This window comes from Pseudonocardia sp. DxW, from assembly GCF_058448985.1.
On record NZ_JBZFLK010000019.1, the window covers coordinates 1 to 56,849 of the forward strand.

A 56,849-nucleotide genomic window follows, 5' to 3' on the forward strand; every position below is an offset into this window, starting at 1 on the left:
GCCGGGCCGGGGGGGGACGACCGGGCCTGACCGGTGTGAACAGGGACGTTGCCGCGCGGTGCGGCGGGATGCGGGGACGCACCCGCCGCACCGCGGGCGTGAACGGGAAGGAGGCGGGGTGACCCAGCGCGACTGGATCGAGAAGGATTACTACCGCGAGCTGGGCGTCTCCTCGACGGCGTCCCAGGACGAGATCAAGAAGGCGTACCGCAAGCTCGCCCGCGAGCTGCACCCGGACGCGAACCCGGGCGACGAGAAGGCCGAGGCCCGCTTCAAGGCGGTGTCCGAGGCCTACGGCGTGCTCGGTGACGAGGCCAAGCGCAAGGAGTACGACGAGACCCGCGCCATGTTCGCCGGTGGCGGCGGCTTCGGCGGCTTCGGCACCGGCGGCGGTTTCCCCGGCGGCGCCGGCGGCCGTCCCGGCGCGGGCGGCGGCCCGGGCGGCTTCGACATCAACGACCTGTTCGGTCAGGGCGCGGGTGGCGGCGCTGGCGGATCCGGCGACTTCAGCGACATCCTCGGCGACATCTTCGGCCGCGCGGCCCGCAACAACAGCGGTGGCGGCGGTGGCGGTTTCGGCCCGACCGGCGCCCGCCGCGGGCAGGACGTCGAGAGCAGCCTGACGATCTCGTTCGACGACGCGGTGCGCGGCGCCACCGTCCCGATCACGCTGTCCTCGCCCGGGCGCTGTGAGCGGTGCGGCGGCACCGGGTCCCGGCCCGGGAGCGCCCCGCGGACCTGCCCCACCTGTGCCGGTGCCGGGCTGGTCAGCCGCAGCCAGGGCGCGTTCTCGTTCTCCGAGCCGTGCCGCGACTGCCGCGGGACCGGCCGGATCATCGACGACCCCTGCCCCGAGTGCCACGGCGACGGCGTCTCGACCCGCACCCGGTCGCTGAGCGTCCGGGTGCCGGCCGGTGTGGACAACGGGCAGAAGGTCCGGCTCGCCGGTCAGGGCGAGCCCGGCCGCGGCGGGGCACCCGCCGGGGACCTGTACGTCACCATCTCCGTCACGCCGCACCGGCTGTTCGGCCGCTCGAAGAAGAACCCGGACGACCTCACCCTCACCGTCCCGGTGACCTTCCCCGAGCTCGCGCTGGGTGCCACGCTGACGGTGCCCACCCTCGACGGCACCGTCTCGCTGAAGATCCCGGCCGGGACCGCCAGCGGGCGCACGTTCCGGGTCGCCGGTCGCGGGGTGGAGCGCAAGAACGGCAAGAAGGGCAACCTGCTGGTCACCGTCGAGGTCGCGGTGCCGCAGAAGCTGGACGAGTCGGCGACCGCGGCGCTGCAGGCCTACGCCGAGGCGACGAAGTCGTACGACCCACGGGCCGATCTGCTCGGTAACGCCAGGAGGTGAGTGCGGTGGCCGGATCCGGACGACCCCCGGGTGGCTCCCGGCGGCCGGACGACCCGGACGAGGAGGCGGTGGGCGTCGCCCACGACAGCCCGGTCTTCGTCATCTCGGTGGCGGCCCAGCTGTCCGGGCTGCACGCCCAGACGCTGCGCAGCTACGACCGGCTCGGGCTGGTCAGCCCGGGCCGGGCGGCCGGCGGCGGGCGCCGGTACTCCCAGCGCGACATCGCCCTGCTCCGCGAGGTGCAGCGGCTCTCCCAGGACGAGGGCGTCAACCTCGCCGGGGTGAAGCGGATCATCGAGCTGGAGCAGCTGGTCGACGAGCTGCGGGCCCGGCTGGAGGAGACGACCGCCGAGCTGGACGCCGTCCGGGCCGCGGCCGCGCACGCCACCGCCGCGGTGCACCGCTCCTACCGTCGCGACCTGGTCCCGGTGGACCGGCGGCAGGCCGTCGTCCGCTGGCGGCCGGCCCCACCGGACTGAGCGCGCCGGGCCGGGCACGCCGGGTCAGGCGGCGGCCAGCGCGCCCCGGCGCGCCAGCAGGCCGAGCACCAGCGCCCCCGCCAGCGGGACCGCCGCCAGCACCAGGAACGGCAGCGCGGGCGGGAACGCCGGATCGAGCAGCGCCCCGACGGTGGTCGACCCGATGAGCACCATCAGCCCGCCGAACGAGGCGAGCACCCCGAAGTGCGCCCCCAGCCGCCGCTCCCCGGCGAGCCGGGGCACCAGGTCCTGCGCGACCGGCACCGCGAACATCTCGCCGAAAGTCAGCAGCAGCACCATCGTGACGGCCGGTGCGAGCACCCACCATCCCGGCAGGTCGGGCAGCAGCCGGGCGACCGCGACCACCAGGAACGACGCGGTCATCAGGCAGAAGCCGAGGACCACCGCCCGGCCGGCGCCGAGCCGGCGCGACCAGCCCGTCACCCGCAGCTGCAGCGTGATGACCAGCACCGACATCATCACGAACAGGAAGCCGAGCGCCGCGGTCCGGTCGACCCGCTCCAGCTCGGCGGGCAGCGCCAGGTAGAGCTGGTTGTAGGTGAGCAGCCAGCCCGAGTAGCCGGCGGCGAAGACCATGAACCGGCGGTTGCCGAGCACCTCGCCCCAGCCCGCGAGGATCGGGGAACCGGCCCGCTCCGCGGTCCGCCACGGCAGCCAGCGCCAGTGCGCGAGCCCGACCAGGACGAACCCGAACGCCGCGACCAGGCAGGCGGTGCGGAAGTCGACCAGCAGCAGTGCGGTACCGACCAGCGGCCCGGTGACCGTCCCGACCTGGCCCGCGACGGCGAACATCCCGAACACCTCGGTCCGTGGCGGCCCCTCCCCGGCCCGCTCGCGCTCGCCCGCCTCGCGCGCCAGCGACGACTCCACCGCGGGGGAGAACAGCGCCGCGGCGAATCCGGTCAGCAGCGCCCCGCCGATCACCGCGGGCAGCGTTCCGGCGGCGCCGAGGAGGATGAAACCGATCACACGCAGCACGCAGCCGACGAGCACGACGGGCTTCGCGCCGAACCGGTCGGTGAGCGCGCCGCCGACGACGAACAGCCCCTGCTGGCTGAACGTGCGCAGGCCCAGCACCAGCCCGACCGCCGCCGCGGCCAGCCCGAGATCCTCCGCCAGGTGCGTCGCCAGGTACGGCAGGACCATGTAGAAGCCGACGTTGAAAGCCAACTGAGTGGAGATCAGCAGCTTCATGACGGGCGGGAGCGCGCCGAACCGGGCCCAGCGGCCGGCGCGCGGCGGCGCCGGCGGGCGCGGGTCCGACTCGGGATCCGCCGGACGGCGGAGCAGGCTGCGGAGCACGGACAAGTGGTATCAGGTCGGCTCTTGCAGCAGCGACTCGATGGCAGTAGGTAGATATGCGCATGCCAGCACTTGCTTGACCATCTGCTCACCCTTTCCGAGGATCTTCCGGGCGCCGGGTGACACCTGATCCGTGGCGCCGGAGAGGACCCATCGCATGCCCGCCGTTCCGGTCGCCGTCGCACGACGCCGTCGTTCCCCACTCCGTGTCGCCGCGGCACTCGCCGCGAGTGCCGCGATACTCACCGCCTGTGGTGGCCCGGGCGGCGGAACGGGTGAGATCGTCCCGGACGGCGAGCTGACGCTCGCGATGGCGTTCGGCCCGGGGGCCGGTTACGCGGTGGACACCGACGACGCGTTCGTCCTGTCCCAGCTGGGTGTGACGGAGTCGCTGGTCGCCTCCGGCGCGGACGGCGAGGCGCGCCCCGCGCTGGCGACCGGCTGGGAGCAGCAGGCCGACGATCCCCGGACCTGGCGCTTCGAGCTGCGTCCGGACGTCACCTTCCAGAACGGCGAGCCGCTCACCGGCGAGGCCGTCGCCACCGCGCTCAACTGGACCGCGGGCGTCGAGGCGCCGCCGCGCGCGCTGCGCGGCATCGGCCTGGCGGCGGCCGCGGACGGGGCCGACGCCGTCCGGATCACCACCACCGCGCCGGACCCCATCCTGCCGTTGCGCCTGAGCAGCGCGAACGCCGCGATCCTCGCGCCGTCGGCGTTCGGTGCGACACCGCCGGCGGTGCAGGGCACCGGCACCGGCCCGATGACGATCACCCAGCTGAACGGCACCCAGTCGGTCACCCTGGAGCGCAACGACACCTACTGGGGCGAGCGGCCGCAGCTCGCCGCGATCACCGCGAACTTCGTGCCCGACCCGTCGGCCCGCGCGCTCGCGCTGCGCGCCGGGGACGCCGACATCGCCCAGGAGCTGCCAGAGGCGGCGGCCCTGGAGTTCACCGGCGACGAGTACACCAACGAGACCGTCGCCGCCCCGCGGACGGCGTCGCTGCTGCTCAACCAGTCGCGGGCGCCGTTCGACGACATCCGGGTCCGGCAGGCCGTCACCGCCGCCGTCGACCGGACGGCGCTCGGCGAGCAGGCGCTCGCCGGGTCCGCGGTGCCCGCCTCGGAGCTGTTCGGCCCGGCCGTCAGCTGGGGATCGCAGGACCCGCCGCCGCCCGCCGACCCGGCCCGCGCCCGGCAGCTGCTCGCCGAGGCCGGATTCGGCCCGGACAACCCGCTGCGGGTGGAGCTGGGCACCTACAGCACCCGCGCCGAGCTGCCGACCCTGGCGACCGCGGTGCAGGAGATGCTGCGGGCGGCCGGGATCGAGGCGAACATCCAGGTCGGCGACTACGACGCCCGGGAGTCGGCGCTGCTCGGCGGCGACTACGACATGTACCTGCTCTCGCGCAGCTACCTGATCGACGTCCCGGACGCCGGCGCCACCCTGACCTCGGACTACAGCTGCGACGGCTCGTACAACATCAACCGGTACTGCTCGCCGGAGTTCGACGCGCTCATCGCGCCGCTCGCGACCGAGACCGACCCGCAGGCCCGGCAGGAGATCTTCGCCCGGGCCGCGGAGCAGCTGAACACCGACGCGGTCGGCGTGCCGCTGGTGCACACCCGCGCCAACGGCGTCGGGAACCGGGTCGCCGGCTACACCGTCGACCCGCTGGCGAAGACCCTGGTCGTGCCGGGGCTGGCCAGGACCGGATGACCCGGGCGTGACCGCCCTGCTGGTCCGGCGGCTGCTGGCGCTGCCGCTCGTGTTCGTCGCGGCGGCGGTGCTGGTGTTCCTGCTGCCCCGGTTCTCCGGCCAGGACACCGCGCTGGCCGTGCTGCGCAGCCGCACCGGGGAGGCCGAGCCGGATCCGGTCGTGCTGGCGGCGCTGCGCGAGCAGTACGGCCTCGACGGGAGCTGGCTCGACCAGCTCCTCGCCTGGTCCGGTGCACTGCTCACCGGCGACCTCGGCATCTCCTACGTGACCCGGACCCCGGTGTCCGGCCTGCTGTGGCCCGCGCTGGGGGTCTCGCTCGTGCTGACCGTCGCGGCGATCGTCGTCGCCGGCCTGGTCGGGATCCCGGCCGGGGTGCGCGCCGCCCGGCGCCCCGGCGGCCGGCTCGACCGCGCGCTCACCACCGGATCGGTGCTGGGCGTCGCGGTGCCCGAGTTCGTGCTGGGGACGGTGCTGGTGCTGACGTTCGCGGTGACCCTCCCGCTGCTCCCGGCGACCGGCTGGGGCACGCCCGCGCAGGCCGTGCTGCCGGTGCTCACCCTCGCCGCGTTCCCGGCCGCGCTGGCCGCCCAGCTGGTGCGCGCCGAGACGGTCGACGCGCTCGCCCGGCCGCACGTGACCGTCGCCCGCTCGAAGGGACTGTCCGACCGGATCGTGCTCTGGCGGCACGGCGGCCGGCTCGCGCTGACCTCGGTCGCCTCGATGTCCGGGCTGTTCCTGGGCGGGCTGCTCGGCGGCTCGGTCGTCGTGGAGGTGCTGTTCGCCGTCCCCGGGCTCGGGAGGCTGCTCTACGACGCGGTCCTGGGTCAGGACCTCCCGGTCGTCCAGGCCGGGCTGCTCGCGGTCGTCATGGTCGCGGCGCTCGCCGGGATCCTCGCCGAGCTGCTCGCCCTGTCGCTCGATCCGGTGGCCCGGAGCGCGGTCCGATGAGCCCGGTCCGATGAGCGCGGTCCGATGAGCGCGGAGGCGATGGCCGGACGCGGGTACGTGACGGAGGGATGGGGCGATCGGGTGCGGCGGCCACTGCAGATCGGCGCGGTCGTGCTGCTCGGCGCGCTGGTGCTGCTCGCCCTGCTGCCGCTCGACCCGACCGCCAACGACCTGGGCGCCCGGTTCGCGGGCCCCTCGCCGGAGCATCCACTCGGCACCGACCAGCTCGGCCGGGACATGCTCGCCCGGCTGGCGGTCGGCGCCCGGATCTCGGTCGGCTTCACGCTCGTCGCGCTCGCGCTGTGCGCGCTGATCGGCACCCTGCTCGGCGTGCTCGCCGGGTGGGCGGGCCGGGCCGCCGGGCAGCTGTTCCAGCGCACGATCGACGTCCTGGTGGCCGTCCCCGCGGTGCTCATCGGGTTGGTGGTGGTGGCCGCGTCGGGCGGGGCGCCGGGCCTGTGGACGCTGCTGATCGCGATCGTCGTCGCCGGATGGACGCCGTTCGCCCGGCTCACCTACCAGCTCGTCGTGCGCGAACGGAACCGCGAGTACGTCGAGGGTGCGGTGGCGATCGGGGCCGGCCCGGCCCGGATCGCGTTCCGGCACGTGCTGCCCAACCTGACCCGGCCGCTGCTGTCGCACCTGTGCCTGCGGTTCGCGAACATCCTGCTGACGGTCGCCGGGCTGTCGTTCCTCGGCCTCGGCCCGCAGCCGCCGACCCCGGAGTGGGGCGCGATGCTCGCCGAGGGCAGGCAGTTCCTGTTCAACGCGCCGCAGCTGGTGCTGCTGCCCGCGGCCGCCGTGGTGGGCACGGCGTTGCTGGTGACGGCGCTGGGCCGGGCCCTGGAGCGCCGCTGGACCGGTCCGTCCGGCCAGTACTGAGAACGGATCGTTCCTGCCAGACTGGTGCGACAGCACCTGAACGGCACGAACGGAGGCCCACCGTGGCGCAGACCGGTACCGACGGGAGGCGTCGGGGCGAGTCCCGGCCCGAGCTGAAGGACCTGGTGGACGGCACCGGCGTCGTGCCCCGTGCGGCCGCCCTCGCCGGTGCCCGCGCGGTGCTCGAGGCGGACGGCGTGGTGCGGGTACCGGGCGCCGGGCAGGACCCGGAGGCCCTGGTCGTCGCGGCGGCCACGGTGCTCGGCGGTCGGCTGCGGGAGTTGTTCGGGATCCGGCCGCAGGGCGGCACCGACTCGCCCGTGCTCGGCCTGCACAACGACGGTGCGTACCTCGAGGGCGACGTGCACGGCCGCACCGTGCGGCTGCGCGACCCGGACGAGGACGTCCTGCTGATGCACTGCTCGTCCCCGGCGCCGGCCGGTGGCGACTCGGTGCTGGTCGACGGGTACGCCCTGGTCGACCGGCTGGCCACCGACCATCCCGGCCTGCACCGCTTCCTGACCGGTCACGACGTCGACTTCTTCGGCAGCCGGGTGAACCCGCCGCGGGGTGTCCCGGCCGTCCCGCTGCTGCGCCGGATGGTCGAGCACACCCGCGGCGGCCGGCGTGCCGTGCGGGCCAGCGACTACGCGCTCCCGGTTCCGCGGGAGCCGGAGTGGGACGCGCACCTGGCGCGGATCGAGGAGTACGCCGATCTGCTGGCGACCGCGTTCGAGGCCGCCCCGCGGTTCCGGCTGGAGGCCGGTGACCTGCTGATCCTGGACAACTACCGGTTCCTGCACGGCCGGGACGCCTTCACCGGCTCGCGCTCCCTGCACGTGCTGTCGGTCCGGACGACCGAGGCGTTCTAGCGCTCCGGGCCGGCGGCCCCGGCTCAGTCCATCGTGAACGGGTCGTAGGTGATCCGGTCCAGCGGCGTCCCGGCGACCAGCATCCGGGAGACGGTGGACCGGATCATCGCCGGCGAGCCGCAGACCAGCACGTCGTGGTCGCTCCACGCGCCGAACCGGGTCACGACGTCGGCCAGGGTGCCGGTCTCGGCCCCCGACGGCTCGTCCTCGTGCTCGACGACCGGGATGACGTCCAGCCACGGGAAGTTGTAGGACAGCTTGCGCAGCGCGGTGAAGTCGTAGAGGTCCTCCCAGGTGCGCCCGCCGACGAAGACCTGGGTGCGCGGCGGTCGCGGCCGCTGCCGCACCTCGTCGAGCAGCGCCTTCATCGGGGCGATCCCGGTGCCCCCGGCGACCATCAGCAGCTCGCGCTCGCTGTTGTACGGGACGGCCATCCGGCCCATCGGCGGGCCGATCCGCCAGGTCTCGCCGACCCGGCTGTGCGCGACGATGGCCCGGCTGACCCAGCCGTTCTCCACCGCGCGCACGTGGAACTCGATCGTCCCGTCCTGGCGCGGCGAGTTCGCGGGCGAGAGGTAGCGCCACAGCCGCGGCCGGTGCGGCGTCTCGACCGACAGGTACTGCCCGGCCTGGTAGGGCACCGGCTGGTCGGTGGCGACGGTGACGACGGCCAGGTCCCAGCCGATCCGGCGGTGGTCGACGACCCGGCCCAGCCAGGACGCCGGCCCGCGCTCGGCCGCGGCGGCCTGCTGCATGGCGTCGGCGACGATCCCGTAGGCGCCGGTCCAGGCCTTCTCGATCTCCGGCGTCCAGTTCTCGCCGGCGAAGGTGGCGATCGCGGACAGCAGCGCCTCACCGACCGCGTCGTAGTGCTGGGAGAGCACGCCGAACTTGCGGTGGTCGCGGCCGAGCTGCTGCAGGAACGGCACCAGGTCGTCCGGCTGGTCCACCATCTGGACGACGTGCACGAGGGCGCGCAGCAGCCGGCTGCGCTGCACCTCCATGTTCACCGGGAACAGGTCGCGGGTCTCCGGCGCTCGGCCGAACAGGGTCGCGTAGAAATGCTTGCCGAGCTCCTCGGCCTGCGGCTCGACGAGGGCGAAGCTGGTCCGGATGAGCTCGACTGTCCGGTCCGCCTCCGAGGCGGGGCGTCGCTGCGGGGCGACGTCGCCGGCGATCAGCTGGTCAGCAGTCATGCCTGGCGGACACTCTCCTCGGTCGTGCTCCGTGCCGCGGTGACACCGGACATCGATGTCCGCGTACCGCCGGTTAGGGTACGCGAGCGCCTCCGTCCGGCGGAACGTCGCGCCGCATTTAGCTCACTGTGAGGCAGTGGGCAAGTACACACGGTCACGAATCATCCGTTCGGGGACGGTGGTCACTCGTCATGGCGTGGGTGGCGCCGTGGTCAGGATAGCGCCCGTGTGCCGGAATGCCGACGTGGCGTGGCGCCCGGATGCCCCGGCGACCGTTTGGTCCTGGGCCTGCCGGATGGCACGGTGGTAACCGTGCCGCTGCGAACGCCCGCCCCGGTGCTCCCCGGTCGTGATCGTCCCGTGACGGTCCCGGAGCACCCCACGAACGACGTGGAGACCGCCGAACACGCTGTTCACCGGCCGGGCTCCAGCGGTGAGCACGCCCTCCAGGGCGAGCTCGGCAGCGTCGCGCGGGCCGACCGGTTCTACGACGACCAGCTCCGCGACCGGCTGCTCCCCCGGATGATCGAGTTCGTCGGGCGGATGGAGATGGCCTTCGTCGCGACCGCCGACGCGCACGGCGAGTGCGACAGCTCGCTGCGCGCCGGACCGCCCGGATTCGTCCGGGTGCTCGACGACCACACCCTCGCCTATCCCGAGTACCGCGGTAACGGTGTGTATGCGAGCCTCGGCAACCTCGTCGAGAACCCGCACATCGGCCTGCTCATGGTCGACTTCACCGACTCGCTGATCGGCCTGCACGTGAACGGCCGGGCCCGGGTGATGGACGACGACGCCTTCCGCGCGACCTTCCCGGGGCAGGCCCGCGACCGGGCCGCCGGCCGCCGCGCCGAACGCTGGGTGGTGGTCGAGGTCGAGGAGGCCTACATCCACTGCCGCAAGCACATCCCGCGGATGGAGCGGGTCACCCGGCGGCGGGAGTGGGGCACCGACGACCCGGGCCGCAAGGGTGGCGACTTCTTCGGCGCCAAGGGGACCCCGCAGCGGGCGCCGCGCCCGCCCCGGCGCCGGTTCCCCAGCACCACGCACCTCGGTGCGGGATCGGCCCGCGCACTGCGTGGGCGGCCGCACTCCCGCTGACCCGGTGCGGTGCGGTGCCGTCCGGGGTGGTGCGGTGCCGTCCGGGGTGGTGCGGTGCCGTCCGGAGCGGTGCGGCGTCGCACCCCGGCTCGGCTCCCGCACCCCTTCCCTCCCGCGTCGCACCCCTTCTCCGTTCCCGCGCCTGGTGGAGAGGGTGCCGGATCGTGGTGGAGGTGCAAGGGCTGGTGGGACGCCCGGCGCCGTCCCCGCCGCCGGGCCGAACCTCCGCCGTCGCCCGGGTCCGGTGCCCACGCCCCGGGTCCCTCGCGCAGCGCCCGGCCGCGCTCATCCCGCACTGCTGGCCCGAGCCCTGCGTGGGTGCCGCCGACCTGGGTCGCGCCCGGCCCGGGGCGAACGCCGTCCGCGTCGCGCCCGGTCGGCGTCGCACCCCGCGTGCTTCGTCACCCCGCGTGCTTCGTCATCCCGCGTGCTTCGTCGCACCCCGCGTGCAGCGTCGCACCGCCGGCTCGGCCTGGCACCGGCTCCGACCGGTGCGGCGAGGCGCCCGCGGTGCGACACCGCGTTGGTCCGCCGGGGCTCGGTGTGGTCGGTCCGTGTCGCACCCGCTGTCGGTCCCCGCACCGCGTGGAGCCGGTGCGACGCCGCGGGAGAGGTGCGAGGCGGAATCCGGAGGGTGCGGCCCGTGCCAGGGGTGCCACGGGTGCGACGGGAGAACGTCGGGTGGACGCCGGGCCGGGAGTGCGACGCCGCGCGGGGGTGCGATCCCGAATGGGTGCGAAGCCGTGCGCGGGGTGCGACGCCCACCGTGGGTACGCGAACGTGATCGCCGCATCACCCGGCCCCGAAAAACCTTGCCCTGAGTGGAACAGACTCAACTTTCCTGCCGTTGAAGGTGTCGAGAGGCGCATCCCCCGGCAGACTGTGACGCAGGCGGGCCGGGTGCCGCTCCCCACGACCACGAACCCCACGCGAAGGACCGGGAGGACCGCGGAGCATGGACTCTTTCAACCCCACCACCCGTACCCAGCAGGCCATCTCCGCAGCCGTCCAGGCCGCGACGCTGGCCGGCAACCCCGATGTCGGGCCGACCCATCTGCTCGGTGCGCTGCTGGCCCAGGGCGACGGCATCGCCGCCCCGCTGCTGGCCGCCGTCGGGGCCGACGCGGACGCCGTCCGCGCCGAGCTGACCGCGCTCGGGAACCGGCTGCCGTCGGCGTCCGGCTCCTCGGTGAGCGCGCCGCAGCTGTCCCGCGACGCGCTGGCCGCGATCACCGCCGCCCAGCAGCTCGCGACCGAGATGGGCGACGAGTACGTCTCCACCGAGCACCTGCTCGTCGGGCTCGCCCGGTCCGGCGGCCCGGTGGCCCAGCTGCTGCAGCGGCACGGCGCCACGCCGGACGCCCTGCGCGACGCGTTCGCCCAGGTCCGCGGCTCGGCCCGGGTGAGCAGCCCGGACCCGGAGAGCAGCTACCAGGCGCTGGAGAAGTACGGCCAGGACCTGACCGCCCGGGCCCGCGAGGGCGAGCTCGACCCGGTCATCGGCCGGGACACCGAGATCCGCCGGGTCGTGCAGGTGCTCTCCCGGCGCACCAAGAACAACCCGGTGCTGATCGGTGAGCCGGGCGTCGGCAAGACCGCGATCGTCGAGGGACTGGCCCAGCGGATCGTCGCCGGGGACGTGCCCGAGTCGCTGCGCAACAAGCGGGTCATCACGCTCGACCTCGGGTCGATGGTGGCCGGCGCGAAGTACCGCGGCGAGTTCGAGGAGCGGCTCAAGGCCGTCCTCAAGGAGATCACCGACTCGGCCGGCGAGATCATCACCTTCATCGACGAGCTGCACACCATCGTCGGCGCCGGCGCGTCCGGTGAGGGCGCGATGGACGCCGGGAACATGATCAAGCCGATGCTCGCCCGCGGCGAGCTGCGGATGGTCGGCGCCACCACGCTCGACGAGTACCGCCAGCACATCGAGAAGGACCCGGCCCTGGAGCGCCGCTTCCAGCAGGTGCTGATCGGCGAGCCGAGCGTCGAGGACACGGTCGGCATCCTGCGCGGCCTGAAGGAGCGCTACGAGGTGCACCACGGCGTCCGGATCACCGACGCCGCGCTGGTCGCCGCCGCCACCCTCTCCGACCGCTACATCACCGCCCGGTTCCTCCCGGACAAGGCGATCGACCTGGTCGACGAGGCCGCCTCCCGGCTCCGGATGGAGATCGACTCGCGCCCGGTGGAGATCGACACCGTGGAACGCGCGGTGCGCAGGCTGGAGATCGAGGAGATGGCGCTGACCCAGGAGTCCGACGCCGCCTCCAAGGACCGGCTCGTCGCACTCCGCGCCGAGCTCGCAGAGAAGCGCGAGGAGCTCTCCGCGCTCACCGCGCGCTGGCAGAACGAGAAGGGCGCCATCGAGTCGACCCGCGAGCTCAAGGAGCAGCTCGAGCAGCTGCGTGGCGAGTCCGAGCGGGCCGAGCGCGACGGCGACCTGGGCCGGGCCGCCGAGCTGCGCTACGGGCGGATCCCGGCGCTGGAGAAGGAGCTGGCCGAGAAGACCGCGGTCATCGACACCCACGAGGACGTGATGCTCAAGGAGGAGGTCGGCCCGGACGACGTCGCCGACGTCGTCAGCTCCTGGACCGGCGTCCCGGCCGGCCGGATGCTGGAGGGCGAGACCGCCAAGCTGCTCCGGATGGAGGACGAGCTGGGCCGCCGGGTGATCGGGCAGGCCGAGGCCGTCCGGGTCGTCTCCGACGCCGTCCGCCGGGCCCGCGCCGGCATCTCCGACGAGAACCGGCCGACCGGGTCGTTCCTGTTCCTCGGACCGACCGGCGTCGGCAAGACCGAGCTGGCCAAGGCGCTCGCCGAGTTCCTGTTCGACGACGAGCGGGCGATGGTCCGGATCGACATGAGCGAGTACTCCGAGAAGCACAGCGTCGCCCGGCTGGTGGGCGCCCCGCCCGGCTACGTCGGCTACGACCAGGGCGGCCAGCTCACCGAGGCGGTCCGGCGGCGGCCGTACACCGTGGTGCTGCTGGACGAGGTGGAGAAGGCCCACCCGGACGTCTTCGACACGCTCCTGCAGGTGCTCGACGACGGCCGGCTCACCGACGGCCAGGGCCGCACCGTGGACTTCCGCAACACCATCCTGGTGCTGACCTCCAACCTCGGCAGCCAGGCGATCGCCGACCAGGCGCTCGACGAGGAGGCCAGGGAGGACGCCGTCATGGCCGTCGTCCGGACGCACTTCAAGCCCGAGTTCCTGAACCGGCTCGACGACGTCGTGGTCTTCCACGCGCTGTCCACCGACGAGCTCACCCACATCGTCGACATCCAGGTCGGCGTGCTCGGGCGCAGGCTCGCCAAGCGCAGGCTGATCCTCGACGTCACCGACGCCGCACGCGAGTGGCTGGCGCTCAACGGGTTCGACCCGGTCTACGGGGCGCGCCCGCTGCGCAGGCTGGTGCAGTCCTCGATCGGGGACCAGCTGGCCCGCGAGCTGCTCGCCGGGACGATCCGGGAGGGCGACACGGTCCGGGTCGATCTCGATCCGGCGGCGTCCGGCGGGACCGGCGGCCTGGTCGTCGGGCGGGCGCTCGCCGGCTCGGATCCGGTCGCGATCGCGAACTGATCCGCGGACTCGGCCGTGCGCCGGGACGATGACCGGCATCGTCCCGGCGCATGGAGCGTCCACATCCCTCCGCCGTCCCACCGGCGGGAACCTGGCTCGACGAGTACCGCGAGCGCGTCGAGGAGATCCGGGCCCGGGCCGAGAGCGCCCGGGCCCGGATCGCGACGGTCACGGCGACCGCACGGACCCGTGACGGTGCGGTCGTCCTCACCGTGGACCAGTCCGGTCACCTGACCGGACTGGTCCTCGGCGTCCGGGCCGAGGAGATGCCCCGGGCCCGGCTCGCCGAGACGGTGCTGCGACTCGCCGCCGAGGCCGCCGCCGACGTGGCCGGGCAGGTCGAGAAGATCATGGAACCGCTGATCTCCGGGCCCGGGCGGTGACCGCCCCGGGGGCCGGGTTCCGGGTCGATCCGGAGTCCCTCGGCGCGCAGGCCGCGCGGCTCCGCGATCTCGCGGCCGGGGTGACGGCGCTGCGGCCCTCGCTCACCGAGCTGGACACCGACGCCTACGGCGCGATCGGCAGCTTCTTCGCCGCCGACGCGACCGCGGCGATGCGCGCCGGGGCCCAGGCACTGGACGACCTGGGCAGCGCGCTGCGCGAGCTGTCCGCGGCCGCCCGGGAGGCCGCGGCCGGCTACCGCGAGACCGACCTGTGGGCCGCCCTGGAGCTTGCCGGGATCGACGTGGCGGAACCGCGATGAGCGAGCTCTCGCTGGACGGGGCCGGGTTGCTCTCGTCGCTGCACGACGTCGGCACCGCCATCCGGGAGCAGGACGCCGGCGGTGTCGCGGTCACCGGGGTGGTGGCCGGTCTCGACACGCTGGCCTACGTCGCGGACCCGATCGGCGAGCTGGGCAGGGCCGGGGTCGGGTGGGCGATGGAGCACCTCGAGATCCTGCGGGTCCCGCTCGACCAGCTGTGCGGCGACCCGGTGCAGATCACCGCCCGGGCCGAGGACTGGCAGCGGATCTCCGCCGATCTCGGAACCGCGGCCGCGTCGCTGGACGGGGTGCGCGGCACCGCGGCCGGCTGGGAGGGCGCGGCCGGGGCCGGGTTCGGCCGGACGCTGACCGAGCACCAGGAGGCGCTGCGGACGATGTCCACGGCCGCCCGGGACGTGGCGGAGCTGGTGCTCGGCTCCGCGTCGATGGTCGGCACCGAGCGGGCGATCGTCCGCGACCTGATCGCCGACCTCGTGGTCCGGCTGATCACCTGGTTGGTCATGGCGGGGCCGGCGGCGCTCGCCACCGCGGGGACGGCGCTGCCGCTCGCGATCGGCGCGGTCGTCGGGCAGGTCGCCGATACCGGCCTGACGATCAGCCGCAGGCTCGGGCAGCTCGACGGGATGCTCAAGCAGTCCGGTGCGGCGATGGAACGCCTGGAGGACACCATGCGCACCGGCCTGCTCCCCGAGGCGCTGCGCGGGCCGCGGGCGGCCGAGGCCGTCGGGCTCGTCCAGGACGCCGGACTGGAGTACGGCAAGCAGGAGGCCGCGGCCCGGGCGACCGGCTCCGGATGGGACGACGGGGGGAACGGCCCGGCGTCCGGATGAGCCATCGGCACCCGGAAGGTGCACGTCCGGGCCGTGGCGCTACCACCTCGGCACCCGGATCGGGACTACGCTCCGCGGCATGTCGGTCTGGTTCGTCATCGCAGTCGTCGCGGTCGTCGTCGGCGTCGGGCTGCTGCTCTTCGACCGGTTCCGTGGCGGCGCCACGCGCGACCGGAAGCGGTGGGCGTCGATGCGCGAGTGGGAGTACCTGGACTCCGATCCGGTGCTGCCCAGCCGTTGGCGCTACGGGACCATCCACCAGGGCGGGCCGGGTGTCGCCCGCAACCTGGTGTCCGGCGACGTCCCCACCCCGGACGGTCCGCGCCGGGCCCACGCGTTCGACCACGAGCAGGCCGGGCGGATCAGCTCGGTGCTGTGCGCGGTCCAGGTCCAGGACTCGCTGCCCGCCGCGGTCGAGCTGCGGCTGCCGTCCGCACCGCTCCCCGACGACGCCGGCCTGGACCTGCTCGAGCCGGTCGGCGAGCGGTACGCCTTCGTGAGCGACGCCGAGGCGGTCCGCCCGCTGCTCACCCCGCGACTGGCCGACGCCAGCGACGCGGTCGGCGAGGACGTCGAGCTGCTCTGGGCGGAGGACGCCTGGGTGCTCGCCGCGGCGCCGGTCGGCATCTCCGCGGACCGCATGCAGGACCTGCTCGCCGATCTCGCCGAGGTGGCGACGGCGCTCGAGGAGGGCATGCACGCCAAGCGTCCCGCGATCGAGTCCTGATCAGGGCGTATATACGTAGCGTAGATCAACGCATACGCGAAGTGACCACCCGAATGCGCTAGCCCGATCGGGTCTCGATACCCTTTTCGGGTGGCTCTGGCACTCATCACCGGCGGTGGCTCCGGGATCGGCGCGGTACTGGCCGACCGGCTGGCCTCCCGCGCACACGATCTGATCCTCGTCGGCCGGGATCCGGACCGGCTGCACGTCACCGCGCGGGCGCTCGCCGCCCGCTACGGCGTCCGGGCCGACGTCCTGGTCGCGGATCTCGCGACCCGGCACGGGCTGTTCCGGCTGGAGGCGCTGCTCGGCGGCCCCGGCGCGCCCGCGCTCGACGTCCTGGTGCACGACCTGCTGCACGGTGCGGTCCCGGCGGACACCGGCAGCGCCGACCCCGGGACGCCCGAGGCCCGGCAGGCCCGGATCGACCTGGGCATCACGGCGACGATGCGGCTGACCCACGCCGCGCTGCCCGGCATGCTGCGCCGCGGCGCCGGCACGGTGATCGCGGTCGGCGCCTCGCCCGCGCCGGACGAGGACCCGGCCACCGCCTGGGCGCTGGCCTTCACCGGCGGCCTGGCCGCGACGCTGGAGGGCACCGGGGTGCGGGCGGTGACCGTGCGCACCGAGCGGGCCGCCGAGTCCGCCCTGGACGTCGACCGCCCGATCGGGCTCCCGGAGTCGTCGCGTCCGGCGGCGGCGCTGCTGGAGCTCCCCCGCCGTGTGATGGACGCCGGGCTGCGGGCGGCGCGCCGGGGTGCCCAGATCGTCTCCGACGCCACCCGGGAGCCGCTGATGCCGGTCGCCGGTGGGCCGGCCGCTCCGGCGGGCCGGGATGCCCGGGCGGGCGCGCCGGCCGGGGAGGGCCCGGCGGTTCCGGAGCTGCCCGCGGCGCCGCCCGCCGGTCCGCGTCGCCCCGTCGTCGCACCCGGTTGCGACCGGGCGCCCGCCGGGCAGCAGCCGCTGCGCACCCCGTCCCGGCTGCCGGACCTGCCGGCCCGGCCCGGCGCGGGCCGGGTCGTCGGAGCGGTCGTCGGAGCGGCCGCCGGGTGCGGGCGGTCCGAGCACTTCGTCGGCGGCGCCCTGCGCACCCCCGAGCAGCGTGCCCGGGCGGCCGCGGCGGCCCGGGACCGGGCGCGGCGGCGGACCGCGTCGGCGCACACCACGGCCACCGTCACCGGCGGCTGAACCGGTTCCGGATCGGGGGTGGCAGGGTTCCCCGGCGGGCCGGGATGATCGCCGGATGACGACGACGGGGACCCCGCCGCTGCCGAAGGCGGAGCTGCACCTGCACATCGAGGGGACGCTCGAGCCGGAGACGGTGTTCGAGCTCGCCGACCGCAACGACGTCGCACTGCCCTACCGCGACGTCGAGGACCTCCGGGCCCGCTACGAATTCACCGACCTGCAGTCGTTCCTCGACGTGTACTACGCCAACATGGCGGTGCTGCGCACCCGCGCGGACTTCGCCGAGCTGGCGTCGGCGTACCTGCGGCGCTGCCCCGGCGAGGGGATCCGGCACGTCGAGATGTTCTTCGACCCGCAGGCGCACACCGCCAGGGGGATCCCGATCGGGGACGTCATCGGCGGGCTGACCGACGCCGTCGACGAGCACGCCGGCAGCGTGTCGGCCGGGCTGATCCTGTGCTTCCTGCGGGACCGGCCGGCGTCCGAGGCGGCGGACACGCTGCGCGCCGCCGAGCCGCACCTGGACCGGATCGTCGGCGTCGGCCTGGACTCGGCCGAGGTCGGGCACCCGCCGTCGAAGTTCACCGAGGTGTTCGCCCGGGCCCGCGACCTCGGTCTCAAGCCGGTGGCGCACGCCGGCGAGGAGGGCCCGGCCGGCTACGTCCGGGAGGCGCTCGACGAGCTCGGCGTGCTGCGGGTGGACCACGGCATCCGGGCCATCGAGGACGACGAGCTGGTCGCGCGGCTGCGCCGGGACGGCACCCCGCTGACCGTCTGCCCGCTGTCGAACGTGCGCCTCGGCTGCGTCCCCGGGATCGGGCTGCACCCGCTGCCGGAGATGCTCGACGCCGGGCTGAAGGTGTCGGTGCACTCCGACGACCCGGCGTACTTCGGCGGGTACGCCGACCGGAACTACGCCGCCGCCCGGGACGGCCTGGGCCTGTCCGACGACCAGCTGCGGACCCTGGCCGCGAACTCGATGGAGGCGTCGTTCGTGAACGCCGCGACCCGGGGCGCGCTGCTCGCGGAGGTCGCCGCCTGGCGGCCCTGACCGGCGCCGGTCAGGCGGTGGCGGCCAGCCGCACCGGGCGCAGCGGCTCCAGCGGCCGCCCGGCACCGGTCCGGCCGCGCTGCGCGCGGAACGGCGAGAGCCGGAACCGCCGCGTCCGCAGCTGGTACTCGGCGGTGTTGGCCGGCCACATGACGACGTTGACGCCGTCGTCGTTCTGGTAGTAGCTGGAGCAGCCGCCGGTCTCGTAGACGGTGCGGGCGGAGCGCCTGCGGATGCGCTCGGTCCAGCGCCGCTCGATCTCCGGCCGGACGTCGATCGACCGGATTCCCTCGTCGGCCATCCGGCAGACCGCGTCGGCGACGTAGCGGGCCTGCGCCTCGGAGAACAGCAGCGTCGAGCTGGCCCCGCTGGTCGCGTTCGGACCCTGCATGAGGAACAGGTTCGGAAAGTCCGGGCAGGTCATCCCCAGGTACGCCCGGGGGTTGCCGTCCCAGTGGTCGTGCAGCGAGCGGCCCTGCGCGTCGTGCAGCCGGTGCGCGATCGGCGCGGTGGCGCCGACCTGGAAGCCGGTGGTCAGGACGATCGCGTCCACTTCGGCGGAACTGCCGTCACCGGAGACGACGGTGCGGCCGTCGACCCGGACCAGCCCGCCGGTGTGCAGGCTGGAGTTCGGCGCGCTCATCGCCGGCAGGTAGGTGTTCGAGACGAGCGGGCGCTTGCAGGCGTAGTCGAAGTCCGGGGTGAGCCGGGCGCGCAGCTCCGGATCCGGGACCTGTGCGGCCAGGTGCCGCCTGCCGACCCGGGTCAGCGCGTCGCGCAGGGTCCGGGACCGCCGGGTCGCCGCGAGCAGCTCCGCGCCCGCGTAGATCAGGTCGAACTGCATCTTGGTCAGGGTGGGGCTGGCGGCCAGCGCGCGACGGGTCCACCGGCCGACCGGGTTCTCCGGCTTCGGCATGATCCACGCCGGGGAGCGCTGGAACACGTGCAGCTCGGCGACCTGCGGCTGCAGCTCGGGGACCAGCTGGATGGCGGTGGCGCCGGTACCCACCACGGCGACCCGCCGGCCGGTGAGATCGGCCGAGTGGTCCCAGCGGGCGGAGTGGAACACCGGGCCGTCGAAATCGGGGAGGCCGGGCACGTCGGGCAGCTTCGGGTCGGCGACCAGGCCGGCCGCGCTGACCAGGACGTCGGCGGTGTACCGGCCGAGCGGGGTGTCGATCAGCCAGTGGCCCTCGGCGTCGTCCCACTGTGCGGAGTGCACGTCGGCGCCGAACCGGACGTGCTGGGACAGCCCGGTGGAGCGGGCCAGCCGGCGCGCGTAGTCCTGCACCTCGTGACCGGGCGCGTACAGGTCCGACCAGTCCGGGTTGGTCATCGCGCGGAGCTGGTAGAGCGGCGAGGGGGTGTCGACGCCGACGCCCGGGTAGGTGTTGTCCCGCCACACCCCGCCGACGTCGTCGGCCCGCTCCAGCAGCACGAAGTCGTGCACGCCCCGGCGGAGCAGCGCCAGCCCGACCGCCAGCCCGGTGAAACCGGCGCCGACGACGGCGACCCGCGAGTGCCGCGGCGAGGGCCCGGTCGGGAGTGCGCCGGCGTCCGGGGAGGACGGATCGGCCGGTCGCTGGAGCGGCGGCGCCTCGGACGTCATGCCCCCGACGGTAAAGGCTGCATAACGGTCGGGCACGCGAGAGCGGTCCGTCTCACGGCGTTACGCCGCGTCATTGTCGCCGGGGTCACACCAACCGGTCGGTAACCAGGTCGCACCGCGTGCGTGCCGGGACGACGGACTAGGGTTGCCCGGTGCCCTCCGTCATGATCACGGGTGCGTCGTCGGGTATCGGGGCCGCCTTCGCCGACCGCCTCGCCGCGGACGGCCGGGACCTCGTCCTCGTGGCCCGCGACGCCGACCGGCTCCAGGCCGCCGCGAACCGGTACCGCGACCTCGGCGTCGCGGTCGAGGTGCTGGCCGCCGACCTGGCCGACGCCGAACAGCGGCTGCGGGTGGTCCGCAGGCTCGCCGACCCGGACGTCGCCCCCGTCGACCTGCTCGTCAACAACGCCGGTCTCGCGCTCGGTGCGCCGTTCCTGGAGAACGAGCCCGCCGAGCTGACCCGCCAGCTCCAGGTCAACGTGGCGAGCGTGCTGGAGCTGACCCGCGCGGTGCTGCCCGGCATGGTCGACCGCGGCGCGGGCGCCGTGGTCAACGTCGCGAGCGTCGCCGGGTTCCTCGCCGGTCGCGGATCGACCTACCCGGCGGACAAGGCGTGGGTCATCTCCTTCACCGAGGGGGTCGCGGCCTCGCTGCAGGGCACCGGGGTGCGCGCGATGGCGCTGTGCCCCGGCTACGTTCGCACGGAGTTCCACGAGCGGGCCGGGATCGACGTCGGCGCCCGGCGCGGACCGCTCTGGCTGGAGGCCTCGCAGGTCGTGGACGAGGCCCTCGCGGACCTGGACAGGGGACGGGTGGTGTCGGTGCCCTCGAGGCAGTACAAGGCGATCGTCGGGCTGGTCGGGGTGCTCCCCCGCGGCGTGCTGCGGCGGATCACGGCGACCTTCGACCGGGACCGCACATGAGCGCGCACGGCGACCGGGCCCGGCTGGCGGCGCTGGTCCGGGAGATCGCCGTCGTGCACGAGAAGGTGACGCTGTCGTCCGGGGCGGAGGCCGACTACTACGTCGACCTGCGCCGGGTCACGCTGCACCACGAGGCGTCCCCGCTGATCGGCAGGCTGTTGCGGGAACTGACCGCGGACTGGGCGTACCGGTCGGTCGGCGGGCTGACCCTCGGCGCCGACCCGGTGGCGACGGCGGTGCTGCACGCCGCCGCGCAGGAGCCCGGCGCCGAGCCGGTGGACGCGTTCGTCGTGCGCAAGGAGACCAAGCGGCACGGCATGCAGCGGCTCATCGAGGGCCCGGACATCGTCGGGCGCCCGGTGCTGGTCGTCGAGGACACCTCCACCACCGGCGGGTCCGTGCTGACCGCGGTCCGGTCGGTGCGCGAGGCCGGCGCGGACATCGTCGGGGTGTGCACCGTGGTCGACCGGGACACCGGGGCGCGGCAGGCCGTCGAGGCCGAGGGAGTGCCGTACCGGGCGCTGCTGGGGCTGGCGGACCTGCAGCTGGGGTGAGCCCGACCGAGCCCGGGCCGAGCGAGTGGTCGGTGCCGGGGCAGGTCGGCGTCGGCCCCTGGGAGGGGCCCCGGCCGGACGGCGACCGGTGGGACCCGGAGCTGCTGGAGCAGGGCGACCGGCGCAACGTCGTCGACGCGTACCGGTACTGGCGGCGCGAGGCCGTCGCCGAGGACCTGGCCGCCCGGGCCCATCCGTTCCACGTCGCGATCGAGAACCTCGGCCACGACCACAACATCGGCACCGTCGTGCGCACGGCCAACGCGTTCGGCGCCGGCGGGGTGCACATCGTCGGACGACGGCGCTGGAACCGGCGCGGCGCGATGGTCACCGACCGCTACCTGTCGGTGCACCACCATCCCGACGCCGCCGGCCTGGTCGGCTTCGCCCGGGCCCGCGGGCTCGCACTGGTCGCGGTGGACAACCTGCCCGGCGCGGCCCGGCTGGAGGAGACCGAGCTGCCCCGCGACTGCGTGCTGCTGTTCGGGGCCGAGGGGCCCGGGCTGTCGCCGGAGATCCGGGACGCCGCCGATCTCGCCGTCTCCATCGCCCAGTTCGGCTCGACCCGGTCGATCAACGCCGGGGTCGCCGCGGGGATCGTCATGCACGCCTGGGTGCGGCGGCACGCCGACCTGTCCCGCGCCTGGTGAGCGACCGCGGCCGCCTCGTGGTCGCTCGGTGGTCGCCTCGCGCGCCTGGTCGCCCCGCACCCCTGGTGGGCGCCTCGCACCCCTGGCGGGTCGTCGCACCCTGTGGAGACGGCGCGGGATCGATGTCGGGGTGCGAGCCGGCGTGGTCGGTGGGTGGTCGCACTCCCGGCGGGGCAGTCGCACCCGATCGTGGGACGTCGCACCCCGGGTGGGTTCCCGCACCGTGTGCAGGGGGTGCGCGGCAGGGGTGGGGGTGCGCGTCCGGTACCGGGTGAGCCGGCCCATGTCGCCGACGCGGGCGACCGGCATGCCGGGAGCTGTGATCCCCCCGCCCCGCGCACCCGCGACCCGATGCCGACGACCGGACGCCTGGCAACCCGATCCCGGCGCCTCGCGACCCGGACCCGGACCCGGCCCCGGCCCTGGCTCCGGCCCGGTGGCGGAGCGGTCGCCGCACCCGGTGCGACGCGTCGCACCTGTCCCAGCGGGTGCGAGGCCACGCTGGGAGTGCGAGGCCAAGGGGTGCGATTCGGGTGGCGGCCGGTTCAGGCCTGCGGGGGCCGCGGGGGCCGCGGAGGCATCGACGGCCGGGGCGTCCCCGGCCGGTACGGCTGCCCTCCGGAGGTGTGCGGCGGCACCGGAGGAGCCGCGGCGTCCGGCCCCGGGGCCCCGGCGCCCGGGCGGCGCACGGCCGGCATCCGGGTGGTCACGGCCGCCGGATCGACGTCGGTGCCGGCAGCAGCGACGGTGGCCGCCCCGGTGACCCCCGCGCCGCGCCGCGCCGACGCCCTGGCCCGCAGCACCTCGAACACGATCGGCACGACGGAGATCAGCACGATCGCCACCAGGATCAGGTCGATCCGCTCCCGCACGACCGTGAACTGCCCGAGGAAGTACCCGAGCACCGTCACCCCGGCGGCCCAGGCGACGCCGCCGACCAGCGAGTAGGTGAGATAGCGCCGCGCGTCCATCCGGGCGACCCCGGCGCTGATCGTGATGAACGTCCGCACGATCGGCACGAACCGCCCGAGCACGATCGCCCGGTTGCCGAACCGCTCGAAGAACTCGTGCGTCCTCGTCACGTGCTTCGGGTTGAACAGCCGCGAGCGCGGACGGTCGAAGACGGCCGGGCCGGCGCGCAGGCCGATGCCGTAGCCGACCGCGTTCCCGGCCACCGCCGCGGCGACGAGCACCACGCAGACCAGCCACAGCGGGACGCCGATCGCGCCCTGGGCGACGAACAGCCCGGCGGTGAACAGCAGCGAGTCGCCGGGCAGGAAGAAGCCGAGCAGCAGGCCGCACTCGGCGAACACGATCGCGGCGAGCCCGGCCAGAGCCCACGGGCCGAGGGACTCGATGATCACCGCCGGGTCGAGCCACGAGGGGCCGAGTGCCAGCGTCTGGGTCGTGGCGAAAACCGTCACGTCACGCAACGCTACCGGCGGGCCGGTGCCGCCCGTACGGCGCCGTCACCAGCCGGAGGACGAACCGGACACCCGGTCGGGAACCGGATCGCGGGCTCAGCCGAGTGCGGGCAGCGCCCCCGGCAGCAGCACCGACACCAGTGCGATCCCGCCGCCCAGCAGCGCACCCACCAGGAGTGCGATCAGTGCGGCCCACAGGATCTGGACGGTGACCGCCCGGCTGTCCGACGACGGCGGCGGCGGCGCGACCGGGACGGCCGCCGGCCTGCGCTGCTGCGGCGGCGCCGGGCGGGGCGCGGCGGGCGGCGGCATCCGTCCCGGCGGGCGGGCCGGCACCGGCGGCGGGCCGGCCGGCCGGGGCGGCGGCGGCATCGGACGCCCGCGGGCCTGCGCGTGCAGCGCCTCGCCGACCCGGCGCTCGGCCTCGTCGCGGTACGGGTCGTGCGCCGTGTTCGGACCGGTCATCGCGGCTCCTCCGGACGGCGCGGCACGGGTGCGCCGGCGCGCTCCTCCATGATGCGGGCGACCGCGTCCAGCGCACGGCTGGCGGTCGACTTCACCGTGCCCCGGCTCATCCCGGCGGCCTCGGCGATCTCGGACTCGGTCAGCCCGCCGTAGTAGCGCAGCACGAGCACCTCGCGCTGCCGCGGCGGGAGCAGGCCCAGCGCGTCGACCACCGACTGGTGCTCGGCGGAGAGCATCGCCAGCGACTCCGCCGAGCGGGCGTTCGCCGAGTGCGGCGGGACGTACTCGCGCGCGGTGCGCCGCCGGCGCAGCACCGACCGGGAGCCGTTCACCACTGCGGCGCGCAGGTAGGCCACCGCGGCCGTCTCGTCGCGCAGTCCGGTCCAGTGCCGGTGCAGGCCGGTGAACGCCTCCTGCACCACGTCCTCCGCGGTGGCCGGAATGTCGACCAGCAGCATCGCCAGCCGCATCAGCCGCAGCCGGTGGTCGCGGTAGAGATCGGCGAGGGTGAGCGGCTTCTCCTCGGCAGGCGCCTGCGGCTGCCCGCCCGAACCGCCGGGACCGTCCGGAGCGGTCGCGAACGGACCGCCGCCCTCGGGCGCCGGTCTGCTGTCGATGGCGCGCAACCGGCCCAGCGTCCGGTCGACGGCGTTCTCGGCCCGCTCCTCCTCCACACTCAACAGCCTAGCGACCACGTCCGACGCCTTTCGCGGGCTTGTCCCTCCGGGCATCCGGAGGGGTGACCAGACCCATCCGGCGGATGACTGCCCCCGCGGGGCGGGTACGTGATACTGACCCGGAGAGCACGCGCTGCGCCGAGCAGCGACCGCCGATGACGAGGAGGCCGTCCGTGCCGATCGCCACGCCCGAGATCTACAACGAGATGCTGGACAACGCCAAGAACGGCGAGTTCGCCTACCCGGCGATCAACGTGACCAGCACGGAGACCCTGAACGCGGCGCTGCGCGGGTTCGCCGAGGCGGGTTCGGACGGCATCGTCCAGGTCTCGACCGGTGGCGCGGAGTTCCTGTCCGGGACCCGGGTCAAGGACATGGTCACCGGTTCGGTCGGCCTCGCCGAGTTCGCGCACGTCGTCGCCGACAAGTACCCGGTGAACATCGCCCTGCACACCGACCACTGCCCGAAGGACAAGCTCGACGGCTTCGTCCGGCCGCTGCTGAAGATCAGCCAGGAGCGGGTCGCCAAGGGCGAGAACCCGCTGTTCCAGTCGCACATGTGGGACGGCTCCGCGGTCGAGCTGGAGGAGAACCTCAAGATCGCCGCCGAGCTGCTCGACGAGGCGGTCAAGGCGAAGATCATCCTCGAGGTCGAGATCGGCGTCGTCGGCGGCGAGGAGGACGGCGTCGCCCACGACATCAACGACAAGCTCTACACCGCCCCCGGCGACTACGAGCGCACCGTCGAGGTGCTCGGCGCCGGCGAGAAGGGCCGCTACCTGCTCGCCGCGACCTTCGGCAACGTGCACGGCGTCTACAAGCCGGGCAACGTGAAGCTCCGCCCGGAGATCCTCAAGCAGGGCCAGGAGGTCGCCCGCGGCAAGCTGGGCTCCGGCGCCGCGGACAAGCCGTTCGATCTCGTCTTCCACGGCGGGTCCGGCTCGCTGCTGGAGGAGATCCACGAGTCGCTGACCTACGGCGTCGTCAAGATGAACGTCGACACCGACACCCAGTACGCCTTCACCCGCCCGATCGTGGCGCACATGTTCGAGAACTACGACGGCGTCCTCAAGATCGACGGCGAGGTCGGCAACAAGAAGGCCTACGACCCGCGGTCGTACCTGAAGAAGGCCGAGGTCGCGATGAGCGAGCGCGTGATCGAGGCGTGCGAGGCGCTCAAGTCCGCCGGCAAGGCCCTCTGACGTTGCGGGGACGGTCGTCGGGGCCCCGGCCCCGATGACCACCCGCGGGCCGCGCGGCGCCACAATGGCGGTATGAGTCTGCACGGCAACCTGCTCGAGCCCGAGGCCACGCGCCTGCCGGTCGACCCGGCCGCCGCCGAGCTGGACGGCGGTGCCGATCCGGCGGACGTGGCCGCCGCCAGCCCGTCGTCGAGCATCGCCTGGGCGGTGCTGGCCGAGCGGGCGCTGGACGCCGGCGAGACCGTCGCCGCCTACGCCTACGCCCGCACCGGCTACCACCGCGCCCTCGACCAGCTGCGCCGCAACGGATGGAAGGGCTTCGGCCCGGTGCCGTGGGCGCACGAGCCGAACCGCGGCTACCTGCGCGCCTGCGGGGCGCTGCTGCGCGCCGCGACCGCGATCGGCGAGACCGCCGAGGTCGAGCGGCTGCGCACGCTGATCGCCGACTCCGACCCGGCTGCGCTCGCCGCGCTCGGCATCGACTGAGCGGGCCGGTGCCGCCTGACGCGCTGGCCCGGGTGCGGGCCCGCGGGCGGCTCGGCGCGCGCCGGGTGCGGGCGTCCTGGCTGCCGATCCTGCAGTGCGCGTTCGCCGCCGGGCTCGCGCTGTGGGTGGCCGGCGACCTGGTCGGGCACGACCGGCCGTTCTTCGCGCCGATCGCCGCGGTGATCAGCCTCGGCGTCTCGCTGAACTCGCGCCTGCGCCGGGCCGCCGAGCTGGTGGTCGGCGTGAGCCTGGGCGTGCTGGTCGGCGACCTGATCATCGCCGAGATCGGCAGCGGGGTCTGGCAGCTGATGCTGGTCGTCGCGCTGGCGATCACCCTCGCCACCTTCTTCGACGGCGGCAACCTGATCGTCGCCCAGGCCGGCGCGTCCGCGGTGCTGGTGACGACGCTGCTGCCACCGGGGGACAGCAGCGGCATCGACCGCTGCGTGGACGCGCTGATCGGCGGCCTGGCCGGGATCCTGATCGCCGCGGTCATCCCGGTGAACCCGATCCGGCTGGTTCGCCGGTCCGCCCGCCGGGTGCTCGACGACCTGGTCACGGTGCTCACCGACACCGCGTCCGCGATGCGCGAGCACGACCGGGAGTGCGCGGTCCGGGCGCTGCACCGGGCCCGCGACACCCAGGCCGGGATCGACGAGCTGCGCGCCGCCGTCGGGGGTGCCGGTGAGGTCGCCATCGTGTCACCGCTGCACCGGCCACGCCGCCGGATGCTGCGCCGCTACCGGGAGCTGGCCGACCGGGCCGACTACGCGCACCGCAACGCGCGGGTGCTCGCCCGCCGCACCCTGACCGCGCTGGAGGACGGCGAGCGGATCCCGGCCGAGCTGCCCGACGCGGTCACCGAGCTGGCCGGGGCGGTCGGCGCGCTGATCCGCGAGCTCGGCCAGGACGGCGACCGGGAGCGGGCCCGGCCGGCGTTCCTCGACGCCGTCGGGCACTCCCCGGTGCTGTCCGACCGGCAGGCCGGCACCGGACCGGCGGACGGGACGGCGGCCGTCTCGGTGCCGGTGCTCGTCGCCCAGGCCCGGTCGATCGCGGTCGACCTGCTGCAGGCGACCGGGATGAGCCGGTCCGAGGCGCTGGGCGCCCTCCGTGATCGGCTGCCGGGGGACGACTTGGGCTGATCGGGGGAGTGGGGGTTCCGTCACGGTACGGTCACGGAGCAGAATCGGCGCTGCTCGGCGCCGGGGACGACTCGTCCCCCTGCACGGTGTGGTGTGGCCGCCGCCGTCGACCGCACCGATGCCGCACCGCGAGCGTCGCACAGTGATCGGGGTCCACCACGTGCAGTTGCTCATCCGCTACGTCCTCGCGCCCCTCGTCCGTCTGCTGTGGCGCCCCGCGGTGCACGGCGCCGACCGGATCCCGGCACACGGTCCGGTGATCCTCGCTGCCAACCACCGGGCCGCCGTCGACACCGCCTTCATCCCGCTGGTCGCCGCCCGCCGGGTGGCCTTCCTCGGCAAGGCCGAGTACTTCACCGGGCGCGGGCTGCGCGGCCGCCTGATGGCGTCGTTCCTGCGCGCGCTCGGCTACATCCCGGTCGACCGGGGCAACGCCCGCGCCGGGCTCGCCGCGCTCGCCGCCGGACGCGAGGTGCTGGCGGCGGGCGGCGTCTTCGGGATCTACCCGGAGGGCACCCGCTCGCTCGACGGGCGGCTGCACCGCGGGCACACCGGGGTGGCCAGCCTCGCGCTGTCGACCGGCGCCGTCGTCGTCCCGGTGGGGCTGCGCGGCACCGAGCGGGTGCAGCCGGTCGGCAGGCTGTTCCCGCGGCTGGCCCGGGTGGAGATCCGGTTCGGCGCACCGCTGGAGTTCAGCCGCTACGAGGGGCTGGAGGGCGCGCCGGCGATCCGCCGCGCGGTCACCGACGAGATCATGGACGCGATCGCCGACCTGTCCGGCCAGACCTACGTCGACTCCTACCACCGGCGTCCCGGCGAGACGCTGCCCGCCGCCGCCTGACCTCAGGCCGCCGGCAGCACCGGGTGCCACGGCTCGGTGTGCTGGTACCAGGCCCAGCGCTTGACCGGCCGCGGGTACGGCTCGCCGTCGCGGACCGGGGTGGAGCCGGTGGAGCCGATCTGGATCGCCCGTCCGGTCGTCGCCGTCACCCCGCGCCCGCCGCGGACCCGCACCCCGCCCGGCCCGGCCTCGACGACGAGCGCCGGGACCCGGCCGTGGAACACCCGGGTGGCGTCGCAGTACGCCTCGCCGTACAGGTCGCGGATCTCGCCGCGGCCGGCCAGCACCCCGCCGTTGTCGTCGCGCACCAGCGGCTCCGGCCGGGCGGTCCCGGTCCGGGCGAGCGCGGCCGCGGCGGCCGGCCGGACCGGGAACCCCCAGCCGGCCGCCGCCGCCGACCGGCCGGACACCGGCAGGTACGCCACCTCGGTGCCCAGCGCACCGGCCCGCAGCAGCCGGACCAGCACCGCGGCCAGGTCGGCGTCCTCGCCGTGCACGATCAGCCGGGCGCCGGGATGCTCGGCGAGCAGCGGATCGACCGCCTCCTTGCCGGGCCGCGGGCCGACGGTGACCGAGCGCACCGCCGGATCGGACGCGAGTGACGCCGGTACCCGTTCCCGGCGCCCGGCGGGCCGGATACCGTAGAACGGACGACGGCGGCGCTGCGGCACGCAGGCGAGCAGCACCGCTTCGGGATCGGTCGACACCACAGATCGAGTACCCTCCTCGCCGCGGAATCCGGTAACCACGCCCGGGTCCGCGGCCGTGACGAGCGTGTGTGAACTGGAGTCTCTTACATGCCCGCAATCGTGTTGATCGGCGCCCAGTGGGGCGACGAGGGCAAGGGCAAGGCGACGGACCTGCTGGGCGGGCAGTTCGGCTGGGTCGTCCGCTACCAGGGCGGCAACAACGCCGGGCACACCGTCGTCACGCCGGACGGGCGCGACTTCGCGCTCAAGCTGATCCCGTCCGGGATCCTGTCGCCGGGCGTCAAGAACGTCATCGGCAACGGCGTGGTGGTCAATCCCGAGGCGCTGATCGAGGAGAAGGCCGGGCTGGAGCGCCGCGGCGTCGACACCTCCGGCCTGCTCATCTCGGCCGACTCGCACCTGATCATGCCCTACCACGTGGCGATCGACCGGGTCACCGAGCGCTACCTGGGCAAGGCCAAGATCGGCACCACCGGCCGCGGCATCGGCCCCGCCTACCAGGACAAGGTGGCCCGGGTCGGCGTCCGCGCCGCGGACCTGCTCGACGAGAAGATCCTGCACCAGAAGGTGGAGGCCGCGCTCGAGCTGAAGAACCAGATCATGGTCAAGGTCTACAACCGGCGCGCGCTGGACTTCCACGAGGTCGTCGACACCGTGCTGGAGCAGTCCAAGGAGTTCGCCGACAAGATCGTCGACACCCGGCTGCTGCTGAACCAGGCCCTGGAGCGCGGCGAGACGCTGCTGCTGGAGGGCTCGCAGGGCACCCTGCTCGACGTCGACCACGGCACGTACCCCTTCGTGACCAGCTCGAACCCGACCGCCGGCGGCGCATCGGTCGGCTCCGGCATCGGCCCGAACAAGATCACCCGGGTGATCGGCATCCTGAAGGCCTACACCACCCGCGTCGGCTCCGGCCCGTTCCCGACCGAGCTGTTCGACGAGATGGGCGACTGGCTGCGCAAGACCGGCGGCGAGGTCGGGGTGAACACCGGCCGGGCCCGGCGCTGCGGCTGGTTCGACGCGGTGATCGGCCGGTACGCGGTGCGCGTCAACGGCATCACCGACGTGTTCCTCACCAAGCTGGACGTGCTGTCCGGGCTGGAGACGGTGCCGATCTGCGTCGGCTACGAGGTCGACGGCCACCGGGTCGACGAGATGCCGATGACCCAGACCGGCTTCCACCACGCCGTCCCGGTGTACGAGGAGATGCCCGGCTGGTTCGAGGACCTCTCCGGCGCCCGCACCTGGGAGGAGCTGCCCGCCGCGGCGCAGGCCTACGTGCAGCGGATCGAGGAGCTCACCGGTGCGCCGGTCTCCGCGATCGGGGTCGGCCCCGGGCGGGAGCAGACGATCACCCGCTGATCCGGCGTCCGGCGGCGCGGCGGCCTCCGACTTCGGTCGGAGCCTCCCGATCCGTCGGCCGATCCGGGCGTCCGGGTGGCGTTCCTGGCGTGCACGGCGCCGGTACCGGGATCCCCCGGTGCCGGTCGTCGACACGGGAGGAACGACATGGCCGGGTACGGATCGTCCCGCCTCGCCGGGGTGGCCGCCGTCGCCGCGCTGGTGCTGACCGGGTGCGCGAGCGGCGGGACGCCCGCCGCGGCGGAGCCACCGCCACCACCGGTCGGCTGGCAGGAGTGCGGGCCGGGCCTGGAGTGCGGCACCGTCGAGGTACCGCTGGAGTACACCGATCCCGGGGGTGAGCAGGTCCCGCTGGCGGTGCTCCGCCGGCCCGCGACGGACCCGGACCGGCGGGTGGGCAGCCTGCTGTTCAACCCGGGCGGGCCGGGGGTCTCCGCGACCGGGACCCTGCGGACCATGCCGGACCTGCCGGGCGCCCCGGGCGCTTTCACCCCCGAGGTGCTCGCCCGGTTCGACGTCGTCGCCGTCGATCCGCGCGGCGTCGGCGACTCCCGGCCGGTCCGCTGCCGCACCGACGCCGAGCGGGCCGGGGCCGCCGCGACCACCGCACCCGATCCGGCCGTCCCCGGCGGGCTGCCGCTGCCGGAGCTGCTCGCCACCGCGACCGCGTTCACCGGCGGCTGCGCGGAGCACCAGGACCCGGCGTTCCTGGCCTCGATGTCCACCGACAACGTGGCCCGCGACCTCGACCGGGTCCGGGCCGCGCTCGGCGAGGACCGGATCACCTACTACGGCATCTCCTACGGCACCGTCGTCGGGCCGGTCTACGCCACGATGTTCCCCGACCGGGTCCGGCAGATGGTGCTCGACGCCCCGGTCGACACCGGGCTGTGGTTCGGCGATCCGCTGCCGTTCCTGGGCGAGGTCGCCGTCGCGAGCGAGCAGACGCTGGACGCCTGGTTCGACGCCTGCCGCGCCGAGGGCCCTGCGACCTGCCCGTTCGGCGGCGGGGACCCGGAGCGGGCGTTCGACGCGCTGATCGACCGCCTCGAGGCGGCACCGCTGCCGGTCGCGGACGGCACACCGGTCGACGGCGCGAAGGCGCTCGACGCGGCCCGGTCGATCGCCGGTGAGCGGACGACCTGGCCGCTGCTGACCGCGGCCCTGCTGGCGGCGGAGCGCGGGGACGGCACCGCGCTGCACCTGATGAACGCGGCCGTGACGGTCTCGCCGTTCACCGCGCCGACCGCGGTGCAGGAGGCGCACATCGGTGTGCGCTGCGCCGACTGGCACACCCCGGCCGACGTCGTCGCGCACACCGCCGCCGCCGGTGCGGTCGTCGGGCAGGCACCGCGGATCGGGCCCCGGGCCGCGTACGCCGCCCTGGACTGCGCGCTGTGGCCGGCCCGGGACACCGAGCGGGTCACCGGCCCGTTCACCGCCGCGGGCGCGCCGCCGACCCTGGTCGTCGGCGGCCGGCTGGACCCGGTCACCCCGCACCACTGGGCCGAGTCCATGACCCGCACGCTGGACTCCGCGGTGCTGCTCACCCGGGAGGGGGTCGGCCACGGCTCCTACGGACCGGACCCGTGCGTGAACGCCGCGGTGGACGCCGCCCTGCTCGACGGCGTGCTGCCCGCCGACGGCACCGTCTGCACCCCGGCGCCCGCGACGACCGACCCGGCGGCCCTGACCGGCGCCGGCGGCTGAGCCCGCGGTCAGTCCGGCGGGGTGCCGCGCTCGCCGGACACCGGGGTCACCCCGATGGCGGCCAGCGGGGCGAGCGCGGCGAGCGCGAACCCGATGCCGTAGCCGGTCGCACCGATCAGCGCGCCGAGTGCGACCGGCACCATCGACGCGACGGCGTTCTGCCCGGTGTTCTGCACGCCCAGCGCCCGCCCCGACCAGGACGGCCCGGCGAGCTCGGCGGTGCTGGTGAAGGCCAGCCCGTTCGGCGCGACGGTGACGACCGCGCCGACCGCCAGCATGAGCACGGCGAGCCAGCCGGCGACGGCGTCGCCGAGCGCGAACAGCAGCAGCACCGCCGTCGCGCCGACGGCGATCCAGCGCATCGGCCGCAACCGGGACCCGACCCGGTCCGACCAGATCCCGGTCGCGATCCGGCCGAGCGCCCCCGCCACCTGGCTCGCGGCGACGAACGCGCCGGCCGCGGCCGCCCCCCAGCCCTGCTCGCGGACCAGGTACTCGGTGGCGAACGCGGCGACCGCGAACTGCGGCACGACCAGCAGCGCGCTCGCGCCGTGCACCCGCCACAGCACCGGGGTGCGGTACGGCGAGCGGGCCGCTGCGGACCCGGGCGCGAGCTGCGGCCGCGGCGGGTTCGGGGCGAGGCCCGCGACCAGCGCGGCCGCGACCACGCACAGCGCGGCGGGCAGCAGCAGCGCCCGGAACGGCCCGACGGCGACGGCGAGGGTGGGCAGGGTCAGCCCGGCCAGCGCGACGCCGAGCGGCTGCGAGGTCTGCCGGATCCCCATCGCGGTGCCCCGCTCGTGGGCGCCGAACCAGCCCATCACCAGCCGGCCGCCCGCGGCGAACACCGAGGCGGCGCCCGCCCCGCCGAGCCCGAGCAGGACGAGCAGCACCGGCCCGGGCCCGGCCGGTGCCGCCCCGGCGACCGCGACCGCGCACAGCACCAGCCCGGTAGCCATCACGCCGCGCTCGCCGTACCGGTCGGCGATCGCCCCCCACAGCACCAGCGTGCACAGCAGGCCGGCCGTCGGCGCCGCCACGTAGGCGCCGGCCTGCGCCAGCGTCAGCCCGGCGGAGTCGCGCAGCAGCGGCACCAGGAACGGCATCCCGTAGACGAACGAGCAGGCCGCGGTCTGCGCGACCGTCCCGACCGCCAGCACCAGCCAGCGGCGACGGCTGCGGGTCACGTCGGGGGGCACCCGTCCACGCTAGGTGCCGTCCCACCTGGTGGCGAATCGTTCCCGGATGCCGGGAACGATCAGGAGGCGCACTCCCCGGTGTCGACCGGCCGCGAGCCGCCGTCGGCCGCGACGTTCAGCGCCTGCGCGACCTGCTCGGCGGTCAGCACGAAGCCGGTCTCGGAGTCGTCCAGCGCGGCGCCGAACACCACGCCCACCACCTGGCCGTCCGGGTTGATCATCGGGCCGCCGGAGTTGCCGGACCGGACCACCGCGCGGACGGTGTAGACGTCGCGGAGCACGCTGCCCCGCTCGTAGATGTCCGGGCCGCGCAGCCGGATCCGCTCGCGGACCTTGCCCGGCGTCACCGTGTAGGGCCCGTCCAGCGGGTAGCCGAGGATGATCACGTCGTCGCCGACCCTGGCCGGGTCCGGGGTGAACCGGAGCGGCTCCTCGTCGAGCGCCGGGACGGCGAGCACCGCCACGTCGACCTCGGGGTCGTAGTGGATCACCTCGGCGTCCAGCTGGCGGGTCCGGCCGGCCGCGGTGGTGACCTCGACGGTGGTGCTGGACGTGCCGGCGACGACGTGCGCGTTCGTCATGATCCGCTGCGGCGCGACAACGAAGCCGGTGCCCTCCAGCGCCCGGCGGCAGGCCGGTGCCCGCCCGCGGACCTTGAGCACCCGGTCCCGGACCTCGGTCACCACCGGGGACTGCGCGAGCGCCGAGTCCGGCGGGCCGACCACGGCGATCGGGGTGCGCGAGAACGGGCTGACGACGTCCGGGAAGCCGGAGTCGTCGAGGATCTGGCGCAGCTCGGCGGGCAGCTGCCGGGCGGCACTGGGCATCACGCTGTCCACCCCGGCTAGCACCCGCGAGTCGCGGACGCCGCTGGTCAGGGTGGCGATGCTGGTCGAGGCGAGCGGCAGCGCGATCAGCCAGGCGGCGACCACCACGGCCACCGCCTGCACCCCGGCGCCGAGCGCCGAGTCGACCTTGAGGGTGCCCTCGCGCCGGATCCGGTCCCGGACGAAGCGCCCCAGGTAGACCCCGGTCGCCTCGCCGAGCGCGACGAGCAGCACCACCGCGCCGATCCCGAGCAGCACCTTCGCCGGCTGGGACTCGACCTGGTCGGCCAGCAGGGGGGCCAGGCGCAGGCCGAGCACCGCCCCCGTCAGCACGCCCAGGAAGGACAGCAGCGCGACCGCGACCCCGTGCCGCCAGCCCGATGCCGCCGCCAGCAGCGCCAGGATGACGACCACGACGTCGACCCAGCTCAGGCTCACCGGCCCACCTCGTCGGGACGGTCGGCGGGGTCGATCACAGGTACTCCTCGCGGGTGTCGCTGCTCCGCCCGGGCGGCAGCCCAGGCCTCGTCGAGGTTCTCGATCCGCGTGCCGTCCCAGGGGCGTTCCCAGCCGGAACAGTGCAGCAGTGCGGACAATAGGCCCCCGGTGAATCCCCAGATCACCAGCCCCGAGATGCGGAAGGCCGGCCCGGTGTAGCCGCTCGGGCCGCGCACGGTGAACCGGTTCGCCGGATCGGCGAGCTCCGGCACCGGCACCCGCACCACCCGGGCCACCTCGCCGGGATCGACCGCGCGGACCGGCTCCGGTGCGGCCCAGTGCGCGAGCACGGGGGTCACCAGGTAGCCGGTCGGCGGGATGAACAGCTCGGGCAGCACGGCCAGCGGCACGACGCCTGCCGGGTCGAGCCCGGTCTCCTCCTGCGCCTCGCGCAGCGCGGCGTGCACCGGGCCGGTGTCGCCGGGATCGAGCGCGCCGCCGGGAAACGCGACCTGCCCGGCGTGCGAGCGCAGGGTCGCCGCACGTTCGGTGAGCAGCACGTCCGGGCCGTCCGGCCCGAACAGCATCAGCACCGCCGCGCGCCGGGCGCCGGCCTCCCGGCCGGCCGGGTCGCGCCGGGGGCCGAACCAGCCCGGGTCGAGCCCGAGGGCCCCCTCCACCAGCGGTCGCAGCGGTTCGGGGGCGGCGCCGGGATCCGGCTCGGGGACGACGGCGGCGGTCACGACAGCCGTTCCACGGCCGCCTCGACGTCGTCCGCCGTCCGGAACGGGATCGGCGGATCGACCATCGCCGGCGTGCCGTCGGCCCGGACGACGTAGTTGAACGGGAGCACCGGCGGGGTGTCCAGCACCGCGCGCAGCTCGCCGCCCGGGTCGGTCAGCGCCGGGAGGGTGATCCCGAGCTCGGCGGCCAGGCCGAGCGCGGCCACCGGATCGTCCTGGACGTCGACGGTCAGCACCGGCAGCGCGTCCGGCCGGGCCGCGTACTCCTCCAGGGCCGGCAGCTCCTCGCGGCACGGCAGGCACCAGGACGCCCAGAAGTTGACCAGCACGGCCCGCCCGGCGAGCACCTGGCCGACGTCGACCGCGCCTTCGGCGCCCAGGCACGGCACGGTGATCCCGGCCAGCGGCCCGGCCGCGGGCGCGCCGGTCGGCTCCGGGCAGGGGCGCAGCGCCGCGACCTCCCGGGCGGCGGCGAGCGCGGCCGGATCGGCGGCGGCCGGATCGCCGTCGGGCAGGTTCGCGGGCGCGGCGGCCCCCGGTGGCGCGGCCGCGGGCAGCGGCGCGGGCGCCGACGGCCACAGGGCCCACACGCCGAGCGCGACCAGCACCGCGACCACGACGGTCGAGGCGATCTCCGAGCGCGAGGCGCCTGCCCGGCTCACCGCCCGTCCCCGCTGCCGGTGACTCCCGCCAGCTCCAGCAGCCGGTCCCGCTCCGGGCCCTTGACCAGCGCCGCGGCCTCGGCCGGCCCGGTCGGCCCGGTGCCGTAGGCCGGGCAGTCCGCCGCGAGGGTGCACACACCGCAGGCGGGTTTGCGGGAGTGGCACACCCGCCGGCCGTGGAAGATCACCCGGTGGGACACGATCGTCCAGTCCCGGCGCGGGATCAGCTCACCCACCGCGTGCTCGACCTTGACCGGGTCCTCCTCGGTGGTCCAGCCCCAGCGGCGGACCAGGCGCCCGAAGTGGGTGTCCACGGTGATCCCGGGGACGCCGAACGCGTTGCCCAGGATCACGTTCGCCGTCTTGCGGCCGATCCCTGGCAGCTTCACCAGCTCGTCCAGGGTGGCCGGGAGCTCGCCGCCGTGCCGGTCGACGACCGCGGCGCCCAGCCCGGTCAGCGAGGACGCCTTGTTCCGGTAGAAGCCGGTCGGCCGGATCATCTCCTCCAGCTCGGTGCGGTCCGCCCCGGCGTAGTCGGCGGCCGCCGGGTACCGGGCGAACAGCGCCGGGGTGACCTGGTTGACCCGCTCGTCGGTGCACTGGGCGGACAGGATCGTGGCGACGGCCAGGTCCAGCGGTGTCACGAAGTCGAGCTCGCAGTGCGCGTGCGGGTACGCCTCGGCCAGCGCGCGCACGATCCGGTTCACCCGCCGGGCCCGCCCGATCGGGTTCTCCCCGGCCGCGACCCGTGCGGCGAGACCGGCCGCGGCGCGCCCGGTGGGCCGGGCCGTCCGTCGGGCGGAGGTACTCACGTCACCGAGCGTACGGGTGACCCCCGACAGTCCCGCCGCCGTGTCGCGGCGACGGCCCGCCGCCCCGGTCGGTCCGGTCGGCGCAGCCGCGGGCGGCGAACGGTCTCCGATCCCCGCCGAACGTCCGTCAGGCGGGCCGGAGGTCACGAACGTGTCACGAAGCGGGCGGACCGGCTACCCCCGGAGCGTCGGCGAGCGAACCAGTACGAGAGGATCGGAGGCGCCATGACTGCCTGGTTGAGCGTCCTCGTCCCGCTGCTCGTGATGTTCTTCGCGCTCGGGATGGAACGAGTCGAGTCCCGCCTGCGGGAGTCCACGGTGCGGCAGGACGAGCTGGACGAGATGCTCGAACAGCCGCGTCCGGACGAGGTGCGGGCCCTGTTCCGGTCCGGCACCAGCCGCGCCCTGGAGCTGTTCCGGCTGCGCAACCGCCGCCGGCGGGGGACTCGCCGCAGCCAGGTTCCGTCGGCGTGACAAGATCGTAACGGGGGCCGCGGCGCGCCCTGTACACGCAACAGGCCCGATCGGATGAGAGTCCGATCGGGTCAGTGGTGCGCACGTGTGTGGCGAAGGCCTCTACACTGACGCGCCGACGACCCGCCGTGACGATCGCGGCCGGTGAACGAGGAGCATTGCAGTGGATGAGGTTCTGATCCGGGCCGGGATCTTCCAGGGGGTTGAGCCCCAGGCCGCCGAGGCGTTGACCGAGGCGCTGGAGTCCGCCGAGTTCTCCCGTGGGCAGGTCATCTTCTCCGAGGGTGAGCCCGGTGACCGCCTCTACATCGTGGCCGGCGGGAAGGTGAAGCTCGGCCGCAAGTCCCCGGACGGCAGGGAGAACCTGCTGATGGTGGCCGGGCCGTCCGACATGTTCGGCGAGCTCTCCATCTTCGACCCGGGCCCGCGCACGTCGTCGGCGACGGCGGTGACCGAGGTGCGTTGCTACACGATGGACCGCACCGCGCTGCGCGAGTGGATCGGCAAGCGGCCGGAGATCGCCGAGCAGCTGCTGCGCGTGCTGGCCCGCCGGCTGCGCCGCACCAACAACATGCTGGCCGACCTGATCTTCACCGACGTGCCCGGCCGGGTCGCCAAGTCGCTGCTGCAGCTCGCCCGCCAGTTCGGGTCGCAGGAGTCCGGCCTGCTCCGGGTGACCCACGACCTCACCCAGGAGGAGATCGCGCAGCTGGTCGGTGCCTCCCGGGAGACCGTGAACAAGGCGCTCGCCGACTTCGCGCACCGCGGCTGGCTGCGGCTGGAGGGCAAGAGCGTGCTGATCCTGGAGCCGGAGCGGCTCGCGCGCCGCGCGCGGTAACACGTTGGTACGCCTGTCCCAGTCCATGTGATGCTGGGCGGCGTGCCTGCCTCCCCCTCCGACTACCGGGCCGCACTGGGTGCGCCCGGTGCGGCCGCGCCGGTGTGCGCCTCGCTGATCGGCCGCTTCCCGATCGCGATGCACAGCCTCGCGACCCTGCTCTACGTCCGCGAGATCGAGGGTTCCTACGCGATCGCCGGTGCGGTGTCGGCCGTGCTGCTGGTCGGGACGGCGGTCGGCACCGTCGTCCAGGGACGCCTGCTGGACCGGCTCGGCCCGAGCCGCCCGCTGCTGCTGATCGTCGCGGCCTACGCGGTCGCCGTCGCCGGGCTCGTCACCTGCATCGAGCTGCGCGCCGCGCTGCCGGTGGTGCTGCTCGCCGGGCTGGTGACCGGCTCCGTCACCCCGGCGATCGAGGGCTCGTCGCGGGCGCTGTGGTCGGACCTGGTGCCGGCCGGCCGGACCCGCGAGGCGGCCTACACCTACGAGGCGATCAGCCTCGAGACCTTCTTCATCCTCGGGCCCGCACTCGCCGCGCTGCTCGCCGTCGGCACCCCGTGGCCGGGCACCGCGCTGCTGGTCGCCGCGCTGGCCGAGATCACCGGGACGACCTGGTTCGCGCTGACCCGTGCGGTGCGGCGGCGCTCGGCCCGGATCCGCGCCTCCCGGACCTCCGGCACGCCGGCCGGCGACACCGGGCTGCTCGGCGTGATCCGCAGGCCCGGCCTGCGCACGGTCGCGCTGGCGGCGCTCGGCTTCGGTCTGGTCGCCGGGACGGCGGAGGTCGGCGTGCTGGCGGCGACCGCCTCCGCCGGCTCGCCCGCGATGGGCGGGATCCTGCTGTCCGCCTGGTCGTTGGTCTCGGTGCTGGCCGGCGTCCTCTACGGACTGCGCCCCCGGCCGCGGTCGCTCGGGCTGCGGCTGCCGGTGCTGCTCGGTGGCTTCGGCCTGCTGGTGACGGCGATGGGGCTGGTCTCCCCGATCGGCTCGCTGGTGCTGCTGGCCGTGGTCATGATGGCGGCCGGGGCGCTGATCACGCCGCAGGTCACCGCCCACTCGCTGGGGGTCGAGCACACGGCGCCCGCCGACTCGGCGACCGAGGCGTTCAACTGGGTGGTGACGGCGGCGGTGCTCGGGGTGTCCGCCGGCCAGGCCGTGTCCGGTGTCCTGATCGACAGGTTCGGGCCGGTCGGCTTCGCCGCGGGCGGGATGCTGGGGACGCTGGTCGCGGTGCTGCTGTGGACCCGCCGGGCGACGATGGCCCCGACCGTGGAGTGCGAGCCCGCCGGGAGCGCCCGGTGAGCGGCGCGGGCGCGCTCCGCCGGCTGCGCGAGGTGGTGGCCGCCGATCTGGCCGGCGCCGACGTCGCGCACGACGTCGGTCACCTGGACCGGGTCGCCGGGCTCGCGGCCCGGCTGGCGGTCCGCGAGGGTCTCGACGGGTTCGTCGCCGCCGTCGCCGCCTACGTGCACGACCACCACCGCGCCGCCGAGGCCCGGCTCGGCCGGGTCGTCGCACCCGCCGAGTGCCGGGACGACGCCCGTGCCGCGCTGCGCCGCGCCGCGATCGACGAGTCGCTGTGGGAGCCGGTGCTCGACGCGGTCGAGGCCACCGGCCGCTACACGTTCTCCGCCGCGTCGCAGCCGTCCGGTCCCGGGCCAGCCGCCGCCGCGATCGCGGCCTGCCTGCACGACGCCGACATGCTCGACGCCATGGGCGCCACCGGGATCGCCCGCGCCTTCGCCTACGGCGGCGCCATCGGCGAGCCGCTGTGGGATCCGGCCGCGCCGCCGTCGTCGGAGGGCTACCGGCCCGGGCCCACCGGCTCGGTCGTCGCGCACTTCCACGAGAAGCTGCTGCGGCTGCGCGGCGAGCTGCGGACCGCGGCCGGGCGGGAGATGGGCGAGCGCAGGCACGCCGCGCTGGAGGAGTTCCTGCGCCGCTTCCGGGACGAGTGGGTGGACGCGCACGGCGACGACGCGACGGCGCCGCCCGCCCCGTGAAGCTCAGCCGCGCAGGTGGTCCAGCTGGGCGCGGACGGACATCTCGGCGGCGTCCCACAGCGAGGTGTCGACGTCGGCGTAGACCAGTTCGACGACGGCCCGCGGCGCCGCGTCCGGGCCGAGCTCGTCCAGCGCGGCGCGGACCTGGTCCAGCCGCTGCTCGCGGTGCGCCAGGTAGTCGTTCGCGATCCGGGCGGCGTCCGGCAGCTCCGGGCCGTGCCCGGGCAGCACCGGCGTGCCGGCCGGCAGCTCGGCGATCCGGCGCAGCGAGTCCAGGTACGGGCCGAGCGCGCCGTCCGGGTGCGCGATGACGGTGGTGCCGCGGCCGAGCACGGTGTCCCCGGCGAGCAGCGCCGCACCGTCCGCACCCGGCCCGGTGAGCAGCAGCGACACCGAGTCCGAGGTGTGGCCCGGCGTCGCCAGCACGGTCAGCTCGACGCCCGCGGCCGCGATCACGGTGCCGTCGGTGAGCGGTGCGGTGCCCGACACCAGCGACGGATCGGCGGCGTACACCGGCGCGCCGGTGAGCGCGACGAACCGGTCGATGCCACCGGCGTGGTCGTGATGGCGGTGGGTCAGCACGGCCGCGGCGACCGGGGCGCCGTCGGCCAGCGCCTCCAGGTGGGTGCCGTCGTCCTCGCCGGGGTCGACGACGATCCGCTCCCCCGAGTCGGGGACCGACACCACCCAGGTGTTGGTGCCCTCCAGCGTCATCGGCCCGGGATTGTGCTGCAGCAGCACCGAGGCCAGCGGGTGCACCGCACGCAGGGCGCCGTAGTGCGGGTGGCTCATCTCGGTCCCACTCATCCCCGCTCGCTCATCCGGTCGTCTCCTCGTAGCGCCAGTCCGGGTCCCCGGGCAGCGTGATCACCGCGACCCGCCCCTCGCGCCGGATCTCCGGGGTCACCGGGGAGATGTCGCGACGGGCGGCGGCGTGCAGCACCGCGGCGGCGCTGGTGTGCCGGGCCAGGTCCTGCAGTGTGTGCAGGGTCGGCGCCATCAGTGAGAGCTCGCCGGCGGCGTGCCCGGCGAGCGCCTCGGTGGGCGACCACCAGCGGGCCTCCACCGCCTCGGTGGTCGCGTCGTCGGCGTCCTGGCCGTCGGGGACCCGGGCGACCAGGAACGCGGTGTCGTAGCGGCGCGGGTTCACCGCCGGGGTGATCCACCGGGACCAGGGCACGAGCAGATCGGCGCGCAGCTCCATGTCGTGCCGGTCGAGCAGGGCGGGCAGCGTGACGTGGCGCCCCTCCAGGTCCGCGCGCCAGGCGGCGGCGTCGGCGACCGGGCCCGGGGCCGCACCGCGCCGGGACGCGAGCAGCACCCCGCACTCCTCGAAGGTCTCGCGGACCGCGGCCGTCACCAGCGCGGCGGCGAGCGGCTCGGGCTGGCCGAGCCGGGAGCCGAACCGGGCCGGTTCCGGTCCGCGCCAGCGCGCCGGGTCCGGCACGTCGTCGGGTGACACGCTGCCGCCGGGGAACACCGTCATCCCGCCGGCGAACGCCATCCCGGTGACCCGCCGCTGCAGGAACACCTGCAGCTCACAGCGCTCCGGGGAGTCCCGCACGAGCAGCACGGTGGCGGCGGGTCTCGGCTCGACCGGCTGCGGCCGGGCCGGGTTCGGAGCTGCGGTGCCCATGTCCGGGACCCTAGGTCATCGTCGCGGCGGCCGGGCCGTGAGAATGCCCGCATGCGGATCGGACTGGTCGGTGCCGGGCCCTGGGCCCGTTCGGTGCACGCGCCGGCGATCGCCGGCCACCCGCGCTGGACGGCGGCCGGGGTGTGGGCCCGCCGTCCGGCGATGGCGGCCGAGGTCGCGGCGATCAGCGGCGGTCCGGTCCATGACCGGTTCGACGACCTGCTCGACGCCGTCGACGCCGTCGCGTTCGCGGTCCCGCCGCAGGTGCAGGGCGAGCTGGCGGCGCGGGCCGCGGCCGCCGGGAAGCACGTCGTGCTGGAGAAGCCGCTGGCCGCGGACCTGGCCGCCGCCGAGCGCGCCGCCGCCGCGATCGACGACGCCGGGGTGTGCTCGGCGACCGTCCTGACGCTGCGCTTCGACCCGGCGATCCGGTCCTGGCTGGACGCCGTGCCGGCCGGCCCGCACGGCCCGGACAGCACCGGCACCGCGCGCTGGCTGTCCGGGGCGCTGCTCGGTGGCCCGTTCGCGACGTCGGCCTGGCGGGCCGAGTACGGTGCGCCGCTCGACGTCGGCCCGCACCTGATCGACCTGCTGGACGCCGCGCTCGGCCCGGTGACCGGCGTCGACCAGGCCCGCCGCGACGAGCCGGACCTGTGGCGGATCGGGCTCGCGCACGCCGGCGGGGCGCGCAGCTCGCTCACCCTGTCGCTGCGGATCCCGGTCGACCCCACCGAGTTCGAGGTGTCGGTGGTCGGCGCGGCCGGCCGGCACCGGCTGGACACCCGCCCGGCCGACCCGGTGGCCTGCTACGCCCGGCTTCTCGACGATTTCGCCGACGCGGTCGCGGCGGGCGACCCGCGGCTCCCGGTGGACGCCCGCCGGGCCCTGCACCTGCAACGCATCGTCGACGAGGTGCGGCGGACGGCCGGGCAGTAACCGGGCCGGATCAGGCCGGGTCGGTGCGGGCGGTCCCGTTCCGCGGGGTCGGTTCGCCGCCGGTCTCCCGGGCCGCGAGCTCCTCGTGCAGGCGCTGCAGCAGATCCTGCTCGGTCGGGCTGAGCCGGTCGGCGAGGCTGCCCGCCGGCTGCGGCCGGGGCTGCGGCGACGGTCGCGGGATCCCGTTGCGGTCGGCGGGCGCCGCCGCCGCTTCCGTACCGCCGGTACCGCCGGTACTGCCGGTACTGCCCGGGCCGCCCGGGTCGTCGGCGACGAGCATGTGCCGGGGGCGGCGGGCCCGGCCACCCGACGGGCCGGGCGAGGGCGGCGTGGGCGCACGCACGACGGGGATGCCGGGCGCCGGGGTCGGGTCGTCGGTTCCTGGCCCGTCCGGGGTCCCGGCACCGTCCGGGGGCGCGGAGACCGTGCCGGTGTCGCCGGTCCAGGCCCCGGAGGCCCAGTCGCGCAGCCAGGCGTCCTCCTCCGCTGGCGGGCCCGGCGGCGTCCCGGTCGGGACGGCCCGCAACGGGTCGGCGTCGGCCCGGTCGGGTCCGCCGGCCGGGGCGTCCGGGGCCCGGCCCGCGGGATAGGGCGAGGGGCCGCGGGCCGCGTGCCCGTTGCCGGCGTGGTCCGGGATGGTTCCGAGCTCGGAGAAGGTCGGCTCCCGGTGGTCGATCACGCTGCCGGTCGCGATCCAGGCGTCGGAGCGCGCGGGGGCGTCGTCCGGCCCGCCGGTGCCGCCGACGGCGGACAGGCCGGCCTCCGGGGTGGCAGGTTCGGTGGAGTGGGGATCAGCGCCGGGTGCGGCCGGGTTCGCCGCGCCGGAGGTGGCGCCGGGCTCCGTGCCGGGGGGTGCCGTGTGCCCGGCATCGGCTGCGGCCCCGAACTCCCCGCCGGGGGCGCCCGCGGTGTCCGCGCCGAACGGCGACTCGGTGCCCTCGCCGGGCCTGCCGCCGCTGCGATCGGTGCGGCCGGCGCCGGTGACGCGCGGTCGTCCGTCCGGATCGGTGGACTCGAACCAGTCCCCGGCGGCGGACCCGCGCAGCGCGCGGATCGGGGGTGAGGGTCGCGGCGCGGGATGGGCGGCGGCGGCCAGTGTGTCCAGGTCGGTCACCGGAACGTCCGGGCCGGGCAGCCCCGCGTCGAAGGTCCCGGCGCCGGGTGCCGGGCCCGCACCGGTGCTCGAGGGCAGGTCACCCGGCGTGTGCTCGTCGGCCACTGGATCGGCCGGCGCGGCCGGGGGGACCGCCCCGCCGGTCGGTGCGGACGGCGCCGGTGCCGGGGACCGGCCGCCGGATGCGAGCTGCTCGGACGTCGCGGACGGCCCGGATCGTGCGGGGGGCGTCGGCGACGGCGCGGGCGGTTCGGTCCGCTCCGGCGGGCCGGGGATGTCCGACCGGGCGGGCAGTTCCGGCGGGCCGCGGAGGTCCGATCGGGTCGCCAGCTCCGGCGGGCCGGGGAGCTCCGATCGGGCGGGTAGCTCCGGGAGATCCGGCAGGGCCGTGAGGTCCGGCCGGCCCGTGTGGCCGGGCAGGGTCGAGAGCTCCGGCCGGACCTGGCGGTCCGCCGGGTCGGAGAGGCCCGGCCGGGTCGAGGCGTCCGGCCGGTCCGGCGAACCGAACAGGTCCGACCGGGTCGTGCTCTGCGGCCGGCCCGGGAGATCGGATCGGTCCGACGGGTTCGCCCTGCCGGGGACACCCGGGACGCCCGGCCGGTCCGCCGTGTCCGGCCGGTCCGGTGAACCGGACAGGTCCGATCGCGTCGTGCTGTGCGGTGGGCCCGGGAGTTCGGATCGGTCGGACGGGTTCGCCGCGCCGGGGAGGTCCGGGACGCCCGGCCGGTCCGCCGTGTCGGGCCGGTCCAGTGTGTTCGCTCGGTCTGCTGTGTCGGGCCGGTTCGCCGTGTCGGGCCGGTTCGCCGGGCCCGAACGGCCGGGTGTCTCCGGCCGGTCCGCCGGCTCGGACGGGATCGACCGCTCGGACGGCTGCGCCGGGTCCTGGCTCTCCGCCGGGGCCGGTGGCGCGAACCGCTCGGCGGGCGTGCGGGACGCGAAGCGTCCGGACCGTCCGGACACCGCGCGCCACTCGGATCGGGAGGGCTCGAACGGTCCGGTGAACCCGGTGGACCCGGCGGACCCGGACGAACCGGTGCGACCGGAGGCCCCGGAGGCCCCGGCGGCCCCGAACTCCTCGGCGGTCCCGGTCGGATCGCCTGCTCCGGCCGCTCCGGTCGGATCGCCTGCTCCGGGGCCCCCGAATGCCTCGGCAGCCCCGGGAGCCCCGAAGGCCTCGGCGACCCCGGGAGCCCCGAATGCCTCGGTGGCCCCGGACGAATCGGCACTCCCGGAGACGCCGGCACCACCGGCCGGAGCGGACGGCTCGGCCGGAGCGGCCGGCCCGGTGGACGCGCCCGGCCCGGCGGACCCGGAGGGCGCGAACGGCTCACCCGCTGCGGAACGCGCGGACGACCCGCCCGTGGACCCGTAGCGCCCGGGACGGGGCACCGGCCGGTCCTCGGCGGACCCGGGATCGGGCCGGTCGCTCCCGGCGCGGGCGTCCGGGCCGCCGTCGTCCGGTGTGCCGGGAGCGGCCGCGGCGAACCGCGAGCGCGGTTCCCACCCGTCGCCGCCCGGCCGCTCGTCGCGGGGAGGCCCGCCGGACCCGCCGATGCCGAGCGGATCGTGCTCCCGGTCGTCGTGCGCAGGAACCGGCCCGGCACCGACCGGCAGCGGCACGCCGGCGGCCCGGGCGGCACGGTGGTAGGCGGTGTCCTCGTCGTCGTCGCCGAGCACCTCGACCGACACGGCCAGCCCGGCCCGGCGCAGGGCGGTCTGCGCCTGGTAGGTCAGCACCTCGGCGGAGCCGCCGCCCCCGGTGCGGGCCAGCAGCAGCGGGTGCGGCAGCGGGCCCGGTGCGGAACCGGCCGGGGTGGTCCGCCAGGCCAGCCGCCAGCCACCGTCCGGGGCGGGGACGCCGGCGAGCGCGACGGCGACGGCCTCGGCGTCCGTGACGGCCCCGGCGCCGGTCCCGGTGAAGCGGTGCGGCAGCTCGGCGACGGAGGCCGGATCCCCGCGGGGCAGGCAGCGGTCGGCGTCCGGCTGGACCCGGCGGGCCGCGGCCTCCGCGATCAGGTCGAGCCGCACCGACGGCGGCAGCACGACACGACCGGCGACCAGCTCGGCCACCAGCAGTTCCAGCGCGTGGCCCTCCTCACCGACGGCGACGAGCTCCCGCCCGGTGGCGAGCAGGTCGTCGTCCACCCGGCCGGCCAGCTCCAGCAACAGCCGGTACGTGGGGTCGGACATGGGGCCTCCTTGTCAGCCGGTGGGCACCGGCGACCTGCTCCACAGCGAGACGGCGGCGGCGCACGCCGCCCGGTGGTAGGCGGTCGGTGGATCGTCGTCGACCCACACCTCCACCCGTGGCACGTGCTCGCCGTGCACCCGCAGCAGGCGCTGCAGGGTGGCGGTCAGCTCGACCGGCCGCTCCGCGCCGCGGACCAGCAGGAGCCGCGCGCCGTCGTCCCGGGCGGCGATGAGCAGCTCGCCGCCGTCCGCCGAGGACACGACCGACATGGCCGACCACACGGCGAGATCCGCCGCCCCCGGCCCGAACGCCGGAGGGGGCCCGGCCGAGCCGGGCAGGACCGCGTCGACCAGGCGCCGTGACGGCGAACCCGGGACGACGACCTCGGCGAGCAGCGCCCGTTCGTCGTCGGTGATCCCGATCCGGTGCCGCAGCAGGGTCCGCGGCAGGGTCGCGCTCAGCGCGTTCGAGTCGCCGCCGGCGAGCCAGTTCCGCATCCGCCACAGCAGCTCGTCCGGAACCCGGCCGGCCAGCTGCAGCAGCAGCTCGTGCCCGGCCGTCGTCGTGCGCTCCGCTGTGCCCATGTGCTCGTCCCGCCGGTTCCGCTCAGCCGACCTCGACGGTCAGCTCGACCTCGACCGGCACGTCCAGCGGGAGGACGGCCACCCCGACCGCCGAGCGGGCGTGTGCCCCGGCCTCGCCGAACACCTCGCCCAGCAGGTCCGACGCGCCGTTGATCACACCGGGCTGCCCGGTGAAGGACGGATCGGACGCCACGAACCCGACGACCTTGACCACGCCGGTGACGGCGTCCAGGCCGACCAGGCCGTCGATCGCGGCCAGCGCGTTCAGCGTGCAGATCCGGGCCAGGCCGTACGCGTCCTCGGCGGTCACACCGGCGCCGACCTTGCCGGTCGCGGCGACCTTGCCGTCGACGAACGGGACCTGTCCGGCCGTGAACACCAGGTTCCCGGTGCGCCGGGCCGGGATGTAGGCGCCGGCCGGCGTCGCGACCTGGGGCAGGGACAGGCCCAGCTCCTGCAGGCGGGCGAGTGCGCTCACTGCTGGACCGGGCGCTTGAAGAACGCGACGAGCTGCTCGGCGTTCGCACCGGCGGTGACGGTGACCAGCTCCCAACCGTCCTGCCCGAAGTTGTCCAGGATCGCCTTGGTGTTGTGGATCAGCAGCGGGGCGGTCAGGTATTCCCATTTCACAGCCGGGGAGCTCATGGCCGGACTCTAACCCGGGCGTCGGGGGGCGGGCCGCACTCCCGCGGCGGATGGCGGTCTGACTGCGACGGGCGTCCGTGTGGGCCCCGCCTCGTCGACGCGCCGCCCGCGGGCGGTCTCCGTACGGTGAACGTGTGACGACGACCGTCCACCCCGGCCGAGGGGACGACAGCGGAGACAGCGCGACCGGCACCGGACCACCCGGGGCCTGGCCCGCCGGTCTCGCGCGGGCGCGGCTGCACGTCGTGTCCGGCAAGGGCGGCACCGGGAAGACCACGGTGGCCGCGGCGCTCGCGCTGGCGCTGGCCACCGGCGGCAGGCGGGTGCTGCTCGTCGAGGTGGAGAATCGGCAGGGCATCGCGCAGGTGTTCGACACCGCGCCGCTGCCCTACGAGGAGCGGCGGATCGCGGTCGCGCCCGGCGGCGGCGAGGTCCGCGCGCTCGCCGTCGACACCGAGGCCGCGCTGCTGGAGTACTTCGAGATGTTCTACCGGCTCGGCATGGCCGGCCGGACGCTGCGCCGGATGGGCGCGATCGAGTTCGCCACCACCCTGGCCCCCGGCCTGCGCGACGTGCTGCTCACCGGCAAGGCCAAGGAGTGCGTCACCCGCACCGAGGCCGACGGCAGGCCCGCCTACGACGCCGTCGTGCTCGACGCCCCGCCCACCGGCCGGCTGGTCACCTTCCTCGACGTCACCAAGGCGATGGCCGACCTGGCGAAGGTCGGCCCGATCCACGGCCAGGCCGAGGGCGTCAACCAGCTGATCCACTCGCCGCTGACCGCGGTGCACCTGGTCACGCTGCTCTCCGACCTGCCGGTCAGCGAGACCCTCGACGCCGTCGCCGAGCTGGACCGGGCCGAGATCCCGGTCGGCACCGTCGTCGTCAACCGGATGCGTGAGCAGTGGCTGCCGGACCGGTCGCTGACCGCGGCCGCCGGCGGCCGGGTCGACGCCGGCCGGATCGCGGGCGGCCTGCAGAGCGCCGGGATCGAGCTGGCGCCGGACGAGATCGACGGCCTGGTCGCCGAGACAGTGGAGCACGCCGTCGCCGTCGCCGGGGAGACCGCCGCGCTGCGCCGGCTGGACACCGAACCCGATCCGCCGCTGCCCCGCCTGACGCTGCCCGCCGTGCTCGGCGGCGTCGACCTGGGGGCGCTCTACGAGCTGGCGGAGTCGATGACCGCGCAGGGTGTGCACCTGGAGGCCCGGCGATGAACGAGGCGGACGTCCTGGACGTCGACGCGCTGATCGACGACCCGGGGACCAGGGTGGTCGTCTGCTGCGGCTCCGGCGGGGTCGGCAAGACGACCACCTCGGCGGCGCTCGCGCTGCGGGCCGCCGAACGGGGCCGTCAGGTCGTCGTGCTGACGATCGACCCGGCGCGCCGGCTGGCCCAGGCACTCGGCCTGTCCGAGCTGTCCAACGACCCGGCGCCGGTCGCCAGGGCCCGCGGCGACCTGGCGGCGATGATGCTGGACATGCGCCGCACCTTCGACGAGATGGTGCAGGGCCACGCGCCGCCCGAGCGCGCCGAGAAGATCATCGAGAACCCGTTCTACCAGGTCATCTCCTCGTCGTTCTCCGGGACGCAGGAGTACATGGCGATGGAGAAGCTGGGCCAGCTCGTCGCCGCCGGGACCTGGGACCTGGTCGTCGTCGACACCCCGCCGTCCCGGTCGGCGCTGGACTTCCTGGACGCCCCGCAGCGGATGTCCCGGTTCCTCGACGGCCGGATGATCAAGCTCCTGGCGGCGCCGGCCCGGGCCGGCGGGCGGGGGCTGCGCCGGATCGTGGAGGCCGGGTTCGGGCTGTTCGCGAAGGCCGTCGGGACGATCATCGGCGGCCAGATGCTGCAGGACGCGTCGTCCTTCGTGCAGGCCTTCGACACCCTGTTCGGCGGGTTCGCCGAGCGGGCCGAGAAGACCTACGCGCTGCTGCGCTCGCCGGGGACCGCGTTCCTCGTCGTCGCCGCGCCGGAACCGGACGCGCTGCGCGAGGCCGCGTACTTCACCGACCGGCTGACCTCGGAGGACATGCCGCTGGCCGGGCTGGTGCTGAACCGGACGCATCCGGTGCTGGCCCCGGTCTCGGCGGCCCGGGCCCGGGCGGCGGCCGAGCAGGTCGGCGGGCCCGGATCGCAGATCGCGGCGGCCGTGCTGCGCCTGCACGCCGACCGGGTGGACCTGCACGAGCGCGAGCAGCACCTGCTCACCCGGTTCTCCGCGGCGCATCCGTCGGTGGCGGTGGCGCGGGTGCCGGCGCTGGCCGGGGACATCGCCGACCTGGACGGGCTGCGGAAGGTCGGGGCGCTGCTGGCCGGGGACGCCGAGCCGGGGGCCGTCGCTACCGGGAGCTGAGCCGCGAGACGGCACTTCACAACGGACTGCACCGCGGGTGTTGTAGTTCAGAAGGTCGCTAAGAGCACACAGCGGACGTGGAGAGCGCATCGTGCTGCGGCGCCTGGGTGCACTTCGGCCCGACGACCGTCTGACGCAGGCCGGCGCACTGTTGTTCTGCGCCGCGGACCGCACCCACCTCTCGGTGTCCGTCATCGAGGTCGAGGGCCGCGACGTCCTGCTCAGTCCGTCCGACCTCAGTGGGTGGAGTGTTCTCGAGCAGCTCGCCTGGGCGGAGGACCGTCTCGAGGCCGTGAACACGGAGATCACGCTGAGATCCGGTTTCGCCCGCCCTGGTGTCCGGCGGCTGCCTCCGGACGCGGTGCGTGAAGCGGTGGTCAACGGGCTGGCCCACCGTGACTGGCACTCCCCCGAGCCGGTTTCGAGCACGTGGGTCCAGGCCGACTCGGCACTTCAGGTGCTCAGCCCCGGCGGATTCACCGGCGGCGTCACCTCCGACACCGTGCTGACCGCGCGGCACGCACGGCATCCGGCCCTTGCGGACCTGTTCCGTGCTCTCGACCTCGTGGAGAAACAGGGTCTCGGCGTCGATCGGATGTACCGCGAGATGGTGGTTCTCGGCCACCGGCCACCACTCATCGTGGAGGAGGCCGGACCCCGGATCCGGCTCCGCCTGGTCGGCGGGGAGCCCGTGGTCCCGGTCATGGCGCTGACCACGCACATCGACCCACCGATCAGGCGACAGGACGTCCGTATCGCTCTGATCATCGACCACCTGCTCCGTAGGCCGATCGCGACGGCGGCGGGCCTGGCGCCCACTCTCCAGCGAACTCCCGCCGAGGCGGCAGAGGCGTTGGAGACGGCGGCCGAGTGCCGGATCGTGGGCGAGCCGCTGGTCGTGCGGTTCAAGGAAGGATGGATCCTCTCGAAGGAGGCCATCGCCGTCGTCGAGCGGGCCGGTCGTGCCGACGATCTCAGGGCCCGGGGGATCCTCGGCTACCGGAAGCCGGACGATCCGCGCCCCGTCGGGCGAGCGTGGTTCGCCTCGCACGACCGCCTGACCTCGGGGGACTACGCGCGTCTGACGGGGCTGACGGCCAACGGTGCCCGCTCGCAGTTGGAGCGGCTGGTGGTCGACGGCATGCTCGTGCGTGGGGACGACCGGGCCGGAACGCCCACTTCGTCGTCGCGCCGGGATGATCAGGGCATCGCGAAGAAGATCATCGGGTTGCGCGTGGCCCCCCGGGCCCCGGTGATCCCGAGCTCGGCCCGCACCGCGTCCAGCGCCCGCAGGTTCTCCCGGGCGGCCGGGCGGGCCGCGGTGAACCACGGGACCGAGCGGGCCCTCAGCAGCCGGAGCACCTCGGCGCCCTCGGTGAACGGCCGGGCCCACGGCAGGTGGAACACGTCGTGCACGCTCGTCGGGGTGCCGGACCGGATCCGTGGGAACAGGTTCGCCAGGTACCAGCGGGCGAACCGGCGTCCGTGGTCGGCGTCGACGAACAGGTAGCCGGTGTCCGCCGGGACCTCGTCGACGGTGTCCCGCAGGTCGCCGTGGTGGAACGTCCAGCGCTGCCCGGCGAGCCCGGCGGGCACGTTCCGCCGCACGTGGTCGACCAGGTCGAACGAGTGCAGCCGGCCGTGGTCGTTGTCGCGCAGCGCGGACAGGATCCAGGTGGTGGACCAGCCGTGGAAGGTCCCGATCTCCACCACGTGCGACGGCCGGTGGTGGCGGAGCAGCAGGTAGGTGAGCTCGGCCTCGACGTCGTCGAGCTGCGGGACCACCGTCGGTGAGTCCGCCAGGAACGCCCGCTGCTGTGCGATCACGGCGGCCAGGTCGTCGGCGTGGGTCCGGTAGAGGCCGGACAGGAACCCCGTCCAGTCGGTGGTCTGCACGGGGCCGAACGTAACGAGCGGCGCTACGCGCCGCGCGGCCGACCGGCGTAGTGGTCGCTGCGGGCCTGCCCGAGCAGGTCGGCCCAGTCGTCGACGTCCGGACGGCGGCGCAGCAGCGCGCGCCGCTCCCGCTCGGTCATCCCGCCCCAGACGCCGAACTCGACCTGCTGGTCGAGCGCGTGCGCCAGGCACTCGGTGCGGACCGGGCAGGCGAAGCAGAACTCGCGGGCCTCCCGCTGGCGGGCGCCGGTGACGAACAGGTCGTCGGCGTCGGCGGTGCGGCACCGGGCGGCGGCCCGCCAGTTCCAGACCGTGCCCGACGGCCGCAGCCCGGCCGGGCGCAGCCGGGCGCGCCCGGTGCGGCGCGAGTCGATCGGGGTGACGTTGTGCTCGGTCATGGCGGCGGGCCCCTCGGTGGTCCGGGCGGGCCTCCCAGCGGGCCCGCGTTGCGGCACCGTCGATTCTCGGGAGCGCGGGCGGGTCCGGGCAGCGCGCAAAACTACGCAACCCGGGGGACCCGGACCTGACGGGCTTCTGACCTTCCGGCCCGTACTCTTGCGCCGTGAGGTTCCCCCGGCGCCTGCTCCGCCCGATCGGCGTGCTCGCGGGCCTGTGCGTCCTGCTCGGCGTGGTGACGGCGGGGATGGCGTTCCCGCTGGCCGGTGGGCTCGGGGTGCTGTCGAACGATGCCGGCGACAGCGTCACGTCCAGCTCGGTGGACCTGGTGAACAATCCCGTCCCGCGGACGACGACGCTGACCGACTCCGACGGGCGCCCGATCGCCTACCTGTTCGACCAGAACCGGACCGAGGTCACCAACGAGCAGATCTCGCCCGCGATGAAGGCCGCGACGCTCGCTATCGAGGACCGCCGGTTCTACGAGCACGACGGCGTGGACTGGCAGGGCACGCTGCGTGCCGTCGTCGCGAACTCCACCTCCGGCAACGTCGTGCAGGGTGCGTCGACGCTGACCCAGCAGTACGTCAAGAACTACATGCTCTACGTCGAGGCCCGGACCGAGGCCGAGCGGTTGAAGGCGACCGAGCAGACCGCCGCCCGCAAGCTCAAGGAGGCGCGGGTCGCGCTGCAGCTGGAACGCCAGCTCAGCAAGGACGAGATCCTGAACCGCTACCTGAACATGGTGTTCTACGGCAACGGCTCCTACGGCGTGGCGGCCGCGGCCCGGACGTACTTCAACACCACGCCGGACCGGCTGACGGTCCCGCAGGCCGCGCTGCTCGCCGGGATGGTCCAGTCGACGACGCGCTACGACCCCGCCCGGCACCCGGAGACCGCCACCCAGCGGCGCAACGTGGTCATCGACCAGATGCGCGGCCAGGGGATGATCGACGACGCGCAGGCGGAGCAGGCCATGGCGGCCCCGATCGGCATCGCGAACCCGCTGGTCCGGGTGCCGAACGGCTGCATCGGCGCGGGTGACACCGGCTTCTTCTGCAAGTACGTCGTGCAGTACCTGACCGAGGCGGGCTTCACCGAGGAGCAGATCCTGCGCGGCGGCTACACGGTCCGCACGACGCTGGACCGGCGGGCGATGCAGGAGGTCAAGGCCGCGCTGGACCGCGAGGTCGCGCCGGACACGCCGAACGTCGCGAACGTGATGTCGCTGGTGCAGCCGGGCAAGGACAAACACCGGGTGCTGGCGATGGGCTCGAGCCGCACGTTCGGGCTGAACGCGGACGCCGAGGAGACCAGCTACGGCCTGCCGTACCAGCCGGTGAACCTGGGTGCCGGCTCGACGTACAAGGTCTTCACCGCGGCGACCGCGCTGGAGAAGGGCCTGGGCATCAACTACTCGATGCAGGTCCCGCCGTCCGGCTACGCGTCCCCGATCTACACCGACGGCGGCGGCCGCCCGATCCCGGTCCGCAACGCCAGCGAGGGCCTCCCGCCGCGGATGAGCCTGACCGACGCGCTCGCCCAGTCGCCGAACACCGCCTTCATCAAGCTGGAGGAGTTCACCGGCGTCCCGGACGTCGTCGACATGGCGGTCCGGCTGGGCATGAAGTCCCTGGCGACGACGCCGTTCGTCGATCCGGGCTCCGGTCGCCGGACCGACCGGTCGATCGCCGAGGTGATCAAGGAGCAGAAGCTGGCGTCGTTCACCCTCGGGGTCACGCCGACCAGCGTGCTGGAGCTCGCGAACGTCGGTGCGACGCTGTTCTCCGAGGGCATGTGGTGCCCGCCGTCGCCGATCGACTCGATCACCGACGCGAACGGCGAGGACGTCCCGATCACCGAGGAGCCCTGCCAGCAGGCCGTCGAGCCGGGCCTGGCCAACACGATGGTGCACGGGATGAGCAAGGACGACATCTCCGGCACGTCGGCGGCGGCGGCGCGGGCGGCGGGCTGGACGCGGCCGATGGCAGGCAAGACGGGGACGACCCAGCAGAACAAGTCGGCGGCGTTCCTCGGGGCGGTGCCGGAGATGTCCGGCGCGGTCATCACGTTCGACAACTCGAACTCCCCGCGCCCGCTGTGCGACGGCGGAAGCGGCCCGTTCGCCTGCAGCAACGGGAACATCTTCGGCGGGAAGACCCCGGCCCGCACCTGGTACGGCGCGGTGTCGCCGCTGCTGGAGGGCACCCCGCCGACCCCGCTCCCGCCGGCCGATCCGCGCTACCTCGACGGCGGCGCCGAGTCCCGTATCCCGGACGTCGTCGGTCGCTCGGTGGGTGCCGCCCGTGCCGAGCTGGAGGGCGCGGGCTGGCAGGTGACGACCCGGACGGTGGACAACCGGGCCCCGGAGGGCACCGTCGTCGGGCAGGAGCCGCGCGGTGCGGCGCTGCCGGGCGAGCAGGTGACCCTGCAGGTCAGCAGCGGCACGGTGCCGGCCCCGCCGCCACCGCCGGGGCCGCCGGAGGGGACGCCCCCGCCGGAGGGCGACGGCCCGCCGCCCGGGGAGGGCGGACCGCCGCAGGGCGACCAGGGCGACGGCGGTCCCCCGCCCGGTGAGAACGGCGGCGAACCGCCCGAGGGCGGCTGACCACCGGGTCCCGCCCGTCACCCGGTCGGGCGGGCGTCGGCGGCATACCGCTTCGCGACGAGGCATCGGACCTGGTCACGGCCTAGCATGCGGGCATGGCCGTGCGGTGGAGGAGCAGGCGCACCGCGCCGGCCCCCGTCGACGACGGACGCTGGGGCGTGGCGCGGCTGGTCGCCGAGCGTGAGGCGGCGCGGCTCGCCGCGGAGCGGGCCGGGGGTGCGGCGGCCGGTCCCGGGCCCGGCAGCGGCCGGGTGGACGACCCGGACCCGGCCGACACGCCCGGTCCCGCCGATCTGCCGGCTGGCGACCCGGCCGGGGATGTGGACATGCCCGGTCCCGCCGACGCTGCAGAGCCGGCCGATGGTGCCGACCCGGTCGACGCCGCCGACCCGGTCGACGCCGCCGACCCGGTCGACGGTGCCGAGCCGGCTGACGCCACCCCCGCGGCCGATCCTGCTCCGGTGCCCGGCACCGGGCCCAGCCCGCCGGCGACCCGGACCGGAACCCGTCTGCCGGGCCCCCCGCGCACGTCCCGCACCGGGACGGTCCCCGGGCCGCGCACCCCGGACCCCGGACCCCCCGACCTGCCCGCACCCCGCCGCGCCCCCGCGGGCCCGGCCCGCGAGCTGCCCGCACCCCGTCGCCCGCGCGCCGCCGCCGAGCCGAACGGGCTGATCTACCGGCCGCCCGCGGTATCGGCGCGACCCCCGGTGGACCTGGAGCCGGGCCTGATCGGCTTCTCCCGGCTGACCCGGGGTCGCAACGGCGCGCGCGCCTTCACGCTGGTCTTCGTGGCGATCTACCTGGTGATCATCATCCAGACGCTGTCGGCCATCTTCTGAGGGGCCCGGCGCCGTCCGCGGACCGTCGGACCCCCCGACTATCCTGGTGATCCGGACGGTCCCCGACAGCCGCCGTCCGCACGGTCGCGATCCGTGAGGAGGTGAGCCGCGATCGTCACGTCCGCGTCGCCGCAGCCCGCCTCCACCGCGCACCGGGTGTCGTCGGTGCTGGCCATCCCCGCGTTTCGCAGGCTGTGGTCGGTCACCGCGCTCACCTCGACCGGCGAGTGGATGTCGCTGCTGGCGCTCACCTCGCTGGCCACCCACCTCACCGCGGGCGCCGGCTACACCGCGCAGAGCTTCGCGCTGGGCGGTGTCGTCGCGACGAAGCTGATCCCGTCGCTGCTGTTCGGGCCGCTGGCCGGGGTGCTGGCCGACCGGTTCGACCGGCGCAAGGTGATGGTCACCTGCGACCTGCTGAAGTTCGGGCTGCTGATCTCGATCCCGTTCGTCGGGTCGCTGTGGTGGCTGCTCGTGGTCACCCTGCTGATCGAGCTGTGCACCATGTTCTGGATCCCGGCGAAGGACGCGGCGGTCCCCAACCTGCTGCGCCGACCGGACCAGATGGAGGCCGCCGCCCAGCTCGGCCTGGTCGTCACCTACGGCGTCGCGGTGCTCGCGGGCGCCGGGCTGTTCGCGCTGGTCAGCAAGCTCGCCCCGCTGATCGACGCCGACCCGGCGACGGCCGTTCACATCGCGCTGTTCGTCAACTCGTTCGCCTTCCTGATCTCCGCGCTGGTCGTGTTCTTCCGGATCCCGGAGGTGTCCGGGCGGCCCGGCGCCGCGGACCGGAGGCTGGCGCCGCCGTCGATGCTGTTCCTGCTCCGCGACGGCTTCCGGTTCGTGATCGACACCCCGCTGGTGCGCGGCCTGGTCATCGGCATCGTCGGCGCCTTCACCGCGGGAGGCGCGGTGATCGCCACCGCGAAGCTCTACGCGTCCAGCCTCGGCGGCGGCGACGCCGCCTACTCGGTGCTGTTCGGGTCCGTCTTCGCCGGACTGGCGATCGGGATGGGGATCGGCCCGCGGCTGGCCCAGCGGCTGCCGCACAACCGGCTGTTCGGCACCGCGATCGTCGCGGCCGGGCTGTCGCTCGTCGTCGTCGCGGTGGCCGTGCACCTGTTCATGGCGATCGCCGCGGTGATGTTCGTCGGCGCCTTCGCCGGGATCGCGTTCCTCACCGGCCTCACGATCATCGGCACCCAGGTCGCGGACGGGATCCGCGGCCGGATCAACGCCTTCGTCCAGTCGCTGGTGCGGCTGGTGCTGCTCGGCTCGATGTCGCTGGTGCCGATCGTCGTCGGCATCGTCGCGACCCGGCCGATCACGATCGGCGGGACCGAGTTCCTGGTCGACGGCACCCGGTTCGTGCTGGCGGGCGGCGGCCTCGTCGCCGCCGTGGTCGGCACCATCGCCTACCGACAGATGGACGACCGCGGGTTCGAGCCGCTGGTCAGGGACCTGGTCTCGGCGCTGCGCTCCGGCGAGCGGCGGACCGGCGCCGGTGTCCTGATCGCGGTCGAGGGCGCGACGCCGCAGGACACCGTCGACCAGGCCGGCCGGCTCGCCGGCACGCTGCGCCGGCTGGGGTACGACGTCGTCGAACCCGGTCACCAGGAGCGCGCCGGCGGTCCGGCCGATCTCGAGGGACTGCGCGCGCGGGCACTCGCCGCCGCCGCGGTCCGGGCCGACCTGGTGGAACGCGTGGTGCGGCCGTCGCTCGCCGCCGGCGCCGTCGTCGTCGTGGACCGGTTCGTGGCCGGCCCGCTCGCCCGGTTCGGGGTCGCCGCCGAGCAGACCGGCACCGGGCCGGACGACGGCGAGCTGGAGAGCCTCGCCCGGTGGGCGACCGGCGGCCTGCGTCCCGACCTGACGGTGCTGCTCGACCGGGCGCCGCAGT

53 protein-coding genes and 1 pseudogene (1 of these 54 running past the window's edge) are annotated in these 56,849 nt (G+C 75.2%); 34 read left to right on the forward strand and 20 right to left on the reverse strand.

Features of this window, described 5'->3' with window-relative positions:
- Positions 1–118 precede the first annotated feature (118 nt).
- On the forward strand, positions 119–1,357 hold the full coding sequence (gene dnaJ / locus ACVJO7_RS25335; RefSeq protein WP_491674963.1) for a molecular chaperone DnaJ: 1,239 nt from the start codon (positions 119–121) through the stop codon (positions 1,355–1,357).
- A 5-nt stretch (positions 1,358–1,362) separates the two neighbouring features.
- Positions 1,363–1,836: a heat shock protein transcriptional repressor HspR gene (locus ACVJO7_RS25340; RefSeq protein WP_425563644.1), complete on the forward strand. Its 474-nt coding sequence runs from the start codon at positions 1,363–1,365 to the stop codon at positions 1,834–1,836.
- 24 nt (positions 1,837–1,860) lie between these two features.
- On the opposite strand, the gene ACVJO7_RS25345 is transcribed toward ACVJO7_RS25340, so the two are convergent.
- Positions 1,861–3,159 (reverse strand): MDR family MFS transporter, encoded by a 1,299-nt coding sequence (locus tag ACVJO7_RS25345; protein ID WP_491674964.1) that lies wholly within the window; start codon positions 3,157–3,159, stop codon positions 1,861–1,863.
- Positions 3,160–3,316: 157 nt separating this feature from the next.
- Between ACVJO7_RS25345 and ACVJO7_RS25350 the strand changes: the two genes are divergently transcribed.
- The 4 genes from ACVJO7_RS25350 to ACVJO7_RS25365 all read left to right on the forward strand — a co-directional run bounded on the left by ACVJO7_RS25350 (position 3,317) and on the right by ACVJO7_RS25365 (position 7,582).
- On the forward strand, positions 3,317–4,879 hold the full coding sequence (locus tag ACVJO7_RS25350) for an ABC transporter substrate-binding protein (protein WP_491674965.1): 1,563 nt from the start codon (positions 3,317–3,319) through the stop codon (positions 4,877–4,879).
- 7 nt (positions 4,880–4,886) lie between these two features.
- Positions 4,887–5,828 carry an ABC transporter permease gene (locus tag ACVJO7_RS25355; protein WP_491674966.1) on the forward strand — a complete coding sequence of 314 codons (942 nt, stop codon included), beginning with the start codon at positions 4,887–4,889 and terminating at the stop codon, positions 5,826–5,828.
- Between the two features lie 24 nt (positions 5,829–5,852).
- Positions 5,853–6,710 (forward strand): ABC transporter permease, encoded by an 858-nt coding sequence (locus ACVJO7_RS25360; protein WP_344025156.1) that lies wholly within the window; start codon positions 5,853–5,855, stop codon positions 6,708–6,710.
- Positions 6,711–6,772: 62 nt separating this feature from the next.
- Positions 6,773–7,582, forward strand: coding sequence for a TauD/TfdA family dioxygenase (locus ACVJO7_RS25365; RefSeq protein WP_491674967.1), 810 nt, complete (start codon positions 6,773–6,775; stop codon positions 7,580–7,582).
- Between the two features lie 23 nt (positions 7,583–7,605).
- Here the strand turns inward: ACVJO7_RS25365 and ACVJO7_RS25370 are convergent, their stop codons facing one another.
- The gene (locus tag ACVJO7_RS25370) at positions 7,606–8,778 is read right to left on the reverse strand and encodes a globin domain-containing protein (RefSeq protein ID WP_344025160.1); all 1,173 of its coding nucleotides are present in this window, start codon (positions 8,776–8,778) and stop codon (positions 7,606–7,608) included.
- A 360-nt stretch (positions 8,779–9,138) separates the two neighbouring features.
- On the opposite strand from ACVJO7_RS25370, the gene ACVJO7_RS25375 reads away from it, so the two are divergent.
- The 8 genes from ACVJO7_RS25375 to ACVJO7_RS25410 all read left to right on the forward strand — a co-directional run bounded on the left by ACVJO7_RS25375 (position 9,139) and on the right by ACVJO7_RS25410 (position 17,985).
- Complete coding sequence (locus tag ACVJO7_RS25375; RefSeq protein ID WP_344025161.1) at positions 9,139–9,879, forward strand: pyridoxamine 5'-phosphate oxidase family protein; 741 nt, start codon at positions 9,139–9,141, stop codon at positions 9,877–9,879.
- Between the two features lie 955 nt (positions 9,880–10,834).
- Positions 10,835–13,465 carry an ATP-dependent chaperone ClpB gene (gene clpB, locus ACVJO7_RS25380; protein ID WP_491674968.1) on the forward strand — a complete coding sequence of 877 codons (2,631 nt, stop codon included), beginning with the start codon at positions 10,835–10,837 and terminating at the stop codon, positions 13,463–13,465.
- A 50-nt stretch (positions 13,466–13,515) separates the two neighbouring features.
- Entirely contained in the window at positions 13,516–13,848 is a 333-nt protein-coding gene (locus ACVJO7_RS25385) for a YbaB/EbfC family nucleoid-associated protein (RefSeq protein WP_344025165.1), read from the forward strand.
- Positions 13,845–14,168, forward strand: coding sequence for a type VII secretion target (locus ACVJO7_RS25390; RefSeq protein ID WP_491674969.1), 324 nt, complete (start codon positions 13,845–13,847; stop codon positions 14,166–14,168). The genes ACVJO7_RS25385 and ACVJO7_RS25390 overlap by 4 nt, the downstream gene beginning before the upstream one ends.
- A complete protein-coding gene (locus ACVJO7_RS25395; RefSeq protein WP_491674970.1) occupies positions 14,165–15,019 on the forward strand; it encodes a WXG100-like domain-containing protein in 855 nt (284 codons plus the stop codon). The genes ACVJO7_RS25390 and ACVJO7_RS25395 overlap by 4 nt, the downstream gene beginning before the upstream one ends.
- Before the next feature lie 79 nt (positions 15,020–15,098).
- Complete coding sequence (locus ACVJO7_RS25400; RefSeq protein WP_344025171.1) at positions 15,099–15,746, forward strand: type III secretion system chaperone family protein; 648 nt, start codon at positions 15,099–15,101, stop codon at positions 15,744–15,746.
- Positions 15,747–15,836: 90 nt separating this feature from the next.
- Positions 15,837–16,934: an SDR family NAD(P)-dependent oxidoreductase gene (locus ACVJO7_RS25405; protein ID WP_491674971.1), complete on the forward strand. Its 1,098-nt coding sequence runs from the start codon at positions 15,837–15,839 to the stop codon at positions 16,932–16,934.
- Positions 16,935–16,989: 55 nt separating this feature from the next.
- Positions 16,990–17,985: an adenosine deaminase gene (locus ACVJO7_RS25410; protein ID WP_491674972.1), complete on the forward strand. Its 996-nt coding sequence runs from the start codon at positions 16,990–16,992 to the stop codon at positions 17,983–17,985.
- Positions 17,986–17,995: 10 nt separating this feature from the next.
- Here ACVJO7_RS25410 and ACVJO7_RS25415 read toward each other — a convergent pair whose 3' ends face one another.
- Positions 17,996–19,594 carry a flavin-containing monooxygenase gene (locus ACVJO7_RS25415; RefSeq protein WP_344025177.1) on the reverse strand — a complete coding sequence of 533 codons (1,599 nt, stop codon included), beginning with the start codon at positions 19,592–19,594 and terminating at the stop codon, positions 17,996–17,998.
- Positions 19,595–19,746: 152 nt separating this feature from the next.
- Between ACVJO7_RS25415 and ACVJO7_RS25420 the strand changes: the two genes are divergently transcribed.
- Genes ACVJO7_RS25420 through ACVJO7_RS25430 form a run of 3 tightly spaced genes read left to right on the forward strand, consistent with a single transcriptional unit; the run spans position 19,747 to position 21,724 of the window.
- Positions 19,747–20,520, forward strand: a complete 774-nt coding sequence (locus ACVJO7_RS25420; protein ID WP_344025179.1) for an SDR family NAD(P)-dependent oxidoreductase — start codon at positions 19,747–19,749, stop codon at positions 20,518–20,520.
- Positions 20,517–21,074, forward strand: a complete 558-nt coding sequence (pyrE, locus tag ACVJO7_RS25425) for an orotate phosphoribosyltransferase (protein WP_344025182.1) — start codon at positions 20,517–20,519, stop codon at positions 21,072–21,074. The genes ACVJO7_RS25420 and pyrE overlap by 4 nt, the downstream gene beginning before the upstream one ends.
- Complete coding sequence (locus tag ACVJO7_RS25430; protein WP_358486836.1) at positions 21,071–21,724, forward strand: TrmH family RNA methyltransferase; 654 nt, start codon at positions 21,071–21,073, stop codon at positions 21,722–21,724. Before pyrE ends, ACVJO7_RS25430 begins: the two co-directional genes overlap by 4 nt.
- 545 nt (positions 21,725–22,269) lie before the next feature.
- Here the strand turns inward: ACVJO7_RS25430 and ACVJO7_RS25435 are convergent.
- The 3 genes from ACVJO7_RS25435 to ACVJO7_RS25445 form a co-directional block, all read right to left on the reverse strand.
- On the reverse strand, positions 22,270–23,148 hold the full coding sequence (locus ACVJO7_RS25435) for a DedA family protein (RefSeq protein ID WP_491674973.1): 879 nt from the start codon (positions 23,146–23,148) through the stop codon (positions 22,270–22,272).
- A gap of 96 nt (positions 23,149–23,244) precedes the next feature.
- The gene (locus tag ACVJO7_RS25440; protein ID WP_491674974.1) at positions 23,245–23,613 is read right to left on the reverse strand and encodes a hypothetical protein; all 369 of its coding nucleotides are present in this window, start codon (positions 23,611–23,613) and stop codon (positions 23,245–23,247) included.
- Positions 23,610–24,287 (reverse strand): RNA polymerase sigma factor, encoded by a 678-nt coding sequence (locus tag ACVJO7_RS25445; RefSeq protein WP_344021735.1) that lies wholly within the window; start codon positions 24,285–24,287, stop codon positions 23,610–23,612. Before ACVJO7_RS25445 ends, ACVJO7_RS25440 begins: the two co-directional genes overlap by 4 nt.
- A gap of 176 nt (positions 24,288–24,463) precedes the next feature.
- Here ACVJO7_RS25445 and fbaA point away from each other — a divergent pair, with 176 nt between their 5' ends.
- The 4 genes from fbaA (at position 24,464) to ACVJO7_RS25465 (ending at position 27,964) form a co-directional block, all read left to right on the forward strand.
- A complete protein-coding gene (fbaA, locus tag ACVJO7_RS25450) occupies positions 24,464–25,492 on the forward strand; it encodes a class II fructose-bisphosphate aldolase (protein ID WP_344021733.1) in 1,029 nt (342 codons plus the stop codon).
- A 72-nt stretch (positions 25,493–25,564) separates the two neighbouring features.
- Entirely contained in the window at positions 25,565–25,978 is a 414-nt protein-coding gene (locus ACVJO7_RS25455; RefSeq protein ID WP_344021731.1) for a DUF3151 domain-containing protein, read from the forward strand.
- Positions 25,979–25,986: 8 nt separating this feature from the next.
- Positions 25,987–27,123 (forward strand): FUSC family protein, encoded by a 1,137-nt coding sequence (locus ACVJO7_RS25460; RefSeq protein WP_344021728.1) that lies wholly within the window; start codon positions 25,987–25,989, stop codon positions 27,121–27,123.
- A gap of 118 nt (positions 27,124–27,241) precedes the next feature.
- On the forward strand, positions 27,242–27,964 hold the full coding sequence (locus ACVJO7_RS25465) for a lysophospholipid acyltransferase family protein (RefSeq protein ID WP_491674975.1): 723 nt from the start codon (positions 27,242–27,244) through the stop codon (positions 27,962–27,964).
- A 2-nt stretch (positions 27,965–27,966) separates the two neighbouring features.
- On the opposite strand, the gene ACVJO7_RS25470 is transcribed toward ACVJO7_RS25465, so the two are convergent.
- The gene (locus ACVJO7_RS25470; protein WP_344021724.1) at positions 27,967–28,671 is read right to left on the reverse strand and encodes a hypothetical protein; all 705 of its coding nucleotides are present in this window, start codon (positions 28,669–28,671) and stop codon (positions 27,967–27,969) included.
- Positions 28,672–28,761: 90 nt separating this feature from the next.
- Here ACVJO7_RS25470 and ACVJO7_RS25475 point away from each other — a divergent pair, with 90 nt between their 5' ends.
- Both ACVJO7_RS25475 and ACVJO7_RS25480 read left to right on the forward strand, forming a co-directional pair.
- The gene (locus ACVJO7_RS25475; RefSeq protein WP_491674976.1) at positions 28,762–30,036 is read left to right on the forward strand and encodes an adenylosuccinate synthase; all 1,275 of its coding nucleotides are present in this window, start codon (positions 28,762–28,764) and stop codon (positions 30,034–30,036) included.
- A 147-nt stretch (positions 30,037–30,183) separates the two neighbouring features.
- The gene (locus ACVJO7_RS25480; RefSeq protein ID WP_491674977.1) at positions 30,184–31,746 is read left to right on the forward strand and encodes an alpha/beta hydrolase; all 1,563 of its coding nucleotides are present in this window, start codon (positions 30,184–30,186) and stop codon (positions 31,744–31,746) included.
- An 8-nt stretch (positions 31,747–31,754) separates the two neighbouring features.
- On the opposite strand, the gene ACVJO7_RS25485 is transcribed toward ACVJO7_RS25480, so the two are convergent.
- The 5 genes from ACVJO7_RS25485 to nth are packed head-to-tail and all read right to left on the reverse strand — an operon-like array spanning position 31,755 to position 36,427.
- On the reverse strand, positions 31,755–32,945 hold the full coding sequence (locus ACVJO7_RS25485; protein WP_344021718.1) for an MFS transporter: 1,191 nt from the start codon (positions 32,943–32,945) through the stop codon (positions 31,755–31,757).
- Positions 32,946–33,004: 59 nt separating this feature from the next.
- The gene (locus ACVJO7_RS25490) at positions 33,005–34,204 is read right to left on the reverse strand and encodes a MarP family serine protease (RefSeq protein ID WP_344021787.1); all 1,200 of its coding nucleotides are present in this window, start codon (positions 34,202–34,204) and stop codon (positions 33,005–33,007) included.
- 2 nt (positions 34,205–34,206) lie between these two features.
- Positions 34,207–34,953 (reverse strand): NUDIX hydrolase, encoded by a 747-nt coding sequence (locus tag ACVJO7_RS25495; RefSeq protein WP_344021716.1) that lies wholly within the window; start codon positions 34,951–34,953, stop codon positions 34,207–34,209.
- The gene (locus tag ACVJO7_RS25500; RefSeq protein WP_491674978.1) at positions 34,950–35,615 is read right to left on the reverse strand and encodes a TlpA family protein disulfide reductase; all 666 of its coding nucleotides are present in this window, start codon (positions 35,613–35,615) and stop codon (positions 34,950–34,952) included. The genes ACVJO7_RS25495 and ACVJO7_RS25500 overlap by 4 nt, the downstream gene beginning before the upstream one ends.
- Entirely contained in the window at positions 35,612–36,427 is an 816-nt protein-coding gene (gene nth / locus ACVJO7_RS25505; protein WP_491674979.1) for an endonuclease III, read from the reverse strand. Before nth ends, ACVJO7_RS25500 begins: the two co-directional genes overlap by 4 nt.
- 225 nt (positions 36,428–36,652) lie before the next feature.
- On the opposite strand from nth, the gene ACVJO7_RS25510 reads away from it, so the two are divergent.
- From ACVJO7_RS25510 to ACVJO7_RS25525, 4 genes are all read left to right on the forward strand, one after another.
- Positions 36,653–36,901, forward strand: coding sequence for a hypothetical protein (locus ACVJO7_RS25510; protein WP_344021712.1), 249 nt, complete (start codon positions 36,653–36,655; stop codon positions 36,899–36,901).
- 163 nt (positions 36,902–37,064) lie between these two features.
- Entirely contained in the window at positions 37,065–37,739 is a 675-nt protein-coding gene (locus ACVJO7_RS25515) for a Crp/Fnr family transcriptional regulator (protein WP_344021710.1), read from the forward strand.
- 42 nt (positions 37,740–37,781) lie between these two features.
- Positions 37,782–39,041: an MFS transporter gene (locus ACVJO7_RS25520; RefSeq protein WP_491674980.1), complete on the forward strand. Its 1,260-nt coding sequence runs from the start codon at positions 37,782–37,784 to the stop codon at positions 39,039–39,041.
- Positions 39,038–39,742 carry an HD domain-containing protein gene (locus tag ACVJO7_RS25525; protein ID WP_491674981.1) on the forward strand — a complete coding sequence of 235 codons (705 nt, stop codon included), beginning with the start codon at positions 39,038–39,040 and terminating at the stop codon, positions 39,740–39,742. The genes ACVJO7_RS25520 and ACVJO7_RS25525 overlap by 4 nt, the downstream gene beginning before the upstream one ends.
- A gap of 3 nt (positions 39,743–39,745) precedes the next feature.
- On the opposite strand, the gene ACVJO7_RS25530 is transcribed toward ACVJO7_RS25525, so the two are convergent.
- A complete protein-coding gene (locus ACVJO7_RS25530) occupies positions 39,746–40,534 on the reverse strand; it encodes an MBL fold metallo-hydrolase (RefSeq protein WP_344021783.1) in 789 nt (262 codons plus the stop codon).
- Between the two features lie 25 nt (positions 40,535–40,559).
- Positions 40,560–41,378, reverse strand: a complete 819-nt coding sequence (locus ACVJO7_RS25535; protein WP_491674982.1) for an NUDIX hydrolase — start codon at positions 41,376–41,378, stop codon at positions 40,560–40,562.
- A gap of 51 nt (positions 41,379–41,429) precedes the next feature.
- Between ACVJO7_RS25535 and ACVJO7_RS25540 the strand changes: the two genes are divergently transcribed.
- Positions 41,430–42,314 (forward strand): Gfo/Idh/MocA family protein, encoded by an 885-nt coding sequence (locus ACVJO7_RS25540; protein WP_491674983.1) that lies wholly within the window; start codon positions 41,430–41,432, stop codon positions 42,312–42,314.
- Positions 42,315–42,324: 10 nt separating this feature from the next.
- On the opposite strand, the gene ACVJO7_RS25545 is transcribed toward ACVJO7_RS25540, so the two are convergent.
- The 4 genes from ACVJO7_RS25545 to sp36 are packed head-to-tail and all read right to left on the reverse strand — an operon-like array spanning position 42,325 to position 46,848.
- Positions 42,325–45,618, reverse strand: coding sequence for a hypothetical protein (locus ACVJO7_RS25545; protein WP_491674984.1), 3,294 nt, complete (start codon positions 45,616–45,618; stop codon positions 42,325–42,327).
- A gap of 12 nt (positions 45,619–45,630) precedes the next feature.
- Positions 45,631–46,203 (reverse strand): hypothetical protein, encoded by a 573-nt coding sequence (locus ACVJO7_RS25550; RefSeq protein WP_491674985.1) that lies wholly within the window; start codon positions 46,201–46,203, stop codon positions 45,631–45,633.
- A gap of 22 nt (positions 46,204–46,225) precedes the next feature.
- Complete coding sequence (locus ACVJO7_RS25555) at positions 46,226–46,681, reverse strand: RidA family protein (protein ID WP_491674986.1); 456 nt, start codon at positions 46,679–46,681, stop codon at positions 46,226–46,228.
- Positions 46,678–46,848, reverse strand: coding sequence for a Sp36 family protein (sp36, locus tag ACVJO7_RS25560; protein WP_085914543.1), 171 nt, complete (start codon positions 46,846–46,848; stop codon positions 46,678–46,680). The genes ACVJO7_RS25555 and sp36 overlap by 4 nt, the downstream gene beginning before the upstream one ends.
- Before the next feature lie 236 nt (positions 46,849–47,084).
- On the opposite strand from sp36, the gene bagA reads away from it, so the two are divergent.
- The 3 genes and pseudogenes from bagA to ACVJO7_RS25575 all read left to right on the forward strand — a co-directional run.
- Positions 47,085–48,065, forward strand: a complete 981-nt coding sequence (gene bagA / locus ACVJO7_RS25565; protein ID WP_344021781.1) for an ATPase BagA — start codon at positions 47,085–47,087, stop codon at positions 48,063–48,065.
- Entirely contained in the window at positions 48,062–49,207 is a 1,146-nt protein-coding gene (bagB, locus tag ACVJO7_RS25570) for an ATPase BagB (RefSeq protein ID WP_491674987.1), read from the forward strand. The genes bagA and bagB overlap by 4 nt, the downstream gene beginning before the upstream one ends.
- Before the next feature lie 502 nt (positions 49,208–49,709).
- A pseudogene (locus ACVJO7_RS25575) lies at positions 49,710–50,096 on the forward strand (DUF5635 domain-containing protein); the annotation flags it as partial.
- A 311-nt stretch (positions 50,097–50,407) separates the two neighbouring features.
- On the opposite strand, the gene ACVJO7_RS25580 reads toward ACVJO7_RS25575, so the two are convergent.
- Together ACVJO7_RS25580 and ACVJO7_RS25585 are read right to left on the reverse strand one after the other, a co-directional pair.
- Entirely contained in the window at positions 50,408–51,103 is a 696-nt protein-coding gene (locus tag ACVJO7_RS25580; protein WP_344021689.1) for a class I SAM-dependent methyltransferase, read from the reverse strand.
- Positions 51,104–51,126: 23 nt separating this feature from the next.
- A complete protein-coding gene (locus ACVJO7_RS25585; protein WP_344021688.1) occupies positions 51,127–51,501 on the reverse strand; it encodes a WhiB family transcriptional regulator in 375 nt (124 codons plus the stop codon).
- 164 nt (positions 51,502–51,665) lie between these two features.
- Here ACVJO7_RS25585 and ACVJO7_RS25590 point away from each other — a divergent pair, with 164 nt between their 5' ends.
- The 3 genes from ACVJO7_RS25590 to ACVJO7_RS25600 all read left to right on the forward strand — a co-directional run.
- Positions 51,666–54,107, forward strand: a complete 2,442-nt coding sequence (locus ACVJO7_RS25590) for a penicillin-binding protein (RefSeq protein ID WP_491674988.1) — start codon at positions 51,666–51,668, stop codon at positions 54,105–54,107.
- A gap of 95 nt (positions 54,108–54,202) precedes the next feature.
- Complete coding sequence (locus ACVJO7_RS25595) at positions 54,203–54,949, forward strand: hypothetical protein (RefSeq protein ID WP_491674989.1); 747 nt, start codon at positions 54,203–54,205, stop codon at positions 54,947–54,949.
- 165 nt (positions 54,950–55,114) lie between these two features.
- On the forward strand, positions 55,115–56,849 hold the 5' portion of the coding sequence (locus tag ACVJO7_RS25600) for a bifunctional MFS transporter/dTMP kinase (protein ID WP_491674990.1). Its footprint extends 206 nt past the window's final position; only the first 1,735 of its 1,941 coding nucleotides appear in the window; it begins with the start codon at positions 55,115–55,117; its stop codon lies beyond the right edge, outside the window.

Coding starts and splice junctions, on each gene's coding strand:
- ACVJO7_RS25350 (WP_491674965.1), top strand. CDS start 3,317: ATGCCCGCCGTTCCGGTCGCCGTCGCACGACGCCGTCGTTCCCCACTC.
- ACVJO7_RS25360 (WP_344025156.1), top strand. CDS start 5,853: ATGAGCGCGGAGGCGATGGCCGGACGCGGGTACGTGACGGAGGGATGG.
- ACVJO7_RS25370 (WP_344025160.1), bottom strand. CDS start 8,778: ATGACTGCTGACCAGCTGATCGCCGGCGACGTCGCCCCGCAGCGACGC.
- clpB (WP_491674968.1), top strand. CDS start 10,835: ATGGACTCTTTCAACCCCACCACCCGTACCCAGCAGGCCATCTCCGCA.
- ACVJO7_RS25385 (WP_344025165.1), top strand. CDS start 13,516: ATGGAGCGTCCACATCCCTCCGCCGTCCCACCGGCGGGAACCTGGCTC.
- ACVJO7_RS25395 (WP_491674970.1), top strand. CDS start 14,165: ATGAGCGAGCTCTCGCTGGACGGGGCCGGGTTGCTCTCGTCGCTGCAC.
- ACVJO7_RS25400 (WP_344025171.1), top strand. CDS start 15,099: ATGTCGGTCTGGTTCGTCATCGCAGTCGTCGCGGTCGTCGTCGGCGTC.
- ACVJO7_RS25410 (WP_491674972.1), top strand. CDS start 16,990: ATGACGACGACGGGGACCCCGCCGCTGCCGAAGGCGGAGCTGCACCTG.
- ACVJO7_RS25415 (WP_344025177.1), bottom strand. CDS start 19,594: ATGACGTCCGAGGCGCCGCCGCTCCAGCGACCGGCCGATCCGTCCTCC.
- pyrE (WP_344025182.1), top strand. CDS start 20,517: ATGAGCGCGCACGGCGACCGGGCCCGGCTGGCGGCGCTGGTCCGGGAG.
- ACVJO7_RS25440 (WP_491674974.1), bottom strand. CDS start 23,613: ATGACCGGTCCGAACACGGCGCACGACCCGTACCGCGACGAGGCCGAG.
- ACVJO7_RS25455 (WP_344021731.1), top strand. CDS start 25,565: ATGAGTCTGCACGGCAACCTGCTCGAGCCCGAGGCCACGCGCCTGCCG.
- ACVJO7_RS25465 (WP_491674975.1), top strand. CDS start 27,242: ATGCCGCACCGCGAGCGTCGCACAGTGATCGGGGTCCACCACGTGCAG.
- ACVJO7_RS25475 (WP_491674976.1), top strand. CDS start 28,762: ATGCCCGCAATCGTGTTGATCGGCGCCCAGTGGGGCGACGAGGGCAAG.
- ACVJO7_RS25480 (WP_491674977.1), top strand. CDS start 30,184: ATGGCCGGGTACGGATCGTCCCGCCTCGCCGGGGTGGCCGCCGTCGCC.
- ACVJO7_RS25510 (WP_344021712.1), top strand. CDS start 36,653: ATGACTGCCTGGTTGAGCGTCCTCGTCCCGCTGCTCGTGATGTTCTTC.
- ACVJO7_RS25530 (WP_344021783.1), bottom strand. CDS start 40,534: ATGAGCCACCCGCACTACGGCGCCCTGCGTGCGGTGCACCCGCTGGCC.
- ACVJO7_RS25535 (WP_491674982.1), bottom strand. CDS start 41,378: ATGGGCACCGCAGCTCCGAACCCGGCCCGGCCGCAGCCGGTCGAGCCG.
- ACVJO7_RS25540 (WP_491674983.1), top strand. CDS start 41,430: ATGCGGATCGGACTGGTCGGTGCCGGGCCCTGGGCCCGTTCGGTGCAC.
- ACVJO7_RS25545 (WP_491674984.1), bottom strand. CDS start 45,618: ATGTCCGACCCCACGTACCGGCTGTTGCTGGAGCTGGCCGGCCGGGTG.
- ACVJO7_RS25550 (WP_491674985.1), bottom strand. CDS start 46,203: ATGGGCACAGCGGAGCGCACGACGACGGCCGGGCACGAGCTGCTGCTG.
- sp36 (WP_085914543.1), bottom strand. CDS start 46,848: ATGAGCTCCCCGGCTGTGAAATGGGAATACCTGACCGCCCCGCTGCTG.
- bagB (WP_491674987.1), top strand. CDS start 48,062: ATGAACGAGGCGGACGTCCTGGACGTCGACGCGCTGATCGACGACCCG.
- ACVJO7_RS25585 (WP_344021688.1), bottom strand. CDS start 51,501: ATGACCGAGCACAACGTCACCCCGATCGACTCGCGCCGCACCGGGCGC.
- ACVJO7_RS25595 (WP_491674989.1), top strand. CDS start 54,203: ATGGCCGTGCGGTGGAGGAGCAGGCGCACCGCGCCGGCCCCCGTCGAC.